Source organism: Gemmatimonadales bacterium (genome assembly GCA_036279355.1).
GTDB lineage: Bacteria > Gemmatimonadota > Gemmatimonadetes > Gemmatimonadales > GWC2-71-9 > DASQPE01.
Genome location: DASUJH010000047.1, coordinates 1 through 56641, shown reverse-complemented (window position 1 = coordinate 56641; position 56641 = coordinate 1). Strand labels below are relative to the sequence as shown.

52 protein-coding genes (1 of these 52 cut by a window edge) are annotated in these 56641 nt (G+C 70.9%); 32 read left to right on the top strand and 20 right to left on the bottom strand.

The genetic code is table 11. From position 1 onward, the window contains the following. A protein-coding gene (locus VFW66_11630) for a phospholipase D-like domain-containing protein (protein ID HEX5387346.1) crosses the window boundary here: on the top strand, positions 1 to 761 show its 3' portion. It extends 541 nt beyond the left edge of the window; only the last 761 of its 1302 coding nucleotides appear in the window; its start codon lies off the left edge, out of view; it ends in the stop codon at positions 759 to 761. Between the two features lie 13 nt (positions 762 to 774). Here the strand turns inward: VFW66_11630 and VFW66_11625 are convergent, their stop codons facing one another. Together VFW66_11625 and tatC are read right to left on the bottom strand one after the other, a co-directional pair. Then, on the bottom strand, positions 775 to 1299 hold the full coding sequence (locus VFW66_11625; protein HEX5387345.1) for a DUF1440 domain-containing protein: 525 nt from the start codon (positions 1297 to 1299) through the stop codon (positions 775 to 777). An 85-nt stretch (positions 1300 to 1384) separates the two neighbouring features. Continuing rightward, a complete protein-coding gene (gene tatC / locus VFW66_11620) occupies positions 1385 to 2230 on the bottom strand; it encodes a twin-arginine translocase subunit TatC (GenBank protein HEX5387344.1) in 846 nt (281 codons plus the stop codon). A 127-nt stretch (positions 2231 to 2357) separates the two neighbouring features. Here tatC and VFW66_11615 point away from each other — a divergent pair, with 127 nt between their 5' ends. After that, positions 2358 to 3491: a trypsin-like peptidase domain-containing protein gene (locus tag VFW66_11615; GenBank protein ID HEX5387343.1), complete on the top strand. Its 1134-nt coding sequence runs from the start codon at positions 2358 to 2360 to the stop codon at positions 3489 to 3491. 6 nt (positions 3492 to 3497) lie between these two features. Here VFW66_11615 and VFW66_11610 read toward each other — a convergent pair whose 3' ends face one another. From VFW66_11610 to VFW66_11600, 3 genes are all read right to left on the bottom strand, one after another. After that, a complete protein-coding gene (locus VFW66_11610; GenBank protein ID HEX5387342.1) occupies positions 3498 to 4133 on the bottom strand; it encodes a peroxiredoxin in 636 nt (211 codons plus the stop codon). 170 nt (positions 4134 to 4303) lie between these two features. Then, a complete protein-coding gene (locus tag VFW66_11605; GenBank protein ID HEX5387341.1) occupies positions 4304 to 6013 on the bottom strand; it encodes a glycosyltransferase family 39 protein in 1710 nt (569 codons plus the stop codon). An 89-nt stretch (positions 6014 to 6102) separates the two neighbouring features. Then, on the bottom strand, positions 6103 to 6681 hold the full coding sequence (locus VFW66_11600) for a YceI family protein (GenBank protein ID HEX5387340.1): 579 nt from the start codon (positions 6679 to 6681) through the stop codon (positions 6103 to 6105). A 127-nt stretch (positions 6682 to 6808) separates the two neighbouring features. Here VFW66_11600 and VFW66_11595 point away from each other — a divergent pair, with 127 nt between their 5' ends. After that, positions 6809 to 7132 carry a helix-turn-helix domain-containing protein gene (locus tag VFW66_11595; protein HEX5387339.1) on the top strand — a complete coding sequence of 108 codons (324 nt, stop codon included), beginning with the start codon at positions 6809 to 6811 and terminating at the stop codon, positions 7130 to 7132. After that, positions 7129 to 7686 (top strand): DUF2911 domain-containing protein, encoded by a 558-nt coding sequence (locus tag VFW66_11590; GenBank protein ID HEX5387338.1) that lies wholly within the window; start codon positions 7129 to 7131, stop codon positions 7684 to 7686. The genes VFW66_11595 and VFW66_11590 overlap by 4 nt, the downstream gene beginning before the upstream one ends. Before the next feature lie 28 nt (positions 7687 to 7714). Here the strand turns inward: VFW66_11590 and VFW66_11585 are convergent, their stop codons facing one another. After that, positions 7715 to 8044 carry a hypothetical protein gene (locus tag VFW66_11585; GenBank protein ID HEX5387337.1) on the bottom strand — a complete coding sequence of 110 codons (330 nt, stop codon included), beginning with the start codon at positions 8042 to 8044 and terminating at the stop codon, positions 7715 to 7717. Between the two features lie 12 nt (positions 8045 to 8056). Between VFW66_11585 and VFW66_11580 the strand changes: the two genes are divergently transcribed. The 7 genes from VFW66_11580 to VFW66_11550 all read left to right on the top strand — a co-directional run bounded on the left by VFW66_11580 (position 8057) and on the right by VFW66_11550 (position 16703). Then, positions 8057 to 8767: a phosphatase PAP2 family protein gene (locus VFW66_11580; protein ID HEX5387336.1), complete on the top strand. Its 711-nt coding sequence runs from the start codon at positions 8057 to 8059 to the stop codon at positions 8765 to 8767. Continuing rightward, entirely contained in the window at positions 8746 to 9681 is a 936-nt protein-coding gene (locus VFW66_11575) for a diacylglycerol kinase family protein (protein HEX5387335.1), read from the top strand. Before VFW66_11580 ends, VFW66_11575 begins: the two co-directional genes overlap by 22 nt. Before the next feature lie 15 nt (positions 9682 to 9696). Next, complete coding sequence (locus VFW66_11570; protein ID HEX5387334.1) at positions 9697 to 10047, top strand: hypothetical protein; 351 nt, start codon at positions 9697 to 9699, stop codon at positions 10045 to 10047. A 78-nt stretch (positions 10048 to 10125) separates the two neighbouring features. Next, the gene (locus VFW66_11565; protein ID HEX5387333.1) at positions 10126 to 11433 is read left to right on the top strand and encodes a TolC family protein; all 1308 of its coding nucleotides are present in this window, start codon (positions 10126 to 10128) and stop codon (positions 11431 to 11433) included. Further along, positions 11423 to 12676: an efflux RND transporter periplasmic adaptor subunit gene (locus VFW66_11560; protein HEX5387332.1), complete on the top strand. Its 1254-nt coding sequence runs from the start codon at positions 11423 to 11425 to the stop codon at positions 12674 to 12676. The genes VFW66_11565 and VFW66_11560 overlap by 11 nt, the downstream gene beginning before the upstream one ends. Continuing rightward, positions 12673 to 15774: a CusA/CzcA family heavy metal efflux RND transporter gene (locus tag VFW66_11555; protein ID HEX5387331.1), complete on the top strand. Its 3102-nt coding sequence runs from the start codon at positions 12673 to 12675 to the stop codon at positions 15772 to 15774. The genes VFW66_11560 and VFW66_11555 overlap by 4 nt, the downstream gene beginning before the upstream one ends. 182 nt (positions 15775 to 15956) lie before the next feature. Beyond that, positions 15957 to 16703 (top strand): class I SAM-dependent methyltransferase, encoded by a 747-nt coding sequence (locus VFW66_11550; GenBank protein HEX5387330.1) that lies wholly within the window; start codon positions 15957 to 15959, stop codon positions 16701 to 16703. A gap of 38 nt (positions 16704 to 16741) precedes the next feature. Here VFW66_11550 and VFW66_11545 read toward each other — a convergent pair whose 3' ends face one another. After that, positions 16742 to 17812, bottom strand: coding sequence for an NADH:flavin oxidoreductase/NADH oxidase (locus VFW66_11545; GenBank protein HEX5387329.1), 1071 nt, complete (start codon positions 17810 to 17812; stop codon positions 16742 to 16744). A 29-nt stretch (positions 17813 to 17841) separates the two neighbouring features. Next, entirely contained in the window at positions 17842 to 18702 is an 861-nt protein-coding gene (locus VFW66_11540; protein HEX5387328.1) for an aldo/keto reductase, read from the bottom strand. Between the two features lie 116 nt (positions 18703 to 18818). Between VFW66_11540 and VFW66_11535 the strand changes: the two genes are divergently transcribed. Beyond that, positions 18819 to 20618, top strand: coding sequence for an HAD-IIB family hydrolase (locus VFW66_11535; GenBank protein ID HEX5387327.1), 1800 nt, complete (start codon positions 18819 to 18821; stop codon positions 20616 to 20618). A gap of 1 nt (position 20619) precedes the next feature. After that, entirely contained in the window at positions 20620 to 21918 is a 1299-nt protein-coding gene (locus tag VFW66_11530; protein ID HEX5387326.1) for an MFS transporter, read from the top strand. On the opposite strand, the gene VFW66_11525 is transcribed toward VFW66_11530, so the two are convergent. Further along, positions 21872 to 24499 (bottom strand): hypothetical protein, encoded by a 2628-nt coding sequence (locus tag VFW66_11525; GenBank protein HEX5387325.1) that lies wholly within the window; start codon positions 24497 to 24499, stop codon positions 21872 to 21874. The genes VFW66_11530 and VFW66_11525 overlap by 47 nt on opposite strands. 381 nt (positions 24500 to 24880) lie before the next feature. Between VFW66_11525 and VFW66_11520 the strand changes: the two genes are divergently transcribed. Further along, entirely contained in the window at positions 24881 to 25471 is a 591-nt protein-coding gene (locus tag VFW66_11520) for a Uma2 family endonuclease (GenBank protein HEX5387324.1), read from the top strand. Here the strand turns inward: VFW66_11520 and VFW66_11515 are convergent. Beyond that, positions 25456 to 26466, bottom strand: a complete 1011-nt coding sequence (locus tag VFW66_11515; GenBank protein ID HEX5387323.1) for an isoaspartyl peptidase/L-asparaginase — start codon at positions 26464 to 26466, stop codon at positions 25456 to 25458. The genes VFW66_11520 and VFW66_11515 overlap by 16 nt on opposite strands. Positions 26467 to 26479: 13 nt before the next feature. Further along, a complete protein-coding gene (locus tag VFW66_11510) occupies positions 26480 to 28732 on the bottom strand; it encodes a DUF5916 domain-containing protein (protein ID HEX5387322.1) in 2253 nt (750 codons plus the stop codon). 314 nt (positions 28733 to 29046) lie between these two features. Here VFW66_11510 and VFW66_11505 point away from each other — a divergent pair, with 314 nt between their 5' ends. Genes VFW66_11505 through VFW66_11495 form a run of 3 tightly spaced genes read left to right on the top strand, consistent with a single transcriptional unit; the run spans position 29047 to position 31029 of the window. After that, on the top strand, positions 29047 to 29646 hold the full coding sequence (locus VFW66_11505; GenBank protein ID HEX5387321.1) for a hypothetical protein: 600 nt from the start codon (positions 29047 to 29049) through the stop codon (positions 29644 to 29646). Continuing rightward, positions 29633 to 30067 carry a phage holin family protein gene (locus VFW66_11500; GenBank protein HEX5387320.1) on the top strand — a complete coding sequence of 145 codons (435 nt, stop codon included), beginning with the start codon at positions 29633 to 29635 and terminating at the stop codon, positions 30065 to 30067. The genes VFW66_11505 and VFW66_11500 overlap by 14 nt, the downstream gene beginning before the upstream one ends. Then, the gene (locus VFW66_11495; protein HEX5387319.1) at positions 30064 to 31029 is read left to right on the top strand and encodes a DUF3618 domain-containing protein; all 966 of its coding nucleotides are present in this window, start codon (positions 30064 to 30066) and stop codon (positions 31027 to 31029) included. Before VFW66_11500 ends, VFW66_11495 begins: the two co-directional genes overlap by 4 nt. 42 nt (positions 31030 to 31071) lie before the next feature. On the opposite strand, the gene VFW66_11490 is transcribed toward VFW66_11495, so the two are convergent. Then, positions 31072 to 32004, bottom strand: coding sequence for a YihY/virulence factor BrkB family protein (locus VFW66_11490; protein HEX5387318.1), 933 nt, complete (start codon positions 32002 to 32004; stop codon positions 31072 to 31074). Between the two features lie 151 nt (positions 32005 to 32155). Between VFW66_11490 and VFW66_11485 the strand changes: the two genes are divergently transcribed. Both VFW66_11485 and VFW66_11480 read left to right on the top strand, forming a co-directional pair. Next, the gene (locus VFW66_11485) at positions 32156 to 33256 is read left to right on the top strand and encodes a hypothetical protein (protein ID HEX5387317.1); all 1101 of its coding nucleotides are present in this window, start codon (positions 32156 to 32158) and stop codon (positions 33254 to 33256) included. Positions 33257 to 33270: 14 nt separating this feature from the next. Continuing rightward, positions 33271 to 34422: a serine hydrolase gene (locus VFW66_11480; GenBank protein ID HEX5387316.1), complete on the top strand. Its 1152-nt coding sequence runs from the start codon at positions 33271 to 33273 to the stop codon at positions 34420 to 34422. Positions 34423 to 34425: 3 nt separating this feature from the next. Here the strand turns inward: VFW66_11480 and VFW66_11475 are convergent, their stop codons facing one another. Together VFW66_11475 and VFW66_11470 are read right to left on the bottom strand one after the other, a co-directional pair. Further along, complete coding sequence (locus VFW66_11475) at positions 34426 to 35262, bottom strand: hypothetical protein (GenBank protein HEX5387315.1); 837 nt, start codon at positions 35260 to 35262, stop codon at positions 34426 to 34428. A 48-nt stretch (positions 35263 to 35310) separates the two neighbouring features. Then, a complete protein-coding gene (locus VFW66_11470) occupies positions 35311 to 36684 on the bottom strand; it encodes an amidohydrolase family protein (protein HEX5387314.1) in 1374 nt (457 codons plus the stop codon). 108 nt (positions 36685 to 36792) lie between these two features. On the opposite strand from VFW66_11470, the gene VFW66_11465 reads away from it, so the two are divergent. The 6 genes from VFW66_11465 (at position 36793) to VFW66_11440 (ending at position 43365) form a co-directional block, all read left to right on the top strand. Further along, entirely contained in the window at positions 36793 to 39498 is a 2706-nt protein-coding gene (locus VFW66_11465; protein ID HEX5387313.1) for a protein kinase, read from the top strand. Positions 39499 to 39502: 4 nt separating this feature from the next. After that, complete coding sequence (locus VFW66_11460) at positions 39503 to 40162, top strand: PilZ domain-containing protein (protein ID HEX5387312.1); 660 nt, start codon at positions 39503 to 39505, stop codon at positions 40160 to 40162. Positions 40163 to 40284: 122 nt separating this feature from the next. Then, positions 40285 to 40845 carry a hypothetical protein gene (locus VFW66_11455; protein HEX5387311.1) on the top strand — a complete coding sequence of 187 codons (561 nt, stop codon included), beginning with the start codon at positions 40285 to 40287 and terminating at the stop codon, positions 40843 to 40845. After that, positions 40833 to 41795: an MBL fold metallo-hydrolase gene (locus VFW66_11450; GenBank protein ID HEX5387310.1), complete on the top strand. Its 963-nt coding sequence runs from the start codon at positions 40833 to 40835 to the stop codon at positions 41793 to 41795. Before VFW66_11455 ends, VFW66_11450 begins: the two co-directional genes overlap by 13 nt. Next, entirely contained in the window at positions 41792 to 42457 is a 666-nt protein-coding gene (locus VFW66_11445) for a hypothetical protein (GenBank protein HEX5387309.1), read from the top strand. The genes VFW66_11450 and VFW66_11445 overlap by 4 nt, the downstream gene beginning before the upstream one ends. Positions 42458 to 42654: 197 nt before the next feature. Continuing rightward, positions 42655 to 43365 carry a hypothetical protein gene (locus tag VFW66_11440; protein ID HEX5387308.1) on the top strand — a complete coding sequence of 237 codons (711 nt, stop codon included), beginning with the start codon at positions 42655 to 42657 and terminating at the stop codon, positions 43363 to 43365. Positions 43366 to 43524: 159 nt separating this feature from the next. Here the strand turns inward: VFW66_11440 and VFW66_11435 are convergent, their stop codons facing one another. Together VFW66_11435 and VFW66_11430 are read right to left on the bottom strand one after the other, a co-directional pair. Next, positions 43525 to 44469, bottom strand: coding sequence for a WYL domain-containing protein (locus tag VFW66_11435; protein ID HEX5387307.1), 945 nt, complete (start codon positions 44467 to 44469; stop codon positions 43525 to 43527). After that, positions 44466 to 45608, bottom strand: a complete 1143-nt coding sequence (locus tag VFW66_11430; protein ID HEX5387306.1) for a WYL domain-containing protein — start codon at positions 45606 to 45608, stop codon at positions 44466 to 44468. Before VFW66_11430 ends, VFW66_11435 begins: the two co-directional genes overlap by 4 nt. Positions 45609 to 46140: 532 nt before the next feature. On the opposite strand from VFW66_11430, the gene VFW66_11425 reads away from it, so the two are divergent. Together VFW66_11425 and VFW66_11420 are read left to right on the top strand one after the other, a co-directional pair. After that, positions 46141 to 46743: an HD domain-containing protein gene (locus VFW66_11425; protein HEX5387305.1), complete on the top strand. Its 603-nt coding sequence runs from the start codon at positions 46141 to 46143 to the stop codon at positions 46741 to 46743. Continuing rightward, positions 46727 to 49456 (top strand): M1 family aminopeptidase, encoded by a 2730-nt coding sequence (locus VFW66_11420; protein HEX5387304.1) that lies wholly within the window; start codon positions 46727 to 46729, stop codon positions 49454 to 49456. Before VFW66_11425 ends, VFW66_11420 begins: the two co-directional genes overlap by 17 nt. On the opposite strand, the gene VFW66_11415 is transcribed toward VFW66_11420, so the two are convergent. Both VFW66_11415 and VFW66_11410 read right to left on the bottom strand, forming a co-directional pair. Then, the gene (locus tag VFW66_11415; GenBank protein ID HEX5387303.1) at positions 49380 to 50846 is read right to left on the bottom strand and encodes a lipase maturation factor family protein; all 1467 of its coding nucleotides are present in this window, start codon (positions 50844 to 50846) and stop codon (positions 49380 to 49382) included. The genes VFW66_11420 and VFW66_11415 overlap by 77 nt on opposite strands. Further along, a complete protein-coding gene (locus VFW66_11410; GenBank protein HEX5387302.1) occupies positions 50843 to 52297 on the bottom strand; it encodes an NAD(P)/FAD-dependent oxidoreductase in 1455 nt (484 codons plus the stop codon). The genes VFW66_11415 and VFW66_11410 overlap by 4 nt, the downstream gene beginning before the upstream one ends. Positions 52298 to 52437: 140 nt before the next feature. Between VFW66_11410 and VFW66_11405 the strand changes: the two genes are divergently transcribed. From VFW66_11405 to VFW66_11395, 3 genes are all read left to right on the top strand, one after another. Continuing rightward, positions 52438 to 52938: a Uma2 family endonuclease gene (locus tag VFW66_11405; protein HEX5387301.1), complete on the top strand. Its 501-nt coding sequence runs from the start codon at positions 52438 to 52440 to the stop codon at positions 52936 to 52938. Positions 52939 to 52952: 14 nt separating this feature from the next. Beyond that, positions 52953 to 53339: a TM2 domain-containing protein gene (locus VFW66_11400; GenBank protein ID HEX5387300.1), complete on the top strand. Its 387-nt coding sequence runs from the start codon at positions 52953 to 52955 to the stop codon at positions 53337 to 53339. 162 nt (positions 53340 to 53501) lie between these two features. Beyond that, on the top strand, positions 53502 to 54104 hold the full coding sequence (locus VFW66_11395; protein ID HEX5387299.1) for a hypothetical protein: 603 nt from the start codon (positions 53502 to 53504) through the stop codon (positions 54102 to 54104). A 119-nt stretch (positions 54105 to 54223) separates the two neighbouring features. Here the strand turns inward: VFW66_11395 and VFW66_11390 are convergent, their stop codons facing one another. Next, positions 54224 to 54760, bottom strand: coding sequence for a DoxX family protein (locus tag VFW66_11390; protein HEX5387298.1), 537 nt, complete (start codon positions 54758 to 54760; stop codon positions 54224 to 54226). 26 nt (positions 54761 to 54786) lie between these two features. Further along, positions 54787 to 55635, bottom strand: coding sequence for an SDR family oxidoreductase (locus tag VFW66_11385; GenBank protein HEX5387297.1), 849 nt, complete (start codon positions 55633 to 55635; stop codon positions 54787 to 54789). 88 nt (positions 55636 to 55723) lie between these two features. On the opposite strand from VFW66_11385, the gene VFW66_11380 reads away from it, so the two are divergent. After that, entirely contained in the window at positions 55724 to 56176 is a 453-nt protein-coding gene (locus VFW66_11380) for a metalloregulator ArsR/SmtB family transcription factor (protein HEX5387296.1), read from the top strand. Next, on the top strand, positions 56068 to 56526 hold the full coding sequence (locus tag VFW66_11375; protein ID HEX5387295.1) for an SRPBCC domain-containing protein: 459 nt from the start codon (positions 56068 to 56070) through the stop codon (positions 56524 to 56526). Before VFW66_11380 ends, VFW66_11375 begins: the two co-directional genes overlap by 109 nt. Positions 56527 to 56641: the final 115 nt, after the last annotated feature.

Genomic DNA, 56641 nt, shown 5'->3' with positions numbered 1-56641 from the left:
GTGCCGCCATTGCGTACAAGTGGGCGGGCGACGCGCGCGGTCCCGGCGAGTGGCGCGATTCGCTCACGCGCATCACCGGCCCGCTGGTCGACGGCATCCAGACCGCGTTCGGCGAGAACTGGTTCTATCGCACCGGCGAAATTCTCACGGGCGAGAAGTTCTTCCCCCGCGCCGCCGCCGAGGTGGCGGCGCCCGCGCCGGTCGGGTCGGGGCCGTCCGGCATCGCGCTCGTAAGCTCGCCCTCCGATGCCGCGCAGCCGATGCGCATCCTGCTCTGGCTTTCGTTCGCCTCGGCACGGCGGCGGATCTGGCTGTCGAATTCCTACTTCGTGCCGGGAGATGCGCTGCGCGACGTCCTGATGAAGCAGGCACGCGCGGGCCTCGACGTCCGGCTGCTCCTGCCCGGTGCCCGGACCGACGCGAAGCCGGTGCGGCTCGCCGGCCACACGCACTACGAGGAAATGCTTGCTGCGGGGGTGCGGATCTTCGAGTACCAACCCACCATGATGCATGCCAAGACCGTCGTCGTGGACGAGCGGTGGGCGGTGACGGGCTCCGCCAACATGGATCGGCGCTCCGTCAAGCTCAACGAAGAGAACGTGATCGGCGTGTGCGACGCGGCGTTCGCCGCCGAAGTCGAGCGCGGGCTGGTCGAGGATTTCGGCCGCTCGCACGAAGTGACTCTCGAGGAGATGCGGGCGCGCGGGATCGGCGTGCGGGTGCTCGAGCGGGTTTCGCGGCTTCTGATCGAGCAGTACTGACCGCGCGTCGAGCTCAGGCGCCGCGCGGCATCACCGAGAGCGCCGCCTCCGCCGCCTCGGCGAAAGCGAGATGGCCGGCGAGACCGCGCGCGTGCGTCTGCCAGGGAAACGCCGTGGGACCGGGCGTGAGCCCGAGCGCCGGCACCATGACTTCGTCCATCACCAGCCAGAAGGCGAGCCCGAATTCGAGGGCCGAGAGCAGACCGGGATGGGCCATCCGGCGGCGGAGCGCCGCGTATGCCATGCCCGCGCCGGCCGCGAGCGCCCAGTGGATGCCGGTCCCGACCTTCTTCGCCTCGCTGGTCGAGAAATGCGCGCCGAACGCCTCCGCGCCCTTGCGCGCCGCGGTTTGGTAGGCCGTCGAGCCGCCGCGCGCGTCGTCCTCGGCGTCGCGCACCGACGCCGACTCCCGCTCGTACAGCCATGTCGTGACCCGGCCCATCACCCAGCCCGCGGCGACACCCGCCACGACTCCGCGCACGAGACTCGCGCCCACCGGCTCGTTCATCCGCCGCATCCGCCGCTGCCACCGCTCCATCGCGCACCTCCCCGCCCCGGTCTCCCGTCGTCTCACCATCCGGGTGCAGGCTACGCCCTTCTCCGCCGCGCCACCGTGCCGCGGCTCACGCGATGAGGCTGGGGCCGCCGGTGGGCGCCGCCGCGGGCGGCGGCATGTCGGGCGGCTCAGCGCGGTGCCCGGCCTCCTCCACCGCCTCGCGCGCGGCGCGCCGTTGCCGAGCCCGGTACACACCGTACGAGAGCACGATGCTCAGCTCGTAGAGAAGGTAGAGCGGCACCGTCATCGCGATCGTGGTCCAGATGAGGTCGCCGGGTGTGAGGAAGGCGCCGACGATCACCGCCGCGACGATGGCATGGCGCCGATACCTGACCAGGAACTGCGGCGTCACGATGCCGAGCGCCGCGAGCCCGAGAATGGCGACGGGGAGCTCGAACGCCACGCCGAATGCGAGCACGAGGCTGAAGACGAAGCCGAAGTACTCGCTCGCCGTGATCATCGGCTGGAGCGACGTCATGCCGAAGCTCAGCAGCCAGGGAATCGCGAGCGGCAGCACCACGAAATACGCGAGGCATACGCCCGCCACGAAGAGCAGAATGGCGCCGGCCGCAACGCCCACCGCCACCCGCCGCTCGTGCCGGTAGAGCGCGGGGGAGACGAAGGCCCAGATCTGGTAGAGGAGGACGGGCAGCGCGGCGACGAGACCCAGGATGACGGCGGCCTCGAGGATGATCTGGAACGGATCGCCCGGATGGGTGTAGACCAGCTTGTGCCCGGAGAGATACGGCGCGATCGGCTGCTCCAGCCACCCGATCACGTCGAAGTTGAGCAGCGCGCCGAACGCCGCGCCGACCGCGACCACGACGGCCGCCAGCGACCAGATGATCCTCCAGCGCAGCTCCTCCAGATGGTCGAGGAACGGCATCTCGCCGTCCACACGGGGCTCGGTCATCGTGCACGCATCTCCACGGCTCACGTCCGGCTGGAAAGGTAACGGCGCGAGCGTGAGCCCGGCCACGGTCCGCGCCGAGCGGCGCACACTACCCTTCGCGCTTCATCCCACCGGGGAGGACGCCGAGATGAGGTCACTTCATGCGCTCAGGTCGGCCGTGGCACTCGGCACGGCGCTGGGTTGGGTCGCAGCGTGCGGCCACGACAGCAGGACCGCCGCGCGCGACAGCGGATCCCGGGTGGAGACGGCCGCCACCGTGCCTCCGGCGGCGGGCGGCAGTTCGACCGCGCCGAGCGGCGAATCGCACACCGCGTCCGCCCCCGCTGCGGCAACACCGGTGGCGGCCAGGACCGCGGGCGCGGCCGCCGCCGATCCGGCGGAGCAGATCACGGTGCGGGTGGCGCGGCAGATCTCTCCCTCGGTGGTGAGCGTACGGCGCCAGGACGCGCTGGGCTCCGGGATCATCATCCAGAGCGACGGCGTCATCATCACCAACGCACACGTGGTAGGCAGCGCTCGGCAGGTGCAGGTCGGTCTGGCCGATGGACGCGAGCTCAACGGGGAGGTCCTGGGGCGGGACCCGAGCGTCGACGTGGCGGTGGTGCGGGTGGACGGGCACAACCTTCCGGCGGCACCGCTGGCCGATTCGGACGACCTGGTACCGGGCCAGACCGCCATCGCCATCGGCAATCCGCTCGGCCTCGAGCGCACGGTGACGGTCGGCGTCGTCTCCGCTGTCAACCGGAGTCCGCGCGGGTTCGGGCTCGAGGGCTTGATCCAGACCGACGCCGCGATCAGTCCCGGCAACTCGGGCGGCCCGCTGCTCAACTCGAACGGTCAGGTCATCGGGATCACGACGGCCGTCATCGCGGCACCCGGTGCCAGCAACCTCGGTTTTGCCGTTCCGATCAATCTCGCGAACGACATCGCGCACCAGGTGGTCACCACCGGCCGGATTACGCGTGCGTTTCTCGGGATCGACTATCGCGACATCGACGAGATCCTGGCACAGCAGTTCGGGCTGCCGGTGGATCAGGGCATCATCGTGGCGGCGGTGGGCCGCGGGACGCCGGCCGCGCGCGCCGGCCTGCGCCAGGGTGACATCATCACGGAACTCGACGGCAAGCCGCTCAAGGGCGGCGGCGAGCTCCGGAAGGCGCTTCGCGCTCGCAAGCCCGGCGACACCGTGACGCTCACCGTGCTCCGGCCGGGCGGCACGAGCACGGTGAAGGCCACGCTGTCGGAGATGTCGCTCCAGTAGGGCCGGTCAGCGATTGGGCTGCGGCGTGAGCCGGAAGTACGCCTTCTTCTTCTGGAAGCCGCGCGGAAAGCGCCGCGTGGCCTCCTCGTCCGACACGGTGCCGAGGATGATCACGTCGTCGCCGTCCTTCCAGTCGGCGGGGGTCGCCACGGAGTGGGTGGCGGTGAGCTGCAGCGAGTCGAGCACGCGGAGCAGTTCCTCGAAGCTGCGTCCGGTGCTGGCCGGATAGGTGAGCGTGAGCTTCACCTTGTTGTCGGGACCGATCACGAACACCGAGCGCACGGTGTGGGTCTCGCTCGCGTTCGGATGGATCATGTCGTACAGGTTCGAGATCGCCCGGTCGGGATCGGCCACCACCGGGAAGTTGAGCTTGTGGCCGGTGAGCTCCCGGATGTCGTCGCTCCAGCGGGCGTGCGAATCGAGCGGATCGACGCTCAACCCGATCACGCGGGTGTCGCGCCGGTCGAATTCGGGCTTGAGCGCGGCCACGGCGCCCAGCTCGGTGCTGCAGACCGGCGTGAAGTCCCTGGGGTGAGAAAAGAGCACTGCCCATTTGCCCGCCTTCCAGTCGTGAAAGCGGATCGGTCCCTCGGTCGTGTCGGCGGTGAAATCGGGCGCCTCGTCGCCCAGACGAACGGCCATGCTGTCCTCCCGGATTCGGTGCGCGGTGCGCAATGCGACGCGGCCCGCGATGTCGGGTCGCGGGCCACGTGCCGCGACTTAGATGGATCCGCCGGAATGTCCGGCCGCGCGGCCCATCAAGTCGGGGAAATCGCCGCGCTGCATGAATATTTAGCCGGCCGGCGGGACCGTCAAGGGGCGCGGGCCGTCACCCGGTAGACCGAGTACTGCCCGACTCGCGCCACAGGCGTGAGCGTGAGCGCCGGGTCGTACCAAATCCAGCTGCCGGCCAGATGGCTATGCAGGTCGCGCCGGGAGAAGTCGTCGAGATAGTGGCTGCCCACGCGCCGGAGGAGCGCGCGGGCCCGGAGCACCGGCCGGTTGTAGGTCCACCCCACGTAATACCACGGGCCGGGGAGCCGTGCGAGCTCGGCGCGGGAACCGGCGTAGCGCCCCGGGCCGGCCCACGCCCCGTCGCGCGGGCGCATCGGGCCGGGGCGGCCACGCCAGTGGTAGTCCGAGTCGTTCGTTTCGCTGAGGCAGAGCACCACGTTGAGCCGCGGAAACGCGATGCGAAGGAAGCCGTAGTCGGACGTCCAGGGGACGAGCACCGTGCCGGCGGGCGTGGCGGCGGGCGTGGCGGCGGGTCCGGCGGCCACGAGCGGCTCGACCGCCCCCGTGAGCTCGCGCTGATTGAGCTCGTACGGCATGAGCGGCGCGAACGCCAACCGGTCCGCCACGACGACGGCGCCGAGCACCACCGCCCAACCCCACGACCGCCGCGATCCGAAGACCAGCGAGCCCAGTCGCCGTAGGCCCACCGACGCGAGGAGGGCCAGCGGCAGCAGCGCGGGCGCGTAGTAGCGCGGCTCATGTCCCGCGAGAAACGGCAGCGCGGAGACCGCGAGCCACGCCGACGGAAGCCGGAGGCCCCGGCGCCAGGGCGGCAGCGGCACGAACGCGAGCACGACGATGAACGCCTGGAGAAAAAACACCAGCGCGTACATCCGCTCGAGCGGATGGGGCCGGGTCATCACCCTCCACGCCAGCACCACCGATGAGAGGTCCGAACCGCCGACGACCCAGAGCCCGAGCGTCGTGAGCACGAACGCGCCCGCGCCCACCAGCGCCCCGCGCCGCGCCACGGCGGCCCGGCGGAAGCGCGGGTCGCCCGCCACAAGGAGCGCCGCAAGGAGCCCACCGAAGGCCACCACCGCGGTCAGCCGGCAGAGCGCGCCCAACGCCAGGGCAATGCTTGCAGCCGCGAGATGGGCGGCGCGGCTCGAGGTGCCGACCGCGGCGCCCCCGGCCCCGCCAATGCGATACGACCGCAGGAACGCCCAGCTCGCGAGCGTCACGAGGAGCAGGCTCGGCACCTCGGACAAGGTCTTCCATCCGAGATAGAGCGTCACCGGCAGGAAGAGCAGCACGAGCGCGGCACGGCGGGCGCGGCGTGCGTCCAGCAATTGTCGATAGACCGCGTACCCAGCGGCCACGAAGCCGAGCGACATCAGCGCGTAGCAAAGCTGAACCGCGAAGAGCGCGCGCTGCCCGGTCCCGAACGTGTCGAGCAGGAGCCGGAGCAGCACCACGTGTCCGATCTTGCCGGAGAAGAACCCGATCGGGAAAAGCCCGCTCTCGACCTCGAGCGCGATCAGATCACGCGGGGCGTGGGCGAGCGCGGAGTAAAGATAGAAGTACTCGTCCCAGTAGCGATGGGACGTGAAGCTCAGGGCGAGAAAGAAGGCGGCGCAGGCCGTGACCGCGAGGCCGGCGCGCCACCCGAAGCGCGGTGCCCCGCGCGCAAGTGCGGCGCGGGCCCGTCCGCCCGCGCGCGTGGCGGCACCAGGCCGCTCGGCCGGAACCTGCACGCGGGGGTGCGCGCCGGAGGATGTCGCCATCGGGTGCCGCCTCGGCCTGCCAGAGTTTTGCGCCGCAACAGTTGCACCCTACCAATCTATGGCCACATCGGCCGGCGCCGTGCGCCGCCTCACTCAGTCCTGGCGGACAGCTCCACGTCGAGGGTGATCTTCACCTCGTCGCCCACCAGGAAGCCGCCGGCCTCGAGTGCCACGTTCCACTCCAGACCGAAGTCCTTTCGGCTGATCCGGGTCGTGGCGGTGGCGCCGCGCTTCACGTTTCCGTATGGATCCTTGAGCTCGGAGTCGTCGGTCTCGACCCTCAGCAGGACGGGTCGGGTGACCCCGTGCAGCGTGAGATCGCCGGTGATCTCGAGCTCACCGATGCCCGCCCGCGCCACGCGGGTGGAGCGGAACTCGATGGTGGGATACTTCTGGACATCGAGGAAGTCGGCGCTCTTGAGATGTGCGTCTCGATCGGGCTCGCCGGTGTTGATCGAGGCGGTATCGATGCTGGCCTCGACCGATGAGCGGGTGACGTCGGCGCTGTCGAGCCGGACGGTGCCGGTGATGCGGGCGAATTCGCCGCGCACGTTGGCCACCATCATGTGGCGAACGGCAAAGTGGGCGCTGCTGTGTGCGGGATCAATATCCCAGAGGGTGACGCCGGCGGGCGCGGCGGTGGAGGCGGGTGAAGCAGAGGACGGCATGACGACTCCATCGAAAGAGGTTGCTGTCGCCGCCCCCGTGGCGGCGCACCGATGGCCGCTATACTAGGCGTAGTGCTACATAATGTCAAGCGCTTGATCATTTCGAGTGCCGGCGTTACCATGGGGCATGCCCGACCAAGAGACCTTTTGCCCGGTCTACGCGTCGATCGAGCTGCTCCAGGAAAAGTGGACGCTGCACATCATTCGCGCCCTTCTCACAGGCCCGCAGGGTTTCAACGAGCTGGGCCGAGCGGTGGGCGCCAATCCGACGACGCTGGCCCAGCGGCTCGACCGACTGGAGGCCGTCGGCGTGGTGAAGCGCACCGTGCAATCCACCATGCCGCCCCGGACGAGCTATCAGCTCACCCGCGCCGGGGTGGCGCTCCAGGACGTCATCGACGCGGTGGATCGCTGGGGCCGGCGGCACCTGGCCCAACCGGCAACGCGATGACGCGGCGCCGCCTCGGCCGCCTGCCGTTTCTCCTACTCTTCACAATGCTCGCGCTGCTCGGCGGCGCAGCGCCCCCATCCGCCGCCGCGCAATCGGCTCGTGCGGTGAAGCCGAGCCAGGGCGGCGCGGTCGAGCAGACGATTGGGGATACCCGCATCGAGATCCGCTACAACCGCCCCGTGGCGCGCGGGCGCACGCTGTTCGGCGGGGTCGTGCCGTGGGGTAAGGTGTGGTGTCCCGGCGCCGACTCCGCGACCACGATCGCGTTCAGCACGCCGGTCAAGGTGAACGGTGCGCCGGTGGCGCCCGGCACCTACAGCGTCTGGGCGATACCGGGACCCGAGCAGTGGTCCGTAATTCTGAGCCGCGCAGCGCACGTGTTCCATATCCCATATCCGGCGGGGCACGATGCGCTCCGCGTCGCCGTGGCGCCGCGCCGCGGCGCGCACATGGAAACGCTCGCGTTCTACTTTCCGGTGGTGGAGGGGCGAACGGCGGAGTTGTGGCTGCACTGGGGCACCACGATCGTCCCGCTGTCGATCGTGGTGCCCTGAGCGAAGCTCGCTTGGGGCAGACCGCGCGTCAGCGCGCGCCGACTTCCCGGGCTGCCTCGGCCGAGGTGAGCACCTCGCCCTGCATGACTTCCGGCCGCCCGGCGTCGATCGGGGCCGGGTTCGACACGAGGTACTCCGCCGCGCGGCGGTTCGACTCCTCGGCGCCCGATCGACTCTCGAAGACGCTGATGGTGATCAGCTCCCGGTCGTCGACGTTGAGCGCGTAGTATGCGTGAAAGCCGGGGACCGACTGCAGCATCGGCACGAAGCCGTCGTGCAGTTGGCGGCCCAGTGCGTCCATTTTCTCAGCGGTGGCTGTTCCTGGAGTCGGGGTGTAGTGGCGGATCGTGGCGTACATGGGCACCTCCGGATGATGGCGTCTGAGGAGCATCCACTATACGGCGGCGCGGGAGGGCGTCAAGACAGCGCGCCGGGCGCCGTGCGGCTCGCGCTCGCCGCCGCGGGCGCGGTGGTATTGGCCCTGCTCTTCGCGGCGCTCGCGAGCGCGGTGCTGCCGGTGGGAACGGTGCCCTCCTGGGATAAGCTCGTCTTTCTCCGGATCGGTGCGCACGCGACGCTTGCCGGCGAGCGCTGGTTCACGGTGGTGAGCCTGCTGGGTTCGCCGCTGCCGTGGGTAGTGGCGGGTGCATCGGTTCTGATACTTGCATGGCGCCGTCGAGCGCTGCTCGCGCTCGAGTGGACGGCGGGGTTCGGCGGCGGCAAGCTGCTCGAGACCGCGTTGAAGGTCGAGATCCACCGCCCGCGGCCACCGGGCGCGGGACGCTTTCTGCACGGCGCGTCATTCGGATTTCCGAGCGGGCACGTCATGGGGGCGCTGCTCTGCTACGCGCTGCTGGCGCACACGCTGACCCGGCTCACGCCTTCCGCCCATCGTCACCGCGTGCTCATCTGGCTCGGTGTTGCCGGGATCGTCGCGGCCGTCGCCGTGAGCCGGCTGTATCTCGGCGTGCACTACCTGAGTGACGTGGTCGCTGGGGTGCTCGCGGCCGGCGCCTGGCTCCTGCTCTGCTTCACTGCATTCGACGCCGCCCGGATCCGGTGGCCGTTCCCGCGTTCATAAACCCGCACGGCGGCAGCGCCGGCGCGGCGGCGGACGCGCTCCGCCATGCCGGCGGCTTCGCGGTGCGCGAGGCCGCGCCGGACACGCTCGCTGCGCTCCTCGGTGAAGAAGTTCGCCAAGGCGCGCGACGGGTGCTCGTGGCCGGAGGCGACGGAACGATCGCCGCGGCCGCGTCGGTGCTGGCCGGCACGCCGGTCGAGCTGGCCGTGGTCCCGGGCGGCACGCTCAACCATTTCGCCCGGCACCACGGCATTCCGACCGACGCGATCCGGGCGGTCGAGGCGGCGCAGCACGGCGCGGTGCGCCCCGTCGACGTGGCGTACGTGAACGACCGGCTCTTCATCAACACCAGCTCGGTCGGCGCGTACGTGCGATTCGTGCGCACGCGGGACCGCCTCCAGTCGTACGTCGGCTACCGCGTGGCGAGCGTGCTCGCTGCCTGCCGCACCCTGACCGAGCTGCACTCGCTGCATGTGCGGGTGGACCTCCGCGGCGAGGCGATCGTGTACCAGACGCCGCTCCTCTTCGTGGGCGTTGGCGAGCGGAGCCTCGCACCCACGAGCCTGGGTGCACCGCGACCGGGCGGCGCCCGCGCGCTCCACGTGGCGGCGCTCCGCGGACGCCGGCAGGCATGGCGGTTCGCCCGGACGTACGCGCGCGGCGCGTCCGTCCACCCACGGGCGGACGAGCCCGTGGCCGAATCGGCCGGCTTCCTCATCGACAGTGTCCTGGTCGACCACTGCCGGGTCGAGGTGCACCGCGACCGGCTCAACGTCGCGCAGGATGGCGAGATCACGCGGATGCAACCGCCGCTCGACTTCCGACTGGCGCGGGACGCCCTGCGGATCGTGGTCCCGGCGGGGGGTGCCGGGCCCGGACCTTGCACCGGCCCGGTTGTGCATCCCCTATACTGAGATATCTTCGGCACCATGTCCCGCTCGAGGTCCAGCCGCCTCTCGGCGCTGCTCCTGACCGTCATCTTCTCGGCCGGGAGTTTCGGCCTGTCCGCGTTCGACGCGCTGGCCTTCCATCGCTCGGGCGTGGCGCGCGGCGCCACCGGTCCGCACTACGAGGCGGCCGGCACCGTCTGCGGCCACGGTGACCGCTGCATGCTGGGCAGCACGCTGCCCGGCCCCCGGCTCGCGACGCCGTTCAAGGTCGCCGCGCGGCTCGCGCCGGTGGTCGAGACGCGGCAGCCGCCCGCGCCGATCGCCGCGCTTCCGAGTTTCGACCGCCGCACCCTCCCCCAACCTCGCGCACCACCGCCGCCGCTCGCCTGATGCTTCGTTCCGGGCCGCTCGACTGACCCGGATCGTCGGCACGAATTCCGGCTCGCGCCGGACAATTCGGAGGCTGCGGTGGATCTTGTACGGAGGATGCTCGTCCTGGGCATCGCCGGGGCGTGCGCGGCAATTGCCGCCCGCCCGGCGTGGGCGCAGAGCCGGGCCGACACACTTGCTCTGAGCCGGCGGGCCGCCGTCGATACGGCGCTGGCCCGCAATCCGGGGCTGCATGTGGCCCGCGAGCAGATCGCGGAGGCAGAGGCGCGCGTGGTCGAGGCCAGCGCCTTTCCCGACCCGACGGTCTCCGCCGATCTCCTCGGCCAGCCGAACGTATTTCGTCCCGGGGGCAACACGGGGGGCGATTTTGCGGTCGGTCTCACCGTGCCGTTCCCCCAGAAATTCCACCTGCGCGGCGCCGTGAGCCGCGGGGATCTCGAGGCCGTCCAGTTCGGCTACGCGCAGCTCCAGCAGCAGACGGCGTCGGCCACGGCGCAGGCGTACGACGCGCTGCTGGTGGCTGAGCGGCACCGGAGCGATCTCACCGAGGGGAAGGCACTCGCCGAGGATTTTCTCAAGAAGACCGAAGCGAGGTTCGACGCGGGCACCGCGGCTCGGCTCGACGTCCTCAAGGCCAAGGTGGATGTCGCCGCCGCGGAGAACGCGCTCATCGCGAACGGGCGCGACATCAGCACCGCCCGGTCCAACCTCAACCGTTTGCTCGGCCGCGCGGTGGGCGCGCCGGTGGCGCTCTCCGATTCGCTCTCGGTGCCGCCCGGCCTGCCCGCGCTCGACGCGCTGGTGCGGACGGCGCATGCGTCCCGGCCCGAGCTGCACGGCCTGCTGAGCCAGCAGGCCGGCGCGCATGCCGCCACCTCGCTCGCCAGGCAGTACTGGATGCCCGACCTCTCCTTCGAGGTCGAAAAGAACTTCGTGGACGGCGTACCCAACTCCTACACCACGACGCTCGGCTTCACGGTGCCGCTCTTCTTCTGGAACCACCAGCGCGGCGAGGTGGCCGAGTCGCGCCACCGCGAGAGCGAGCTGGCGGCCGCGTACCGGGACCAGTCGGCGCAGGTGGAGCAGGACGTGCGCGTCGCCTGGGCCAACGCGGACGCCGCCTATCGGCAGGCGCGCTATCTGGGCGACGAGCTGCTGCCGGAGGCGCGCCGTGCGCTCGACATCGCCCTCACGAGCTACGGGCTCGGCGGCTCGTCGGCGCTCGAGGTGCTCGACGCGCGCCGCACGCTGCTCGACGCCGAGGGTCAGTACGCCGATGCCCTGGGGGCCGCCAACGATGCGCGCGCGGAGCTCGAGCGCGCGGCCGGCGCGCCGCTCGAAACGATTTCCGGCGGCACGCCGGACGGAGATGCCAATGATCACTAGGGTGAAGATGCGGCGCGGGTGGAGATGGCGCGCGCCGGTGTGGCGGGCTCTCGGTGCGGCGGCCGCGCTCGCGGTGGCCGGATGCGGCCCGCACGACGGCGCCGGAGCGGACGCCGCGGAGGCGGGCCATGCCGCTGCGGGCGGGGCTACGGCGCGGTCCGATACCGGCGGGGGGGCCGCGCACTCCACGGCGGCCACCGACAGCCTCACCGCGGAGCAGCGGGCGCGGCTTCAGGTGACGGAGGTGAAGTCATCCACCTTCCACCCGACGGTTGAAGTAACCGGCACGGTCGCGTTCAACGGGGACATCAGCACCCAGGTCCTGGCGCCGATTTCCGGTCCGGTGTCGCGCCTGCTGGTAGAGCCGGGCGCGCGGGTGCGGCGCGGAGATGCGCTGGCGCTCGTCGCATCGCCCGACTACGCGGCCGCGGTCGCCGGCTACATGAAGGCGGAGGCCACGGCCGCCAATCTCCAGCGCATCGCCGATCTCGACGCGCAGCTCTTCCAGCACGACGCGCTCGCGCGCCGAGACCTGGAACAGGCCCAGACCGACGCGGCCACGGCCGCCGCCGACCGGGCTGCGGCGCTCGAGCAGCTCCGCTCGCTCGGCGTGGACTCGGCCGGCCTCGACGCGATCCGCCAGCACCGCGCGCCGCGGGGCGCGCAAGGCGTGGTGCGCGCGCCGATCTCGGGCACGGTGGTCGAGCGGCTCATCACGCCGGGCCAGCTCCTCCAGGCCAACACGACGCCCTGCTTTACCGTCGCCGATCTCTCGAGCGTGTGGGCGATGGCCAACGTGTTCGAGGGCGACCTGCCCTACGTCGCCACCGGCGACTCGGCCGAGGTGCGGCTCACCGGCGACACGACGCGGGCGTACCCGGGGGTCGTCACCTACGTCGGCGCGCTGGTCGATCCCAATACCCGCGCGACGGCGGTCCGCGTGCTCACGCCCAATCCGGACCGCACCCTCAAGCGCGACATGTTCGTGCGGGTGTCGATCCGCTCGCACCGGCCCCGGACGGGCCTCGTCGTGCCGGCCTCCGCCGTGCTGCGCGACGCGGACAACCTGCCGTTCGTGTACCTCGCGCTGCCTGGCGGCGGCTACGCGCGGCGGCCGGTGCAGCTCGGCGCGCACGTGGGCGACCGCCTTGGCGCACAGTTCGAGATCACCGGCGGTCTCGCCGCGGGCGACCGGATCGTGACCCAGGGCGGGCTCTTCATGCAGTTCGCGGAAAATCAATGAACGGCGACGCCACACCCTCGATCATCCACCGGCTGGTCGCGGCCTCGCTGCGCCAGCGGTTCGTGGTGGGGCTCTTCACCGTGCTCATCGCGGCGGTCGGCGCGTGGTCGTTTTCCCGCCTTCCGGTGGATGCGTACCCCGATCTCTCGCCGCCGATGGTGGAGGTCATCACCCAGTGGCCCGGCCACGCGGCCGAGGAGGTGGAGCGGCTCATCACCGTGCCGCTCGAGATCGAGCTCAACGGATTGCCCCAGCTCAAGGTCGTCCGCTCGATTTCGCTCTACGGGCTCTCCGACGTGCGGCTCACCTTCGAGGACGGCGCGGACAACTACTTCGTGCGGCAGCAGGCGTTCGAGCGGCTGCCTGACGCCGAGCTGCCGGCGGGCGTGACACCATCGATTTCGCCGCTTTCCTCGCCCTCAGGGCTGGTGTACCGCTACGTGCTGGACAGCCCCGACCGCAGCGCCATGGAGCTCAAGATCATCGACGACTGGGTGATCGTCCGGCAGTACCGCTCGGTGCCCGGCGTGGCGGACGACTCACCGCTCGGCGGCGAGACGATGCAGTACCAGGTGCTGCTCGATCCCGCGCGCCTCGCGGGCGCCGGCCTCTCGGTGTCGAACGTGGTCGACGCGCTGGCTGCCAACAACGCCAACGCGGGCGGTGGCTTCTACTCGGAGGGCGGGCAGTTCTACTATGTGCGCGGCCTCGGCCGCGTCGCCACCACCGACGACATCGGCGACGTCGTCCTCGCCAACCGGAACGGCGTCCCGGTGCTGGTGAAGAACGTGGGCGAGGTCGTGATCGGCCACGCGCCGCGGCTCGGCCAGTTCGGCTTCAACGAGCGGGACGACGCGGTGGAAGGCATCATCCGGCTGCGCCGGGGCGAGCAGGCCCAGACGGTGCTCAAGGGCGTCGAGGCCAAGACCCGCGAGCTCAACGACAGCATCCTGCCCAAGGACGTGAAGATCCGGCCATTCTACGACCGGAGCGACCTGGTGGCGCTCACCACGCGCACGGTCGAGGACAACTTGCTGCGCGGCATCGTGCTGGTCGTCGCGGTGCTGATCCTCTTCCTGTACGACGTGCGCGCGGGGCTCATCGTCGCGGTCACCATACCGCTCTCGCTGCTCTTCGCCTTCATCTGCCTCGACCTCAAGCACATCCCGGCCAACCTGCTCTCGATCGGCGCCATCGACTTCGGCATCCTGGTGGACGGCGCGGTGGTGATGGTGGAGAACATCCACCGCCAGCTCGCGCTCAGGGCCGGCACGGCGTACGACATCACCGAGGTGATCGCGGCGGCGGCGGCCGAGGTGGACCGGCCGATCTTTTACGCGGTGGCGGTGATCGTGGCGGGCTTCCTGCCGATCTACGTGCTGTCGGGCCCGTCCGGCAAGCTCTTCTCGCCGATGGCGGACACCACGATCTTCGCGCTCATCGGCTCGCTCATCCTGACCCTCACGCTGCTCCCGGTGCTTTCGGCGTGGGTGCTGGGCCGCGGAGTGCGGGAGCGGCGGAACCCCATGTTCGAGGCGATTCGGCGCCTCTATGAGCGCGCGCTCGACCGCTGCCTCGCGCGGCCGTGGGCTACCGTCGTCGTTTCGACCGTGATTTTCGCCGCGTCGCTCGTGGTGGCGCTCGGGCTTGGCGCCGAGTTCATGCCGCATCTCGACGAGGGAGCCATCTGGGTGCGGGCCACGATGCCGTACACCATCTCCTTCGACGAATCGTCCCGGATCGTGCCGCAGATCCGCGCCGTGCTGCGCTCGTTCCCCGAAGTGACCGTGGTGGCCAACGAGCACGGGCGCGACGACGACGGCACCGACCCGACCGGCTTCTTCAACGCCGAGTTCTACGTCGGACTCAAGCCGTACGGCCAATGGCACGGCGCCTACCGCTCGAAGCAGGAGCTGATCGATGCGATCAACGCCAAGCTCACGACGTTTCCCGGCATCATCTTCAATTACACGCAGCCGGCGGAAGACGCGGTGGACGAGGCGGAGACCGGGCTCAAGAGCGCGCTCGACGTGAAGCTCTTCGGCCCCGACCTCGTGACGCTCGAGCACAAGGGCAAGGAGGTGAAGCACGCGCTGGAGCAGGTGCGCGGCATCACCCACGTCACGCTGGTGCAGGAGCTGGGGCAGCCCAGCCTCACGGTGACGCCGGACCGGGCGCGGATCGCGCGCTATGGGCTCAACGTGGACGACGTCAACAAGCTGATCGAGGCCGCGGTGGGCGGCGTGGCGGCCACCCAGGTGGTGCAGGGCGAGCGGCTGTTCGATCTCGTCGTGCGGCTCGAGCCGCAGTTCCGCGAATCGCCGGAGGCCATCGGCAACATCCTCGTGGCGACGCCGAACGGCCAGCAGGTGCCGCTCAAGGAGTTGGCCGTCATCCGGGTGGCGAGCGGCGCGTCGTTCATCTACCGGCAGGACAACTCGCGGTTCATCGGAATCCAGTATTCGGTCGAGGGGCGGGACCTCGCCGGCGCGGTGAACGAGGCGCGCGAGCGGGTGGCTGCCGCGGTGCGGATTCCGTCGGGCTACCGCGTGGTGTGGGGCGGCGAGTACCAGGAGTACACGGCGTCGCGCGCGCAGCTCCGGCTGGTGCTGCCGCTCACGCTGTTTCTCATCTTCCTCATCCTGTTCGCGCTCTACAGCAACTTCAAGTTCCCGGTCATCACGGTGCTCGGTGTGCTGCTCACGGCGCCGGTGGGCGGGATTCTGGCGCTCGCGTTCACGGGCACGCCGTTCTCGGTCTCGTCCGGGATCGGGTTCCTCGCGCTCTTCGGCGTGTCGGTCCAGACCGCGGTGGTGTACATCTCCTACGCCAACGAGCTGAGGCGGGGCGGGGCCGCCATTGCCGACGCGACGCGCGAGGCGGCATTGCTCCGGCTCCGACCGATCATGATGACGGCGCTGGTCGCGGCGCTCGGCCTCCTGCCGGCGGCGCTCGCGACGGGCGTCGGCACCGATTCGCAGCGCCCGTTCGCCATGGTGATCGTGGGCGGAATGTTCTCGCGGCTCCTCATCAGCGTGCTGCTGATGCCGGTGCTCTACGCGCTGGTGGCGCGACCGGGGGATCGGCTGGAGGTGTGAGGCGGGCGCCACCTCGCCGGCGGCGGCTCGCCCGGGCGCCCGCGGAGAGCTCTGGCGAAGAGGGACGCCGACGTTAGCTTCAGGTGGTTGCGTGCATGCGCGACCGGAAGCGGTCAGCCCACGAGTTTGCGTCCCGCAGTTCGACGGCCGCGGGTGCACGACCGAACGAGAGGATGGAAGCCATGGAGCTCGCGGATGTCCTGCGCGACCCTCCGAAGCCCCACATCCAATCCGGGCGCCGGGTCTCCATGGGCCTCGTCCCCGCGGCTGTCGCCTTCATCCATGAGATCGTCGATGATTCTTGCGCCACGCTCGAGACCGGGTGCGGCCTCTCGACCGTAGCGTTCGCTCTCACCGGCGCCCGGCATATCGTCATCGCGCCGCTCCCAGATGAATTGGAGTACCTGAAGCGGTATTGCGATGAACGCCATATCGCGACCGACCGGGTACGCTTCATCGCCGGCGGCTCCCAATCGGTGCTACCGAGCCTGCAGCCGCCGCCGCTCGATCTGGTATTGATCGACGGTTGCCACGGCTTCCCCTCTCCTTGCATCGACTGGTTCTTCACGGCCGGATTCCTGAAGAGGGGCGGGCACCTCGTTGTTGATGACACCTGGGTATGGTCCTGCCAGATTCTGCGGGACTTTCTGTGCGCGCAGCCACAGTGGCAACTCATCACGGAGTTTGAGTACCGGACCGCCGTTTTCAGGAAGCTGGAAAATGGCGCCGAGTGGCTCGAGTGGACTGAACAGCCGCTGGTGGCACGGGCTGGCAGACGGAAATGGATCGGCGGGCGTATGCACTATCGGCAACCATTCGGCGCGACGCGCGTCGGACGGGCGGCCAATGACCTCCGCCATGGCGACGTCAAGGGCCTGATGGGGAAGATTGCCCGAGTGGTATCGCGTCTCGCGCGGGCGACCCGCTGAGTGGGTCGTGCATGCAGTCCCCCGCGGGCGTCCCCGGTTCAATCCACCGCGCGCCGGTATTGCGCCGGCCACTCGATCGCCACGCCGAGCGCGCGGGCCGCGCGGAGCGGCCAGTACGGATCGCGCAGGAGCTGCCGCGCAAGCAGCACGAGGTCTGCCGCGCCGCGCGCGATGACACCGTTCGCCTGCGCGGCATCGGTAATGAGCCCCACGGCGCCGGTGCAGATGCCCACCTCGCGCCTGATCCGCTCCGCGAACTCGATCTGATAACCCGGGCCCAGCGGAATCTTCGCCCCGGGCACGGTGCCGCCGGACGAGCAGTCGATGAGGTCGACGCCGAGTGGCCTCATGCGGCGCGCCAGCTCGACCGACTGCGCGATGTCCCACCCGCGCTCGACCCAGTCGGTCGCCGAGATCCGCACGAAGAGCGGCAGCTCGGCCGGCCACGTCTCGCGCAGCGCGCACACGGTGTCGAGCACGATGCGAATCCGGTTGTCGAAGCTGCCGCCGTACTCGTCGGTGCGCCGGTTGCTCAACGGGGAGAGGAACTCGTGCAGCAGATATCCATGCGCCGCGTGCAGCTCGAGCACCTGGAAGCCGGCGGTCCGCGCACGGCGCGCCGCGGCGGCAAACGCCGCGACGATTCCCTCGATCTCGGCGCGACTCAGCTCATGGGGCACGGAATCCGCGGCGCGGAACGGGATCGGGCTCGGCGCGCACGGCTGCCAACCGCCATCGGCGGGCGGGATCTGCGCGCCGCCCTCCCACGGCCGTGCGGTGCTCGCCTTGCGCCCGGCGTGGGCCAGTTGCATGCCCGCGGCTGCGCCGTGCGCACGGACGAACCGCACGACGCGGGCAAGCGGGTCCACATGCGCGTCGCTCCAGATGCCGAGGTCGTGCGGGGAGATGCGGCCTTCGGCGGTCACCGCGGTCGCCTCGGTCATGACGAGGCCCGCCCCGCCCACGGCGCGGCTCCCGAGGTGGACCAGGTGCCAGTCCGTGGCGAAGCCGTCCGGGCTCGAGTACTGGCACATCGGGCTCACCGCGATCCGATTCGGCAGCTCGATGCCGCGGACGCGAAGCGGCGTGAACAGGGGCGCCTGAGTCATGGACCGAAACTTAGGCGCCCCGCCCAGTGCTACGCCCGGTCCAGCTGCCTGAGATCCTCGCCCGACAGTTGAATGGACGCGGCGTCGACGTTCTCCTCGAGATGCGCGGTCGACGAGGTGCCGGGGATCGGCAGCATGGCGGGGGAGCGCGCGAGCAGCCACGCGAGCGCGATCTGGTACGCCGTGGCGCCGTGCCGCCGGGCCACCTGCGCGATCGGGCCGGTGGGCTCGAGCGCGCCGGCCGAGAGGGGAAACCAGGGGATGAACGCGAGCCCTTCCGCCTCACAGTAATCCACCACGGCATCCCACTTCCGGTCGCTGACGTTGTACTCGTTCTGCACCGAGACGATGGGAAGCACGCGCCGTGCGCGCTCGATCGCATCCACCGCCGTCTCCGAAAGCCCGACGTGCCGCACCTTGCCCTCGCGCTGGAACTCGCGTAGCGTGCCGAACTGCTCGTCCTCGGGCACCTTCGGATCGATGCGGTGCAGCTGGTAGAGGTCGATGCGCTCGAGCTTGAGCCGCTTGAGGCTGCCGTCCAGCTCGCGCCGCAGATCGGCGGGGCGCGCGTTCTCGCGCCACTGATCCGGGCCGGGGCGCGTGAGGCCGCCCTTGGTCGCGATGACGAGGCCGTCGGGATAGGGGTGCAGCGCCTCGGCAATGAGCTCCTCCGACACGTGCGGCCCGTAGGAGTTGGCGGTGTCGATGAAGTCGACCCCCAGCTCGACGGCGCGGCGCAGCACGCGGATGGCTTCGGCGCGATCGCGCGGGGGACCCCAGATGCCGGGGCCGGTGAGACGCATGGCACCGAAACCCATGCGGTTGACGGTGAGGTCGCCGCCCAATGTCAGGGTGCCGGCGGCCGCCGCGGGTATGCCTGTCGCTTTCATCGTATGAATCCTCGCTCCTCGAGTGTCCGGATGCGGAGAGTAGGTCCGGTGCACGTGCCCTTCTGTGATTGGAGACACCGCCGCGCGCGGGCGCGCGGGCGAATCTCAGCCGCAACATGCGCTATCATGCCCTGGCGTGCGATTACGACGGCACCCTCGCCCACGGCGGTGCCGTGGACGACGCAACGGTCGCCGCGCTCACTCGGCTGCGCCGTTCGGGACGGCGCATCGTGCTGGTCACCGGACGTGAGCTCGAGGACGTGCTCCGTGCCTTTCCGCACGCCGATCTCTGCGACCGGATCGTCGCGGAGAATGGCGCCGTAATCTATGCGCCCTCGACGCGCGAGGCGCGCGTGCTCGCCGGCGCGCCCAACGCGGCGTTCGTGGAGGCGCTCCGCGCGCGCGGCGTGGCCCCGCTCGGCGTGGGGCGCGCCATCGTCGCCACCCGCGAGCCGCACGAGCGGACGGTGATCGAGGTGATCCGCGAGCTGGGGCTCGAGCTGCAGGTGATCTTCAACAAGGGCGCCGTGATGGTGTTGCCCTCGGGCGTGAACAAGGCGACCGGCCTCGCGACCGCGCTCGACGAGCTGCGCCTCTCGCCCCACAACGTGGCCGGCGTGGGCGATGCGGAGAACGACCACGCGTTCCTGCGAATGAGCGAGTGTGCGGTGGCCGTGGCCAACGCGGTGCCCACCGTGAAGGCGCAGGCGGATCTGGTGACGCGCGGCGAGCGCGGCGCCGGCGTCGTCGAGCTGATCGACGCGCTGGTGACCTCGGACCTGGCCGAGCTGGCGCCCCGCCTCTCACGGCACGAGGTGCTGCTCGGCCGGCGCGAGCGCGGCGGCGAGCACGGCGGGAGCGGCGGCAACGGAGCGGGCGAGACCGAGGTGCGACTCCCCGCCTACGGCATCAACGTGCTGCTCGCCGGCACGTCCGGCAGCGGAAAGTCGACGCTCGCCACCGGCTTTCTGGAGCGGCTCACCGGCGCCGGCTACCAGGTGTGCGTCATCGATCCCGAGGGCGACTACGACAGCTTCGAGCCCGCCATCCAGCTCGGCGGCACCGAGCGGGCACCGCTCGTGCACGAGGTGACCGACGTCATCAGTCGCCCCGGCCGCAACTGCGTCGTCAATCTTCTCGGCGTGGGGCTCGGCGACCGCCCGGAATTTTTCGAGCGGCTCTTCACCGCGCTCGACGATCTGCGCGCGCGCACCGGCCGGCCGCACTGGATCGCGCTCGACGAAGCCCATCACCTCCTGCCCATGGATTGGGCGGCCGCAGGGCTGACGCTCCCGGAGCAACCCTCCGGTCTGCTGCTCATCACGGTGCACCCCGAGGGGCTCGCGCGCGAGGTGCTGGCGACGGTGGACGTGGTGCTCGCCGTGGGCGCGAACCCGGGCGAGACGCTCCGAGCCTTCAGCGAGGCGCTGGGCGAAGCGGCGCCCGCAGAAGCGGCGCCCGCAGAAGCGGCGCCCGCCGATGCGGCGCCCGCCGATGCGGCGGCCGCGCGGGGCGAGCTCGCACCGGGCGAAGCGCTCGTCTGGTGGCGCAGCCGCGGCGCGCCGTTCGTGCTCGCGAGCGAGCCGCCCACCGCCGAGCGCCGCCGTCACATCCGGAAGTACGCGGAGGGGGAGCTGGGCGAAGACAAGAGCTTCTATTTCCGCGGCCCGGACTCCCGGCTCAACCTGCGGGCGCAGAATCTTTCACTTTTCGTGCAGGTGGGCGACGGCGTCGACGACGCCACGTGGCTCTATCATCTCCGCCGCGGCGACTACGCCCGCTGGCTGCGCGAATCGATCAAGGACCCGCCGCTCGCGGCCGAGGCGGAGCGGATCGCCGCGGACGCGGGGCTCTCGGCGGCCCAGAGCCGCGCGCGGCTCCGCGAGGCGATCGAGCGCCGCTACACGGCCGCGTAGCGTGCCCCCGCAGATCGGGCGTGCGCTCCGGCACCGCAACTACCGGCTCTTCTTCGGCGGCCAGAGCGTCTCGCTCGTCGGCACCTGGATCACGCGGATCGCCACGGCGTGGCTGGTGTACCGCCTCACCGGCTCGCCGTTCCTGCTCGGGTTGGTCGGGTTCTGCGGCCAGATCCCCACCCTCTTCCTCTCGCCCATCGCCGGCGTGTACGTGGACCGGTGGAACCGGCACCAAGTGCTGCTGGTGACGCAGGTGCTCTCGCTGGTCCAGTCGCTCGCGCTCGCGGTGCTCACCCTCGCCGGCGTCATCACGGTGGCCGAGGTGCTCGTGCTGCAGCTGTTCCAGGGCTGCATCAACGCCTTCGACGTGCCGGCGCGGCAGGCGTTCGTCATCACCATGGTCGAGGACCACGCCGACCTGCCGAACGCGATCGCGCTCAACTCCTCGATGGTGAACGGAGCCAGGATCATCGGCCCGTCGGTCGCGGGCCTGCTCATCGCCGCGGTGGGCGAGGGGTGGTGTTTCCTGCTGGACGCCGTCTCGTACGTGGCGGTGCTCGCCTCGCTGGTTGCGATGCGGCTGCCGCCCGCGGTGCGGCGCCGGGCCGCGACGCGGGTGCGGGAGGAGCTGGTGGCCGGCTTCCGGTACGTGGCGGGGTTCATGCCGATCCGCTCGGCGCTGCTGCTGGTCGCGCTCGTGGGAATGGCGGGCATGCCGTACTCGGTGCTCATGCCCGCCGTGGCGACGAAGGTGCTGCACGGCGGCGCCAACACCTACGGCTTCCTCATGACCGCGGCAGGACTCGGCGCGCTCGCCGGCGCCCTCTATCTGGCCGCGCGGCAGTCGGTGCTCGGACTTGGCCGGGTGATCGCGGGCGCGGCGCTCGTCTTCGGCCTGGCGCTCGTCGCCTTCTCGTTCTCGCGAAACGTGGTGCTCTCGCTCGCGATCCTGCCGATCGTGGGCGCAGGCTTCATGATTCAGCTCGCCTCCACGAACACGATCCTGCAGACGCTGGTGGACGAGCACCTGCGCGGGCGGGTGATGTCGTTCTACACGATGGCGTTTCTCGGCACGGCGCCGATCGGCAGCCTGCTCGCGGGGATCATCGCGGAGCACATCGGGGCGACGGAGACGATTCTGCTGGGTGGAATCGCGTGCGCGGGCGGCGGAATCTGGTTCGCCGCCCGCTTGCCGCGCCTCCGGGAGGAAGCGCGGCCCATCTATGAGGCACGGGGAATCCTGCCGCTCGGACCTACTCCTCCTCGTCCGGCTCCCGCACCGACGCCACCGATGCCTTGAGGTCGCAGGCGAGCGTCCGCTCGCGCTTCAGGGCATCGACCAGCGCCTCGGCCTGCTTCATCTGGAACGCGAGGGCGCCGGCCCGCTCGATCACATGATCCACCACGGTGCGCTGCGCCTGCAGCGACTCGACCGTGGAGCGCACGTCGAGTGCGAGCGCTTCGGCCTGCGCCAGCCGGTGCTCGGCGCGCTCCAACTGGCGCTGGCGCGCCTCGAAGCCCTGGAGCGCCGCCTCGGCCGCCTGGAACTGCGACTGGGTGTCGTCCAGCAGCGCCCGCGCCTCCTCGATCTCGTGGCGTGCCGCACCGATGGTCTGCACACCGTCCACCGCGCGCTCGGCCAGCTCGAAGACGTGCTTCACCTGGTTCTCCAGCGCGTCCACCGCGCCCTGTCGAGCCAGCGTCTGCTCCAGCGCGCGGCCCGCCTCGGTCTGGGCCGACTGCCAGCGGGCAAGCAGCTCCTCGAAGTGGGTCACCTGCCGCTCGATCGGCTTGAGCGCGGTGGCGCGGGCCTCGAGATCCTCGGCGGTGCGGTCGAGCCCTTGCGCCCGTTCCTCGGCCGTCTCGAGCTGGCCGCCGATGGTGCGCGACAGCTCCTCCAGCTTCTGCGACGCGGCGGCCGCCTCCTTGCGCAGCGCCGAGGCGCGGCTCAGGTGCTCGGTGGCCTTGTCGAGCGCGCCCTGCCGCTGCTCCACCTCGAGCGCGAGCAGCCGGATCCGCTCCTCCAGCTCGTCGAGCTGCTGGGTGCGGGCCTCGAGCGCGCGCACCGAGCCGTCCACGGCGCCGATCCGCTGCTCCGCCTCGCCCACCGAGGCCACGACGCCGCTGATCACGTCCGAGACCAGCTCGGCCTCTTCGGCCTGCCGCGCGAGCTGGACGAACCGGCCCTCGGCCCCGTCCATCCGCGCGCGCAGCCCCTCGGTGCGCTCCTTGAGCTCGGCGCTCGAGGTGCCGAGGTCGGTCAGGCGCCGGTGCATCTCGTCCACCGCCTCGCTCCGCGCGGCGATGTCGGCCATGGCGGCCGTGACGCGCTCCACTTCGCCGCGGATCCGCTCGACCGCCGGCTCCATGCCGGAGAGCTCGCGCACCTGCGTCTGCACCTTGCGGGTCCACGTCTCGGCGTTGGCGAGCCACGCCTCGACCTCGCCGTGGCTCTCGCGCAGGCGGGTCATCTCGGCGTAGGCGAGCTTCACCTGTTCCAGTCCGTCGGTCACCATCTCGTGGCTCCCCTGCAGGGCCGCGAGCTGCTGGGTCACCGTATCCACCTGCGGCGCCACGGCGTCGATGCGCTGCATCCGCTCGGCCACTTCCGTCGCGAGCTGCTCCAGCCGCTCCGCATCCTCGCGCGTGGTGCTGGCGCGGCGCGCCTCTTCGGTGAGCCGAGCCAGCTCGGCGGCGAGCGCCGCCGCCTGCTCGCTCAGGGTGCGGACCTGCGCCTGCACCGCCGCCGTGCCCTGGCTCGCCGCGTCGAGCACGGCAAACCGCGCCTCGCACTCCTTCACCGCGGTGCGCAGGTCGCCCACCCGCTCGCTCACCGCGTGCAGGCCGCGGGTCTCCAGCTCGAAGCTCTCGCTGCTCTTCCGCATCTGCTCGCGCAGATCGGTGAGGGCCTGACGTGCCGAGCGGTGGCCCTCGTCCATGTGCTGCTGGGAGGCCTGAAGCTCGTCGTGGCGCGACACCACCTTGGCGTGGAGCGCCTGCACCTCGGCGATCTTGGCCTCGATCGCGCCGAAGCGGCGGATCTGCTCTTCCTGCCGGCGAAGCCAGGTGTCCAGCTCGCGGTCGAGCCGGGTGAGCTGGGAGATCTGGCTCGCGGCGCGCTCGACCGCCTCGCGCTGCTGCTCGAGGGCGGCGGCCTTCTGGGCCACCTGATCCGCGAGCGCCTTCACCACGGCGAGCTGGTGCTGGACGTTGGGGATGGAATCGATGGCGCGGCTGATCGGCTCGACCGAGCGCTCGACGGATTGGACCTGGCGGACGACCTCTTCCAGCCGGCTCGCGGCCGCCTGGTGCTCCTCGTCGAAGCTCTCGAGCCGGGAGGTGGCGTGGCGATGGGCGCTCAGCGCGTCGTCGGACTGGTCGCGCATGCGGCCGATGTTCTCGGCCAGCTCGGCGAGCTGGGTGCGGAGCGCGTCGGTCTCGCCGCGGAGCGCTGCCATCGGGCTCCGGTCACCCAGGAACTGATCGAGGTCGGCGCGGAGCGCCATTGCGCTGTCCACCTTCTCGCCCACTTCGCCGAGCCGCCCTTCGATTGCCGCCATCTCCTCGGATGCCTTGGTCACCCGCTCCGCCTGCGCCTCGGCTCCCGCCAGCCGCTGAGCCAGCCCCTCGAGCGCCGCGAGCTGCTGCTCGACCGAGGCGAATCGCTCCTGCATCGCCTCGAGCGCGGCAGCCGTCTCGGTCACCGTGTCGAGCGAGCGGAGCTGCTCGGCGGCCGCCTCGGCCCGCGCCACGAGCTTTTCGAGCGCTGCCTGGCCGGGCATCATCGCCCCGTTCCCGTTTCCATTATGGGACGGATGCGCCGCAACGGTGCTCACCGACTCGCCGCCCGGGCGGCGCAGACCCTTCAGGAACGTGGCCATAGCTGTGACTCCGATGGGATGCGGGCGCCACGGGCTCGCTGCCGCGGCGTCGAGCGGCGGGTGATCGGGCCGACAGGCGTTCGGCTCCCGGCGGATCACGCGCGTGGTCGAGTGTTGTGCTACGGGGTGGACGGGGGCTCCGTCTGCAACGTGCATGCCCGGCGGGAGTTGTCAAGTAACGGATGCCGGGGCGAGGGCGGCGGCAGGTCCTGGCGCGCGGGCAGTGGCGCGACCTGCCACAATGCGGGCAGGTCGCGCTAGCGGCGCGGTCCCGCCGCGTGCATCGGCACCGGTGCGCGGAGAAACGGCGCGGCATGCTGTCCGCGAGCCGGTACGTTGGCGCATGTCACCTTGCGCTCGCTTCGCCGAGGATCACACCTTATGGGCATGGCGCCCCAGACGATCAAGTGGACCGCGGACATGCTCCGCAGTCTGCCGGACGACGGCAAGCAGTACGAGATCGTGGACGGGGAGCTGCTCGTGACCCCGGCCCCATCGTGGCGGCATGGAAACGCGGTGTCCGAGCTGTACGTGCCGTTATACAACTACTGCCGGTCGAGCGGCGTCGGCTACGCGAAGATCAGCCCCCAGGACGTCGAGTTCGACAACCACAACGTGGTCGAGCCGGATCTCTTCGTCGTGCCGCTGGTGGGCGGGGCCAAGCCGCTTTCCTGGGAAGAGGTGGGGCGCCTGCTGGTCGCCATCGAAATCCCGTCACCCAGCTCGGCGCGCTCCGATCGGATTACCAAACGCAGACTCTACCAGCGCCGCGGCGTCCCCGAATACTGGGTCGTCGACATCGAGGCGCGGCTGGTCGAGCGCTGGCGTCCCGACGACGAGCGCCCAGAAATCCTCGCCGATCATCTCGTCTGGCAGCCCGACCCGGCCGCGCTTGCCTTCGAGCTGGACCTGCCCGCGTACTTCGCCGAAGTCCTGGGCGCCGAGCCGGGGCCGCCTCACTCGTCGCGGTAAATCTTCACCGTCACGTTGCCGGCCGTGTCCACCCAGGCCCGGTACATCCCCTCGGTGTTGAACGGCGCCGCCATGTGGCCCTGGCGGTCGAGCGCGATCACGCCGCCGCCGCCGCCCAGCGCCACCAGCTTGTGCATGATCACCTCGTCGGCGGCCTGCGCCAGCGGTACGCCCTTGTAGAGCACGCGGGCGCAGATGTCGTGCGCCACCACATTCCGGATGAAGTATTCCCCGGCCCCCGTGGCCGACACGGCGCAGCTCGCGTCGTCCGCGTAGGTGCCGGCACCGATTATCGGCGAATCGCCGATGCGGCCGGGGAGCTTGTCGCTGGTTCCGCCGGTGCTGGTGCCGGCCGCAAGGTGGCCGTGCGAGTCGAGGGCGACGGCACCCACGGTGCCGTGGTGCTGGTGCGCCGTCCTTGCCTGCTTGTCGCGCTCCAATTCGTTTCGCCGGCGGTCGATGATGAAATAGCTCTGCGGCATCATGGCCACCCCCTGCGAGCGGGCGAACGCCTCCGCCCCAGCCCCGGCGAGCATCACGTGCGGCGTCCGCTCCATCACGAGCCGCGCGAGCGTGATGGGATTCTTGATGTGCCCCACCCCCGCCACCGCACCCGCCTTGCCGCTGCCGCCGTCCATGATCGCAGCGTCCATCTCCACCGTGCCCGTGCTCGTAAGCACGGCGCCTCGGCCCGCGTTGAAGAGCGGCGAATCCTCCATGAAGTTGATCGCAGCCTGCACCGCGTCGAGGCTGGTGCCGCCGCGCTTGATCACGGCGTAACCGCGGCCGAGTGCCTCGCGCAGGGCCGCGCGGTAGGCCGAATCTCGCGCGGGCGTCATGTCCTGCCGCCGGATGGTGCCGGCGCCGCCGTGAATCACCATCGCGATCCGTGCGGCGTTCGGCGGCGCCTCGGGCGGCGCCTGCGCATGGAGCGGCGCGCCGCCCGCAGCCAGGGCGCCGAGCATGAGCGGCGCCATGCGTCGCTTCAATTTCATCGAAATCACCCGTTCAGGGTCGGAGGGCGTAGCCCAGCTTGACGAAGAAGGTGCGGCTCTGCTGGAGCAGGCGGCCGGTGTCGGTGCCGAACCGCCCGTCGGAATAGCCGACGAACGCCACGGTCTGCGGGTTGAGCTTATACGAAAAGAGGAGTTGGGTGAAGAGCGACTTGTCGATCGGCGCCACCGTGAAGAGGTAGGCCGCCGTGTTGCGGTCCACGTGCTCCCACTGCGCGATGGCGCGGAAGAAAATGCGGGTGCCCACGTAGTACACCACCCTCCCTTGCAGCAGGTTGGCGGTGAACACCCGCTCGCCGGCCACGCTCAAGCGCTGGTAGTCGTGCTGCACGTTGAGGCTGAGCGAGCGGCCGAGGTAGATCTGCGCGTTGGGGGTGAGCTCGAAGGTGTTGCCGGTGCGGTTGTTGGCCACGTCGACATCGCCGCCGGCGCGCACCGCGAGACCGAGCTTGGCCGAGCCCCATGGCTGGCTCTGCAGCGTGACGCGGCCCCAGGTGAAGTCGTGACCCAGCGTGGCAAGCTGTTGGAAGTCGCGATATCCCTCGAGCTGGACCGACGTCTGCGCCGGCCCCAGGTAGAACGCGTTGAGGCCGGTGGAGTGGTCGGTCACGTCCCAGGTGTGGTCGGTGGTGATGCTGCCGGTGGCGCCGAACTGCAACTGGGTGAACGGCTGGCCGGGCGCGCCGAAGACAGTGCGGGTGAGGCTCGCGACGGCGTCGCGAAAATCCACCCGGGGCACGAAGCCGGCATCGGCGCGGAAGTCGGGGCTCAGCTCGTCGAGGTCCAGCGTGGCCGTCCAGTCGCGGTCGGCGTGGAGGTAGGACGCCCGGAGCCCGACCCCGGTAAACCTCCCGAGCGGCTGCGAGAACGCGCGAGCCACCGCGTCGGGATATTCGGTCTCCGAGCCGAGGGCCTGGAGGCGCACCGAATTCGCCGGTGAGAGCTGGATGAACGCATCGGCGCCGGCAACCCGGTTGCTATAGCCGTCGAAGCTCTCCCGCCCGGTGTAGAGCGCGCCCACGTATGACGCCTGTCCCACATCCTGCCGGAAGCGCAGCGCGCTCGTCACCGTGTTGGTGGTGAGCGACGTGTCGGTCGTGCCCTGATTCGACGGGAAAACGATGTTGGTGAGCCGGTCGTGGGCCGCAAAGGCGCCGACGCCGGCCGAGCCCCACTTGCCGCTGAACTTGAGTCCCCCGGTCGGGTCGGCCACGGTGCGGGTGAACACGGCCTGGATCGGCGTCTGAAAGAAATCGGCGCCCTCCAGAAAGAACGGGCGCCGCTCGGGAAAGAAGAGTGCAAAGCGCGTATTGACCGCGAGCTGCGCCACGTCGGCCTCGACCTGGGAAAAGTCGGGGTTGGCTGTGGCATTGAGCGAGAGGTTGGAGGTGACGCCCCAGCGGAGATCGAGCCCCGGATCCACTTTCACGCTGCCCGACTGGAGCGGCCCGTCGGGAAAGGCGTCGCGCTGGTCGGTGCGGTGGGAAGTGAGCGTAGGATACAGCTCGACGTTGTTGCCCGGCGTGATGCCCGCGAATCCGGTGACCTTGTTCGCCTGGCAGAGGAGGCAGGCGTTGTTCCGGTCGTTGGGTGCCGAGCGCATCCGGTGCCGGGCGCTCCGGGGCCAGGAGCGCTCGAGGATGAGTCCCCAGGTTTCCTCGCCCGACGACTCCGGAAAGCGGAGCGAGCGGAACGGAATCCGGAGCTCCACCGTGTAGCCGTCCGCGTCGATGTGCCCCGCCGATTGCCAGATCGCGTCCCACGAAAAATCCTCGAAGCCTTCGGCCGTGGAGAGCAGCGCGTCCATCTGCACGCCGACCGCGTTCACCCGGAACTGGAACGCCCGGCGCTCGTCGTTGGAGGTATCGAGCAGCAGCACGATGTGGTCGTCGCCGACGGTGCGGTCGAGGTCGTCGCGGTCGGCGTAGTGGGCCCGGATTGCCGAGGGGTTGGGATCGAAGGCGCGGCAGCCGACGTACAGGTTGCTCGGGTCGTAAGTGACTCGGCAGTTGGTTGCGACCGGCGGTGCGACGTTGTCGCCCGGGAACCACTCGTACTGGATCGGGATGAGCGTCGCATCGCGCCAGGCGGCCTCGTCCATCCGGCCATCTACGGCGATCGGTCCCGTGGCGGCCGTGATGTGGTAGCTCGCGGCGGCCGGCAGCCGCGATGGGGTCGGGGGTGGGGCGTCCGGTTGGGCCGAAGGGGCCGCCTGCGCGGCTGCGGGGTGCGGCGCAAGGACCGCCATGGCGGCGCATGCGGCGGCGCCACAGGCCGCGGCCCGGCATGCGGAGGCTGCGCGCATGGCGGCTGTCCGCGCGAGGGGTACCCGCATGGGGCGCCCCGCCGTGCGAAGGCGCGGCGTGATCCACGGCCAAGCTGGTTGAGGCATGCGATGATACGACGGGCGCATGGGAAGAATGGTTGCAGCGTCGCGGGACGGTGATCTGCGGCACGGCAACCGCCCGTCCCGAAGGCGATTACTGCCCGTTCCCGGAGGTGCAATGCGTTCCTAGCGGCCGATCCGTTCAGGACCGATGGCACGAACGAAGGAGACACGATATGGCGGCGTCAGAGTCGGGCCTGGGCCAGCAGGTCCGTGACATGAAAGACGAGGCGCTCGACAAGGGCAAGACCTCGTTGCGGGAGGCAAAGGACCGTGCCAGCTCGCGCTTGGGCGAGCGCAAGCAGCACATGGCGGATCGGATCGGCGGGGTGGCCGACGCATTCCGCCGGACGGGCGACAATCTCCGCGCCGAGAACGATAGCAACGCGGCGGGCATCGCGGACAGGGTGGCCGATCAGGCCCAACGTGCGGCGGATTACGTCCGGCAACTCGACGTCCGAGATGCCAAGGACGACCTAGTCCGGTTCGCGCGCCGCGAGCCGGCCTGGGTCATCGGCGGTGCCTTCGCCGTCGGCCTCCTGGGCGCACGGTTCCTCAAGAGCTCCGAGCCGGAGAGCCGCGATTACGAGGACTACGGCGGGTATCGCTATGCCCGGACCGGCTCGGGCCAGACCGCTTCCCCCCGAACCGATTTCACCCAGCCGAACTACGCCACTGGCTACGACCCGCGGGGCTATACCCCGCCGGGCTATACCGAGCCCGAATGCACCGACCTCGAGGATCGAGGCAGCGGAGGGTACAATGCCGGAGTTTAGGCGGGAACGTCCGCTCGGCCAGGCGCCCACCATCGGGCAGGAGCGGAGCCTGGGCGAGTTGTTCGGCGAGCTGTCGGAGGACATGACGCTGCTCGTGCGGCAGGAGATCCAGCTCGCGCGGACCGAGCTCAGCGACAAGATCTCGCACGCGTCCAGGGACGTGATGTCGCTCGCCACCGGCGGCGTCGGCGCGCTCCTCGGCGCGCTCGCGATCGTGGCGGCGGTGATCCTCTTCCTCACCCAGGTGGTCGGCATCGTGGCGTGGCTCTCGGCGCTCATCGTGGGCGTCGTGCTCGGCATCGTCGGCTACATCATGCTGCGCGGCGCCTTCAAGGACCTGAAGCGGGTCGACCCAAAGCCGCAGCGAACCATCCAGACCCTCAAAGGCGACTTCGAGTGGGCAAAGGAGCAACGGTCATGACGGACTATCAACGCCGGACCGATCGGGGTACCGATTCGGAGGACACGAGGCAGCTCGAGCGCGACATCGAGAGCACCCGGGCCCGGATGAGCCGGGATCTCGATGAGCTCGGTGAGCGGCTCCGGCCGAGCAACATCGCCCACGAAGCGGCGGCGAACGTGAGCGCGCGCGCGCGCGAGACCGGCTACCAGCTCGCCGACTTCGTCCGCGACAACTCGCTCGCGGTGGCAGCGATGGGCCTCGGCGCCACCTGGTTCTTCACCCAGCGCACCCGCGGCGGGCCGGTCTCGGGCGACCGGATGGCGCGCTACTCGTACGAGGGCTCGTACACCGGCCCTGAGCGGCGGCGCTCGAGCGGCAGCATCGCCGCGCCGCTCAAGGAGAAGGCGTGGGAGGCGGGCGAGAGCATCCGCGAGACCGGCAGAAACGTCTCCGAGAGGGTGTCCGACACCGCGAGCGATTTCGCCAACCGCGCCGAGGATGCGGCGGGACGGGCGAAAGAGAAGGCGAGCGAGTGGACCAGCGATGCGAAGGACAAGGCCGCCGAGATCGGCGAGCGCGCCCGCTGGCAGACCCGGCGAGCCCGGAATCGGTTCGCGGAGATCGTCGAGCAGAATCCGCTCGCCGTTGCGGCGGGCGCGCTCGTGCTCGGCCTCACCATCGGGTTCGTCCTGCCGAGCACGTCGAAGGAGGACGAGTGGATGGGGCCGGCGCGCGATCGGCTGGCCGGACGGGCCGAGGCCACGGTCGATCGGGTGAAGGACGCGGCGAGCGAAGCGGCCGGTGACGTGGCCGACACGGTGCGCTCCGAAGTACCCGAGATCAAGGACGCGGTGCGCGACGCCGCGGACCACGTGAAGCAGCAGGTCAAGGAGTCGGCGGGCGACGTCGCGCAGCAGGCCAAGCAGGCGGCCCGGAATCCGTCGGCGGCTCCCTCGGAGACGCAGAGCCCGCAGGTCTGAGCGATCCGGAACGTCCCCGCGCCGGCTTCGGGCCGGCCGGGGTCAGCCCCCGCCGGAGTGCGCGCCGGCGGGCTCCGGCGTGTGCGGGGTGCGCTCCACCAGCACCGCGCCTTTCTCAGGGCGGATCCCGCCGTGCCGGCGGGCCCATACCTGGGTCAGCTCCGCGCCGAAGAGGAGGATGTTCGAGGAGTAGTAGATCCAGAGCAGCAGGAGCGCGAGCGACCCCGCGGCGCCGAAGACCTCACCCGGGTTGGTCCTCCCGAGATACAGTCCCAACAGGTATTTCCCTACCACGAAGAGCGCGGCCGTAATCAGCGCGCCCACCCACACGCTGCCCCAATTGATCTTGGCGTCGGGCACCACCTTGAAGATCGCCGCGAAGAGCAGCGTGATGACCCCGAACGAGATCGCGATGTTGAGCACGTGGAGCACCGCCGTCGACACGGTGCCGCCCAGGAGACCGCCGAGCGCCTGGCCGAAGGCCGAGAGCGCGGCGCTGATGGCGAGCGAGACGAGCAGCAGGAATGCGATGGCGAGGATCATTCCGGCCGAGAGCAGCCGCTTCATGAGGAAGGGCTTGATACCGCCCTGGTTCGGGTCCGGCTTGACCTCCCAGGCCCGGTTGAGCGCCACCTGCAGCTCGCCAAACACGCCCAGCGCCCCGAAGATGAGCGCGGCCACGCCGAGCAGAGTCGAGACCAGCCCGCCGCCGGGGCTCTCCGCGTGCGCCAGGATCCCGCGCACGACCGTCGCGCTCGAGGGGCCGACCATCCGGTTGATCTGCGTCTGCACCGCGCCCTGCACGTCCTGCGGGCTCACGACGCTGCCCAGGATGAGGATGATGAGCAGCAGGAGCGGCGGCAGGGAGAAGATTGCGTAATAGGAGATCGCGGCGGCCATGCTGGTGCAGTCGTCCGCTAGAAAGTCGCTGACGCCCTGCTTGAGCATCGAGAAGATCCCGGGACCGCCCGCCATGGGCTCATGGTACGCCGGCCAGGTTGCGGGCGGTGTAAGGCTGGTCACACCGGGGTCGGCCCATTCCGTTGCGCATCCGCCGTGCGAGACCTTACCCTACCGGAGCACACGCCCCTGCGTCACGCGCCGCACCTCAACCGGGCGGTACCCGATGAAAGCCGACCAGCCGGGCCCCGCCCGACTCTCGCGGAGCAAGCGGCTGCTCTTCAGCCTCGTTCTGCTGGTGGGCGTACCGATCGGGACGTTCATCGTGATCGAGGGCGGCAGCAGCTTGCTGCTCCTCGCGCGGGATCTCACTCTTCACGACGACGTGCTCACCGAGCGGCGCCATACCGACTACGACTCGCTGCTCGGCTGGGTCAATCGGCCCAATTTCTACGACCCCAATCTGTACGGGCCCGGCGTGTACCTGCGCACCAACGCCGAGCGCTTCCGCAACGACCGCGACGTCGCGCCCGAGCCGCCACCCGGCCGGACCCGGGTGATCTGCTCGGGCGATTCGTTCACGCTGGGCTACGGCGTCGATAACGCCCACACATGGTGCTCGCGGCTCGAGGCTCACGATCCGCGGCTCGAGACGGTGAACATGGGCCAGGGCGGCTACGGCATCGATCAGGCGTTCCTCTGGTACCGGCGGGACGGGCGGCGACTCGGGCAGGCGGCGCATGTCCTCGCGATCATCACCGACGACTTCTACCGGACGAAGCGGCGCACCTTTCTCGGATTCGGCAAGCCGCTACTGGTGCTCGACGGCGATTCGCTGCGGGTGACCAACGTGCCGGTGCCGCGCTGGAGCTATCGATTCCCCAGGCTCGCTACGTGGCTCAACGCCAAGCGGCCGGTCATGGCGCAGCTCCGGGCCGCGGAGCTGTACGCCCGGCTGGCACCGCGCTTCAGCCGGCACGATACGCCCGCGGTCGACTCGGACAGTCTCAACTGGCTGGTCGCTCGCCGGATACTGGCCGAGCTCGCGGCGACGGACCGCGACGAGCACTGCACGCTGCTGGTGGTGTATCTGCCGCTCGCCGGCGATCGGAGCGACACAGACTCGGACCGCTGGCGTGCGCGCCTCGATGCGGCAGCCGCAAGCGACGGTTACCAGTTCCTCGACCTCGTGCCGCGCCTCCGGGCCATGGCGTTCGACTCGGTGGCGCCGCTCTACATCCCGCCCGGGAAGCTGGGCCACGGGCACCTGAGTGCGGCGGGACACGATTGGGTGGCGCGTGAAGTGGCGCGGGCCATATTTCGCTGATCCTGCATTCGGCGGTGCCGGTGCGCATTCAGCCACGGGTAATGCTCTGCCTCGCGTTCGCGGCCGGCCTGGAGGTCGGTTGCGGCGGGTCCGACTCCACGGCGCCCCGCCCACCCACGGCACCGCCGCCAAACGCCACGGTCGATCTCTCGGGCGAATGGACGGCCGCCGCGCCAGAGGCCGAAGGCGTCGATCCCGCTCGACTGGCCGCGTCGCTCACCCAGGCCGCGGCCCTCCCCGGCCTCAGAAGCCTGCTCGTGATACGGCACGGCCGCCTGGTGGCGGAGCGGTACTTCGTCTCGGGCGGCACCGATTCGCTGTACTCCGTCCGCTCCGTGACCAAGAGCGTCACCGCGCTGCTGGTGGGCCTGGCGCTCGAGCGCGGCATCATCCGCGACACCGCGGCGACGCTGGCCGACTTCTTCCATCCGCCGCTCCCCGCGCTCGACGCCGCGCACGGTGCCCTCACCGTCGAGAACCTGCTCACCATGACGGGCGGGTTCCAATGGGACGAGTCGAGCGCGGCGGGATACAACGCGTGGGCGCTGGCGCCGGACCAGCTCGACTACCTGCTCGCGCGCCCGATCGTCACCCCGCCCGGCTCCAGGTTCAACTACAACTCGGCCGCGGTGCACCTGCTTGCCGCGGTCATTGGCGTCGCGAGCGGCAAGCCGGACGGCACCGGCGCCGACGCCTTTGCCGACCGCGAATTGCTGCTGCCGCTCGGCGTCACCCGGCGCGATTGGGAGTACGACGACCGCGGCATCCCCAACGGCGGCGCCGGCCTCCTGATCCGGCCACGCGACATGGCGAAGATCGGCCAGCTCGTGCTGCAGAACGGCGTATCCGGCACGCGGACGCTCGTATCGACGCACTGGATCCAGGAATGCATCAGATCCCACGTCGCGACCGGCACGACGTTGGGTCCGCTCGGCCGGCTCGACTACGGCCAGCTCTGGTGGCTGGGCCAACTCGGTGGCAGAAGGGTGATTCTCGCGTGGGGCTACGGCGGCCAGTTCATCTACATCGTGCCCGCGCTCGACCTGGTCGTGGTGACGACCGCGACCTGGCAGGGCCTGGGCGACGGGGCGTACCCGCAGGCGGCGGCAATCATGACGGTCGTCGCGAACGCCGTCACGGCCGCCGCCGGCGGTACGGGCGGGTAAGGTTCAGCTCACCGTGATCTGCATCGCCATGCCGTGCGCGAGGTGCGGCTTGCCGTCCTTCGCGTCGGGCACGAAGCAGATGAGCGCATAGTTGCCGGCCGGCAGATCGACCGACGCGAACTGGTGCGTGCCCGGCATGATGGCGCTCACCCCTCCGTACAGGGCGCCGGGCGCGGGACCCTCCTGATGGAACGCCCAATCCGCGAAGTCCTTCGGCGACTTGCCCTCCGCCAGGCGTACGAGCACCAACTCGTGCGACTGCGTGCCGTGGTTCTCGACCCGAATCACGTGGCGGCCAGCGGTCAACGGCTTCGCGAGCTGAAAGCTGTAGTCCACCAGCGATATCGTCTCGTCCGCCGCCGGCTCGGTCTGGTTGGCCGGGATCGCGCCGGTCACCTTGAGCGGCCTGGCCATCCCCTTCATGATGTGCGGCACGCCATCGGCACCGGGAACGAAACAGGTGATGAGATAGGTCCCGGGCTCGAGCACCGTCGTGGCCTCGGCGGTGCTGCCGGGCTCGGGCGGGTTCGGGCCACCCGCGTCCGTCGCCCAAGCCGGTGGCGGCCCGCCCGCCTTGAGGGCCGCGAAGAAGTCCTCGGGCGTCTTCCCGTCCGCCAGTTTGATAAGCTGGATGTGGTGCAGCGACGGCCCCTTGTTCACCAGCCGGATGGTGGTGAGCCCGGCGGGCGTCTCGGCCGGCGCGTCGAATGCGAAGTCGTGTGCGGTGACGTTGAGCGTGTGGGCGCCGGCACCCGACTCGCGGGCGGCGCACCCGGCGACGGCCAGGGCGGCGGCGATAGCCGCGGCCAGGGCTGCGCCCGATCGGCGGCAGACAGGCATGACTCGACCCCGTGAAGAATGGTGGCCCAACATAACGTCCGGTCCCGCTCAGCGCACCCGTTGCCCGTCCTTCATGACGAACCGCACCCGCCGGAGCGCGGTGATGTCGCGGGTGGGGTCGCCCTCCACCGCGATGAGGTCGGCGAGGAGTCCGGGCGCCACGCGGCCGACTTTCGCGTCGAGGTGAAAGATCCGTGCGTTGCCGCTCGTGGCCGCTCGCGCCGCGGCGAGCGGGGTCATGCCGTACTCGACCATCCCCTCGAGCTCGCGCACGTTCTCGCCGTGGGGAAAGACGCCCACGTCGCCGCCGAAGCAGATGGTGACGCCGGCATCCAGTGCCGCGCGAAAGCTCTTGCGCTTGTTCACGATCCTCGGGGTCGGCGCGTCGCGGCCCTTTACCCAGTGATCGAAATACTCAGCGTACGCCTCGACCGCGGCGATCGTGGGGCAGAGCGCCACGCCGCGCGCGCGCATGAGCCGGAACACCTCGGGTGTGCCGTTGTCGCCGTGCTCCACGGTCGTGACCCCCGCCAGCACCGCGCGGCGCATGCCCTCCGCCGACTGCGAGTGCGCCGCGACCGACATACCTGCATCGTGCGCCGTAGCCACCGCCGCGCGCAGCTCGTCCTCGCTGAACGTGGGTCGCGGACCGTGGTTCGGTCCCCACAAGAAGTCCGCGTACACCTTGATCCAGTCGGCGCCGTGGGCGATCTGGCTTCGAACCACCCGCGTGACCTCCTCGACGCCGCTCGCCTCCTCCGCGCCCTGCGGCGGCTCGAAGGCGTACTCGCGGCGGCGCGGCGCGTAGCTGCCGGTGGCGACGATGGCACGGGTCACGGCGAGGATGCGCGGCCCCGGCACGATGCCCTGCTCGATGGCACGCTTGAGCTGGACGTCGTAATCGAACGCGCCCTCGGTGCCGAGATCGCGCATGGTGGTGATGCCGGCGTTGAGCGTAGCCCGCGCATGGGCCACCGCCTCCGCCATGCGGAAGCCAAGGGGCTCCTTCAGGACCTGATCGTCCCACGGCGCTTCGTTGTAGGGGTGGAGGAAAAGGTGCGAATGGCCCTCGATGAGGCCGGGAAGGAGGGTCAGGCCGGCGAGGGCCACGCGCTCGGCGCCCGGTGGCACGGTGACCCGGTCGGCGGGACCGACTGCATCAATCTTGTTCCCCCGCACCACGACGAGCCAGCCGCGCGCGGGCGCATCGGCCACCCCGTCCCACACGGCGTCGGGCGCGAGCACGATGGGAGGCGTGGAATCCGGGGCAGCGGAGTCGCGGGCGGGCGCCGCCGGGCGGTTCGTGGCTCGACCCGCTACCTGGGCACTCGCGTCGGCCGAGGGCCCGCAGGCGCCGAGTAACGTGAGCGGAGCCAGCGCCAGGGCGAGCACGCGCGCGGCCCGCGGAGCGAGGCGGAACATGGCGGCGACCTTTCATTGGGCAAATGAAGCGGAGGCAGGAGAATCTTACGCCGCTGGCGCCGGCCGTCCACTCCGGGCAGATTTGACGCGTCCTCTTCCGGCGCAACGTTGACCCTGCCGCTTTCCGACCTCTCCGAGGCACTGCGCGACCGCTACCGGCTCGAGCGCGAGCTGGGCCGTGGCGGCATGGCCACCGTCTATCTCGCGCACGATCTCAAGCACGACCGCCCCGTCGCGCTCAAGGTCCTGCACCCCGACCTCGCGGCCTCGCTTGGCGCCGAGCGGTTCCAGCGCGAGATTCGCCTCGCGGCGCGCTTGCAGCACCCGCACGTGCTCACGGTGCTCGATTCGGGCGAAGCGCGGACGGCCGAGGGCGGCGCGAGCCGGCTCTGGTTCACCATGCCATATGTCGAGGGCGAAAGCCTGCGCGACCGGCTCAACCGCGAGCGCCAGCTCCCCGTCGCCGACGCGCTCCGCATCGCGACCGAGGCCGCGCGCGCGCTCGACTACGCGCACCAGCACGGCGTCGTGCACCGGGATGTGAAACCGGAGAACATCCTGCTCACCCGCGACGGCTCGACGCTCGTGGCCGACTTCGGCATCGCCCGGGCGCTCGGGGGTGCCGAGGGCGACGGCGCCGGGGCGGGTGGGCTCACCGGCACCGGCATGAGCATCGGCACACCAGTCTACATGAGCCCCGAGCAAGCGAGCGGCGGCCGCGACGTCGACGCCCGCACCGACGTGTATTCGCTCGCCACCGTGCTCTACGAGATGCTGGCTGGCGAGCCGCCGTTCGCCGGGCCCACGCCGCAGGCAGCCATCGCGCGCCGGTTCACCGAGACGCCGCGACCGCTGCGGAGCGTGCGCGAGACGGTGTCACCCGGGCTCGACGCGGCCGTCGCGATGGGCCTTGCGCGGGTGCCGGCCGATCGATTCGCGACGGCCGGCGAGTTTGCGCACGCGCTCAACCAATCGGCCGAGCTGCCGACCGCGCGGATGGCTACGCCCGGCGCGGGCATCGCCCCACCCGCAGCGCAGGACAAGACGCCTGCACCCTCCGCGCGCCGCCGCGTCCCCATCGCGCTCGTCACGCTCGGCCTCGGGTTCGTGATCGGGCTCGGCGTGCTCTTCGCCTGGCGGCGCAGCCACGCCGGCGGCGATGCCGAGCCGGGCGGTGTCCGGCGGCTCGCGGTGCTCCCCTTCGAGAACCTGGGCGAGTCGAGCGATGCCTACTTCGCCGACGGCGTCACCGACGCGGTGCGCGGCAAGCTCGCCGGCATCAGCGGACTCCGCGTCACCGCGAGCGCCAGCGCGAGCCAGTACCGGCACTCCACCAAGCCGCTCGGGACGATCGCACGCGAGCTGGGCGTCGACTACGTGCTTGTCGGCAAGATCCGCTGGCAGAAGACCGGCGGTACCAGCCGCGTGGAGGTAAGCCCCGAGCTGGTGGACCTCACCAACCCGGCGTCGCCCGCGACGCGCTGGCAGCAGCCGTTCGACGCGGCGCTCACCGACGTCTTCAAGGTGCAGGGCGACATCGCGGGGCGCGTGGCGCAGGCGCTCGACGTGGCGCTCGGCGCGAGCCAGGAGCAGGCACTGGCCGAGCGGCCCACGGCGAACGTCGCGGCCTACGATGCCTTCCTTAAGGGCGAGGAAGCCTCGCTCGGCATGGGCGCCATCGATCCGGCCGCCCTGCGGCGGGCGGCCATCTACTACGGACAGGCGGTGGCGCTCGACTCGACGTTCGGGGTGGCCTGGGCCCAGCTCTCGCGCGCGTATTCCAACATCTTCGCGCTCACCGCGCCCACCCCCGCCGACGCCGAGCAGGCGCGCGCCGCCGCCGAGCGGGCCCGCGCCCTGGCACCCGGGCGCGCCGAGACCCAGAGCGCACTGGGCGATTACGCCGCGGCCGTGCAGCGCGACCTCACCGCCGCGCGCGCGGCGTACCAGGCCGGGCTGGAGCGCGCGCCTTCCAACGCCGATCTCCTCGCCGCCACGGCACTGGCCGAGCAGAGCCTCGGGCGATTCGACGCGGCGCTGGAGCACTTGCAGCGCGCCGCGGCGCTCGACCCGCGCTCGTTCCGCACCGCGCGACGGCTCGCCATCACCTATCTCTGGCTTAAGCGCTACCCGGAGGGACTCGCCGCGGTCGACCGCGCCGTCGCCATTGCTCCGACGAGCGTCGCGATCATCCACGTGAAGGCGATCGCCCACCTGATGCAGGGCGACTTGGCCGGCGCGCGCGCCGTCATCCACGCCGCGCAAGTCGAGCCCACGACGCTCGCCGCCTACTTCGCGACGTTCTGGGATCTCTTCTGGCCGCTCGACGATGCGCAACAGGCGCTGATCACGCGGCTGCCGCCGAGCGTGTTCGACAACGATCGGGGCAACTGGGGGCTCGCGCTCGCCGGCGTGTATCACGTCCGCGGCGACGAGACCCGCACCCGCGCCTACGCCGACTCCGCGCGCGCCGCGATGGAGGAGCACGTTTCGGTGGCTCCCAACGACGCGCAGCAGCACGTGCTCCTGGGCGTGGCGCTCGCGTACATGGGCCGAAAGGCGGACGCGATCCGCGAGGGGGAGCGGGGCGTTGCCATCACGCCACTCTCGAAGGATGCGTGGAGCGGCGCGTACTACGAGCACCAGCTCGTCCGCATCTACATTCTCGTGGGTGAGCGGGAAAAGGCGATCGACCACCTCGCCGGTCTGGTCAAGGCCCCCTACTTCCTGTCGCCCGGCTGGCTCCGCATCGATCCCGCGTTCGACCCGCTCCGGGGCAACCCGAGGTTCGAGGCGCTTGCGGCGGGACGGTAGGCAGATGGCGTATCGACGCGAAGGCGAGCTGGACCGGCGCACGGCGCCCCGAGCCGAGTATCGCCGGACGGCGCCCGGATTTCTTTCCATCGACGGCTTCCCCTGCGCCGTGCGGGATCTGGGGCCCGGCGGCCTCCGCGTCGAGCCGGCTCCGGCCGCGCGCGTCTGGCGGCTCGACGAGATCGTGGAGGGCGAGCTCAAACTTCGGGAAGGCAGCGCGCTCCAGATCCGCGGGCGCATCTCGCGCATCAGCCGGGCGGGCCTCGCGATCGTTCCGGTGGACCAGGCGTGGCCAGGCGAGGCGCTCATCGTGGCCGAGCGGGCGCTGCTCTCGCGCGGCCGCTCGGAGCGGCGGGGCGCGCCGCGGCTCCCGATCCCGACGCCGCCCGGCGGCCGCGGCGCGCGCATCACTCGGCTGCGCGACGTGAGCGCTACGGGGCTCCGCTACGTGATCGGCCCCGGAGAGCGGGTGCCGGCGGTGGGCAGCATGCTGAGCGGCGACCTCCGGCTCGACGCCGACACCGTCATCGCGGTGCGCGGGCGCGTGGTGCGGCACATGGGCCGCGAGGTCGCGGTGGCGCTGGCGCCCCCGGGACTCTCGCCCGAGGTGCTGTCGCTCCTGCACGCGCGCTACTTCGGCGGGGAGTCCGAGCTCGGGCGCTGACTCCGGGCAGCCGCGCCGGCACCGCGTTGCCCTGCTCTACCGCGTTCGCCAGCCGCCGTTCCGCGCGTTATCATATCCCCGCTCCCCTCACCCCCTCGAACCTGTCGTCTCGGGAGGCCGTCATGGTGACCCTCGGCGCGCTGTGGCTTCCGATCGTGCTGTCCGCGGTCCTCGTGTTCGTGGTGAGCTCGGTCGTTCACATGGTCCTCAAGTATCACGCGTCCGACTACACGCAGCTCCCCAACGAGGACGCCGTCCGCGCCGCCATCCAGAGCGGCAAGCCCAGGCCGGCGCAGTACATCATTCCCTACGTGGCCGACTTGAAGCTGCTGGAGAAGCCCGAGGTGAAGCAGAAGTTTGTCGACGGGCCGGTGGCGGTGCTCAACATCCGGCGGACGGGGCCGATGTCGATGGGCCCGAGCCTCGCGCAGTGGTTCGTCTTCTCGCTGGTGATCTCGTACATCGTAGCGTATGTCGCGTCGCGTACGCTGCCGGCCGGCACCGACTACCTGCACGTGTTCCGCGTGGTCGGCACGGTGGCATGGCTGGGCTACGCCGGCGCCACGATCCCGGACTCGATCTGGATGGGCCAGCCATGGTCGGTCACGATCAAGCATGTGATCGACGGCCTGCTCTACGGGCTCGTGACCGCGGGGACGTTCGGGTGGTTGTGGCCGAGGTAAGCAAGCAGGCGGTGGACATCGCGCCGGTCGAGATCGCGCCCGGCGTTTTTCAGCTCGACCTGAATTTCCAGGGCGAGCCGGGCGTCATCGCCGCCTATCTCTTCGCCGACCGGCCGGATGCGACGCTGATCGAGACCGGGCCCACATCGACGGTCGAGACCCTTCTCGCCGGCGTGCGCGCGGCCGGCGTCGAGCCGGAGCGGATCACGCAACTCGTCGTCACCCACATCCACCTCGACCATGCGGGCGCATCGGGCTCGTTGCTCCGGCGCCTGCCGCGTGCACGGCTCTTCGTGCATCCGGCTGGCGCGAAGCACATGATTGACCCATCGAAGCTCATGGCGAGCGCCAGCCGGATCTACGGCGATCGGATGGACGCGCTCTGGGGCGAGATGGTGCCTGTCCCTGCCGATCGGCTCGTCGTGCTTCAGGACGGCGACACGGTGCGCACCGGCCGCCGCACGCTCACCGCGCTCGCGACACCGGGCCACGCGCGGCATCACCACGCGTATCACGAGCCCGAGGGGGCCCTCGTCTTCACCGGCGACATGGCGGGCGTGCGGCTGGGGGGCAGCAGCCTCATCCGCCCGCCGACGCCGCCGCCCGACATCGATCTCGATGCGTGGCTCGCGAGCGTCGCGCGGCTCCGCGCGCTTCGGCCGCGGCGGCTCTACCTTACTCACTTCGGCGGATACGCAGAACCCGAGGCGCACTTCGACCGGCTCATCGCCCAGCTCTTTGACTGGGCCGGGTGGACCGAGGCACAGCTCGAGCGGGAGCCGGACACGACCAAGGTGGCGGCGGCACTCGCCCGGAAGGGCGACGCGGAGATCACGGCGGCGGGCGTCGAGCCGCTCACCCGCGCGTACGAGTTGGCGTCGCCCTATCAGATGGGCGTGGACGGCTACGCGCGCTGGCTGCAGAAACGCAACCAAGGGGGTGCATCATGAACGGTCTCGCATCGCAGGTCAGCGGGTGGTTTTTCGTCGCCGCGGCGGCGCTCACGTGGCTCGGCTGGTTTCTGTTGCCGGCCAAGCCCGGCGCGTTCTTCGCGGCGGACGACTTCACCCGGATCCGCACCCGATATAGCGCGTGGATCTGGCTCTACCGGTTTCACATCTTTGGCTACGTCATCACGCTCATGGCGGCCGCGGCGCTCGCCGTGCGCATCGATGGCGCCGCACGCGCGCTGGCGTGGCCGGGGCTCGCGGTGCTCGCCGCGGGCGCGCTGGTGAGCGCGCTCGGCGCCGCGTTCTACTATCACATGGGCGCCTGGGGCGCGATGGACGTCGGCAAACAGACGGGCAACGCCGCGTCAGCGTTTCTTCCCCCGCTCCAGGTGGCCACGCACTACGCCACCTGCCTCGTGCGATTCGGGCGGGTGTTCTTCGGACTGGGACAGGTGGTGCTCGCGGCCGGACTCATCGTGGACGGCACGCTTCCGCTCTGGATCGCGGTTGCAGCGGCGGTGCTCGGCCTCGCGGCCATGGGTGTGACGATGCTCCTGCCGGACGAGCTCGAGCGCTACCGGCCCATCTTTCATTTGAATGCTGCATGGATGGCGGCGCTCGGCATCGTGCTGCTGCTGGCGGGGAGCGGCGCGGGAACGTAAGGCGAGCGATCGCCCCTGCGATTGCGCGAGGCCCCCGAGCGCGCTGGGGCCGGAAGCGGGTATCATGCACCCTGGCGGCCGCCGGTGCCGCGGTTCCGAGGACTGACCCTGCCGGCGGATTGACGTGGTTCATGTGCCGAGGCCGCCGTGCCGCCGAACCGCGGCGCCGGCTCAACCTGTCGCGAGGTTCAGTACAGATGCATCGTCCGCCCGTTGCGCTCATCACCGCCGTCCTCGTTACCGCCGTGCTCGCCGCCGGCGGCGCGTGCGGCAACTACCGCGCGGTGGCCGCCACCGACACCGGCGACTCTGACGGCGGCGGCGGCGCCCCCACGCCGCAGGCGGCGCCGCTCCCCGCGCCCGCGCCTTCCTACGCCAAGCAACAGTCGCTCGACGTCTGCCGCCGCCAGGTGGCGCGTCGGTGGAGCGTGGCCGATTCCGCAGTGCGGAGCACGAGCCGCGGCTACGACGCGAGCAATGGCACCGATCTCGTCAATTGGGAGGTGCCGAGCCGCGCCAGCGGTTACTGCCGGGTGGACTCCCTCGGCACGGTGCTGCAGCTCGCGACCGAGCGCACCTATGCCGGGCCGGCTCCAGCAGCGCGCGACAGCGCGCCGGCGCTGGCCGGCGATACGGCCGCACCCGCGCCTGCAGCCCCGGGAGCCGCCGCTGGCGCCGGCGGTGCCGACACGAGCACCGCCTCGGCCGATCTGGTTTCGCGGCAGCTCGACGCCTGCCGGGCTGCGGTGGTGAGCAGACTTCGGGTGGGACCCGCCGAGGTAGGCTTGAGCGCGGGCTCGCCGGACACGCGCGGCACGGTCACGATCGAGTGGAGCCTCTCGTCAGGCCAGCAGGGGACGTGCGTGATGAACTCGGCGGGGGCGGTGGCGCGGTTTACTGGGCCGTGAAGACGGGGGCGCGCACGATCCGGCGCCTCGGGCTCACCCGGGTTTTCAGCACCGATCCATCTCGGCGCGCCGGCATCCCGAGCGTACTCCCCAAGGCGTGCCATGCCGCCGCCGACGGAGTGATGATTCTCCGACGCCGCCACTAGCCGCCGCATCCGATCAGATTTCCCTCAGCCGCCTTCGCACCGCCTCCCGCGCATGCTCCGGCGCCAGCACCTCGGCGTCGGCGCCGTACTGCAGCACGTGCCGCACCAGCCAGTGCTCGTCGGCCAGCGGGTGCTCCAGCGTGAGCGACCCATCCGCGTCGAGCGGCTTCCGCTCCCGCTCGGCGACCCAGCGCGCCACCGCCGGCCCGTAGCGCACCCGGGCCGACTCCGCCGGCTCGCCGTGGAACACCCGGCCGTCGCGCAGGACGTCCGCCACTGAAAAATCCTTCGGCACGCGACAGCGCTCGGCCAGTTGCTCGACCTCCTCGATCCGATCCAGCCGGAACACCCGGATGCCTTCGCTTCGCTCGCAGTGCGCGACGAGATACCAGGCGCCGCTGGCGAGCACCGGCGCGTAGGGACGGACGACGCGCCGAGTGCTCTCGCCGGCGCCGCTCGCACGATACCGGACGGCGAGTTTCCGCCCCGCACGAATCGCACGGCGCACCGCGCCGAGCGTCGCGGCGTCGGCTTCGGCGCCGGTCGAGGCAACCCGCTCCGCCACGTGGGATCCGTCGCTCGGGAGCTTCGCGAGAACGGTGCGGAGTCGAGCCCGCGCCCGGTGGATCGCCGCGTGCTCGTCGGGCGGGCGCTCGGCGCGCAACATCGCGAGGCCCAGCTCGAGCGCGGCGAGCTCGGCCATCGTGAGCCGCATGGGGCGCAGGAAATGGTCGGATCGGACCGATACCGCATCCCGCTCCAGGAAGATCTGCACGCCCTCGACGAAACCGCCGGGGTCGTCGTATCGCTCGACCAGCGCGTCGAGATCGCGCAGCAGCGTCTCCCGATCCACGCCGAGCCGTTTGGCGACGACGTCCACCTTGTGCTCGCGCCCGTCGGCCAGCTCGGGCACGAGCTGGAGCACGCGCCGGAGCTGCGCGGCGGCGTTGCCGCTCATCGTGCGCCTCCGTGCGCCGCGAGCGCGGCATCGGCGAGCGCATGATACGCCTCGACGAGCTCCGGCGGAGAAACGGGCGCGACCTCGCCGGCGAACGAGAGCAGCCAGCGGGCGAAGCTGTCGAGCCGCCGCACGGAAAACCTGCGCCGGCTGGGCGAGTCGGCCACCGGCTCGCCCAGCCGCCGCGCCGCGTACGCCGGGCCGCTCGCGCCGCGAAACTCCACCACGGCATCGAGCGCGGCGGCGTCGCCCAGCTCCCAGGCCTGCCGCGAACGCGCGTGCTCCCGGAGGCTGAAGCCGGCGGGGACGTCGTAGTCGGGCGTGCCGGGCTGCGCCGAGTTCACCGTCACCCGGTGGATCCGGCTCACGCGGAAATTCTTCACCAGATCCGAACTCGAGTCGCGCGCGGCGAGATACCAGTGGTGGCCCAGGAAGAAGAGGCCGAATGGCTCGACCTCGCGCTCGCGCACGGCGTCGGGGCCGATCGCGTAGTACTCGATGGTCGTGCGCTTCCGCCGGCGGAGCGCGTCGTCGAGCGCTTCGAGCGTCGCGCCGGCCGCGGCGAGCCCCACGCGCACCGCCGCGCTTTCGCGGACGCTCGTGGACGACTCGGCCGCCGGCGCCGCAGCATCCACCGGCAGATCGAACGCGAGCTTCCGCATCGCGGAGGCCGCGAGCTCGACGAGCATGGGGTCGCCCAGCGCCGCGACTCCACGCGCCGCCTCGGCCACCGCCTCCAACTCGTCGGCGTCGAACGTCAGCTCGGCGAGCGCGCGGTAGCCGTAGCGGTCCACTCGGCGCGGAGGCGTCGCGCGCCTTTCACCCATGAGCGTGAGGTAGGGGAGGTAGAACTGATCGGCCTTGAGTCGATATCCCACGACCTCGCCGCCGGCGTCGGAGATGGTGGCGATCGGAATGCCGAAGGCGCGCAGCTCGTCCTTGTCGCGCTCGAACGTGCGGCGGAGCGCCCCGCGCGACGGCGCGTGCTGATACGCCGGCACGTCGCGCACCAGCTCCTCGAGCGGCGCCGCGCCGTGCCGGCGAAGGAGCGCCGCAAGGAGGTCGATCCAGCGCTGGAGTTTGGAGCCGGTGGCCGCGCGGGCGCGGCGCGGCCCCGGCGTGCGAGACCCTCGACCCATGCTGTGCTCGCGATGCGGAGGCCGCAAGTTATCCAGTGCGCCGCGCGTGTGCACCCCCTTGCCGCGGCCGCCGCCCGTCATTTCCCGGTCCCATCGGCTCGGCTACCGGTTCGCGGCGCGCGAGTTACCGGTGCGGGTCGAGTTACCGGTGCCGGTGAGGATGGAGACCGGCGCGCCGAGACCAAAGCGGCAGCGGGCCGGGGCGCTCATAGGATCTGCGGGGAGCGTGCCGGTCCAGTGCGAGCCGCGCGGCCCGAGATAGAACGCGCGCCACGTCCCGGCGCCCGCACTGCATGTGCGATTGAACGCCGCGACGGGCCCGCTCAACACTGCGACGATGCCCGGTGCGCAGCAGCCGATCCGTGGGCCGCTCCCGCCGGGCCCTCCGGGACCGCGCTCACTCGGTTCGGCGGATCGGCGCAACGCCCGAACGACAAAGACCAGCACCGGCAGCAGCAGACGAGGCCAAGCGGGATCGGTCATGCAGTCTCCTGGCGTCGGGGGCGCGCCCGCCAGCCCATGGTGAGCCGGCATCCAGACAATACTCCGGCGCTATGACAGTTTATCTTGCGCCCATCCCCAAGGAGGCCCCATTCCGGATCTCGCCCGGCTGCTCGACGCCCTCGAGTTCGCGGCCAGCAAGCACCGCGCCCAGCGCCGGAAGGACAGCGCCGCATCGCCCTACATCAACCACCCGGTCGCGGTGGCGAACGTGATCGCCACCCGCGGTGACGTCACCGATCTCGCGACGCTCATCGCGGCGGTCCTGCACGACACGGTGGAGGACACCGCCACCACGTTTGCCGAGCTGGAGCGCCGCTTCGGCCCGGAGGTACGCGGACTCGTGGCCGAGGTGACCGACGATAAGCAGTTGCTCAAGGCGGAGCGCAAGCGGCTCCAGGTGGCGCACGCGGCCGGCGCGTCGGCCAAAGCGAAGGTGATCAAGCTGGGCGACAAGATCTGCAACGTGCTCGACGTGACGTTGTCGCCGCCGCCCGACTGGAGCACCGAGCGGCGGCTCGAGTATCTCGACTGGACCGAGCAGGTGATCGCGGGCTGCCGCGGGGTGAACCCGGGCCTCGAGGCGTATTACGACCAGGTGCTCGCCGAGGGGCGGCGTGCGCTGGCGGGGTAACGGGGCGGGCGCAGCGCTCGCGCTGCTGCTCGCCGCTTCAGCGCCGCTCTCCGCGCAGACTCCGCGCGCATTACCGGCGGCGCATTCCGGCGCGGACGAGCTGATGGGCCCCGGCATCTCCCACGCGCTCGCCGAGCGCCGTGCCCGCGCCATTGCTGACGTGCGCTACGATCTTGCGCTCGACGTGACCGCGCTCGACAGCGCGGTGGGACGGGTGACGGTGCGCTTTCGGCGCGTGGACGCAAACGCGAATGCCGGCCCCGCCGCCGACCGCGCTGTCATCCTCGATTTCCGCGGTCGCCGGCTCACGAGCGCCACCGCCAACGGCCAGCCGCTCCCGCCCGGCGCCGCGAACGGCGCCCACATCCGCGTGCCCGCGCGGCTCCTTGTGCCGGATGCCAACGTGCTCGAGTTCGGATTCGTCGCCGACATCGCGCCGAGCGGTGCGCCGATCATCCGGAACCACGACGCCACCGACGGGAGCGACTATCTCTACACGCTCCTCGTCCCCGCCGATGCCAACCAGCTCTTCCCCTGCTTCGACCAGCCCGACCTCAAGGGCCGCGTGCGGCTCACGCTCACCGCGCCGGCCGCGTGGAGCGTCGTCGCCAACGGATCGGCCGCTGCGGCGGACTCGGCGGCGGGCCGCGCGGTCGTCACCACCCGCTTCGACGAGACGCTGCCGATCAGCACCTACCTGATCGCGTTCGCCGCCGGCCCCTGGCACCGCGCCACTTCGGTGCACCGCGGCCGCACCATCCACGCCTACGTCCGCCGCTCGCGCGCCAGGGAGGCCGACCTCGACACCTTGCTCGCCCAGAACCAGCGCGCGCTCGACTGGCTCGAGCGCTACTTCGGGCGGCGCTTTCCGTTCGAGAAGTTCGATTTCGTGCTCGCACCCGCGTTTCCATTCGGCGGGATGGAGCACCCCGGCGCCGTCTTCTACAACGAGGACCGCTTCATCTTCCGCGAGCGCCCCACGCTGCCGCGGCGGCTCGCGCGGTTCGCCACCGTGCTGCACGAGTGCGCCCACCAGTGGTTCGGTGATCTCGTGACGATGCGCTGGTTCGACGATCTCTGGCTCAAGGAGGGCTTCGCCACCTTCATGGCGACCAAAGCTCTCGCCGACCTCGACCCCGCCGCCGACGCGTGGAAGACATTCTACCTCGGCAACAAGCCGCCCGCGTACGCGGTGGACGAAACCCGCGGCACCCGCCCGCTCTGGCAGTCGCTCGACAACCTCGACCAGGCCAAGAGCAACTACGGCGCGATCGTGTACAACAAGGCGCCGTCGGTGCTCGCCCAGCTCGAGTACCTCGTAGGCGGCGAAGCGTTCCGCACCGGCGTGCGCCGGTTCCTGGCGCAACACGCGTACGCCAACGCCACCTGGCAGGAGCTGCTCGGCGCCATCGGCCGCGCCGCGCGGCGGCCGCTCGACGAATTCGGCAAGAACTTCATGCTCCGGCCCGGCATGCCGGTGGTGGAGCAGCGGCTCGAGATGCGCGGCGGCCGGATCGAGCGACTGACACTCGTGCAGCACCCCGCGCAGGCGCTCTCGGGCCCGGCACCCTGGACCGAGCGCACCGATGTGATTCTGGTGTACCGGGGCCGGCCGACGCTCCGCATGCCGGTCGAGCTCAAGGGACACCTCACCGAGGTCACGGCCGCGCGCGGGCACGCCGCGCCGCTCTTCGTCTTCGCCAACGCGCGGGACCACGGCTACTTCCTGCTTCTTCTCGACAGCGCCAGCGTGCGCGCGCTCGAGGGCGGCGCGCTGGGCGACGTGCACGACGCGTTTCTGCGCGCGATGCTCTGGGGCGCACTCTGGAACCAGGTGCGCGCCGGACGGATGGCACCGGAGCGCTTCGTGCGCATGGCACTCCGCGAATTCCCGCGCGAGCGCGACGAGCAGATCGCGCCGTTCGTGCTGGCGCGGCTCGGGCGTGCCGTCAGCGCGTACCTCACCGGCGACGAGCGGGCGCGGGTACAGCCCGAGGTGGAGCGCGTGCTCTGGCGCGGCGCCGGCAACCGGGCGAGCGCGTACGGCGTGCGCAAGGCTGATCTCGACGCTTTCATCGACCTCGCCACGACGCCCGAGGCCGTGGCGCGCCTCGACACCATCTTTGCCGCCGACTCCGCCGCCGGCGCGCCGGTCAAGGACCCGACCCGTTGGGATGTCGTCACCCGCCTGCTCGAGCTCGGCGCACCGGAGGCCGATTCGCGCCTCACGGCCGAGCAGGCGCGCGACACCACGCCCGACGGCCGCCGCCGCGCGTTCATCGCCGGCGCCGGCCGGCCGAGCGCGGAGGTGAAGCGCGAGTACTTCACCCGCTACTTTGCCGACAGCACGCTCAACGAGGCGTGGGCCTCAGGCAGCCTCGGGCCGTTCAACGCCATCGAGCACCAGGCGCTCACGTTGCCGTACTTGCGGCCCGCGCTCGACTCGCTGCCATTCATCCAGACCCACCGCCGGATCTTCTTCCTCGAGAGCTGGATCGCCGCTTTCCTGGGCGGCCAGACCGGCGAGCCCGCGCTCGATGCGGTGCACGGCTACCTGGCCGATACTCCCGATCTCGCGGACGATTTGCGCCGGAAGGTCTTGCAGTACGAGGACGAGCTGGCGCGGACGGTGCGGCTCAGGGGGCAAACAGGGGCCCCAACGCCTCCCGCGCCCACCACGCCCCGGTCCGCCGCCTCTCCTCGGCCGTACTGAACCGGTACTCGTAGCCCACCACCCGCACGTAGCGCGGCGGCGCGTCCGGAAATGGATTGCGGCCGAGCAGCGCCAGCACCTCCGGCGTGCCGGCGCGCAGGCGATCCAGCAGCGTGCTGAGCCAGCCCGCGCTCCCCCTCGGATCGAGCGCCGCGAACCACATCTGCCAGTCGAGCCTCGGCTGGTGCGGCGCCACGAAACTCGGCCGGCGGTCGAGCGGGCCCGGCTTGTAGCGGAACACATACTCCGACCAATGCTCGTCGTCGTTGCTGCCTTCGATGACGAGCTCGGGGCGCTCCGTCGTCATCACGCGGAAAAGTCCGTAGCCGTTCACGGCGCGGAACGGCGCGACGACGCCGAGCGCCTGACCGGCCCAGCGCGGGAAGTAGCCGACGGCGCGCCCGCGCGGCACCGTGTAAGCGATCTCCCGCGCAAAGCTCAGGAAGCTCAAACCGAGCAGCGCCGGCGCCACGAACGCGATCACGAATCGCCGCGCCTCCGACTCGCGCTCCGGCGCCGCGATCCGCACCGGCAGCCATCGCGAGAGGGTCGCGTCGTCCAGCGCGGGCACGAGGAGGACGACCGCGAGCAGGTTGAAGAACCCGTAGTTGCCGGTGGCGGCGATGCCGAGCTGCAGGAGCACGAGCGCCGAGGCGCCGGCGAGCCGCACCCGCCGGAGCCGCGCTGGCGCCAGGAGCAGCCAGGGCGCAATCACCTCCACCGCGACCGAGCCCGCCGTCATTGCCCGCAGCACGCCGTCCGGCAGCTTGGCCGCGTACCACCCGAGCCAGGTCGGGAGCGGCTGGGTGAAGAAGTGGTACTCGAGCGCGGTCGCGTGCCGCCACGTCGGGTCGCCGCTCAGGAGCTTGGTGATTCCCGACAGAAACAGGAGCTTCACGACGAGCAACACGAGCACCCAGCGCACGAGCGGCGACGGCATGCGCCGCGTCGCGAGCGGCAGCCAATTGCCCGGCGCCCAGAGCACGGCGAGGAGACCGGCCTCCAGCAGCAGCGCGTCCCACTGGAAGCCAAGGAAATCCTGGCCCGCGATGGTGAGTGATAGATAGAGCACCCAGAGCACCGCGAGGGTGACGAGCGGCGCCACGTCGAGGATCACGAGGAGCGAGAGCCCCGCTCCCGCCCAGGCCACCCCGCGGAGCGCGGCATCGCTTGCGCCGAACCAGAAGATGGTGGGCAGCATCTGGTGGACGTCGGGCCCGTAGATCGATCGCGCCCACTGGAGGAATTGCGCCGCGGGCAGCAATCCGTGCGCGCCGACCAGTCCCACGATCTGCACCGCGAGCGAGGCGAACGCTACCAGGTAGACGAGGCCCAGCAGCCGAAGGAAGAGCCAGCGCGAGAGAACGTACGTGGGTGCGGCGGCGCTCACCCGCCGAGCACCCCGCGGAGCGCCGAGCGCGCGGCGTACCAGCCGCAGAGCCCGTGCACGCCGGCGCCGGGCGGCGTCGACGCGGAGCAGAGCAGGATCGCGGGATCCGGCGTGCGATACGGATCGAGCCGCACCACGGGACGGAAGAAGAGCTGGCTCAACTCCGCGCTTCCGCCCCCGATGTCGCCGCCGATGTAGTTGGCGTCGTAGGCATGAAGATCGGCGGGGCCGGTGCGATGGATCTCGAGGATGCGGTCGCGGAAGCCCGGCGCGAAGCGCTCGATCTGCGCGATCATGCGGTCGGTCATGTCCACCGTCGAGCCGTTCGGCACGTGGCAGTAGGCCCACGCCGTGTGCCGCCCCGCCGGCGCGCGCGACGGATCGAAGAGCGACTGCTGCGCCACCAGCACGAACGGCCGTTGCGGCACCCGTCCCGCCGCCACCTCCGCCTCGCCCGCCTCGATCTCCTCGAGCGTCCCGCCCACGTGCACCGTGCCGGCGCGGAGCACCTGCGCATCCCGCCAGGGAATCGGCCCGTCGAGGGCGACGTCGATCTTGAACGCGCCGGGCCCGTAGCGATAGCGGCGGAGCTGGCCCATGTACGCCCGCCCACCCGCCCGCCGCGCGAGCCGCTCACTCGCCATCTCGAGCACCTGGCGCGGCGTCACGTCGAGCAGCGCCGCGCGGTGCGCCGGCAGCGCGTCGAGCGTGGTGACGGGGCAGTTGAACGCGATCTTGCCACCCAGCTCCACGAGGCAGGAGGCGAGCGCGCCGGTGAGCCGCCCCGCGCCGCCGGCCACGATGGGCCAGCCCACCGTATGCGCGCTCGCAAGGAAGATGAGCCCGAAGGTGCCGGTGCCGGCGGCCGAAAGATCGAGCATCGAGTGCGCGCCGCAGCCGGCCAGGAGCGCGCGCGCCGCAGGCGTCCCGAACCGGCGCGCGATCGTCGTCACCGGCAGCATGGCGCGAAGCCCGAACTGCGCCGCGGCCAGCAGCTTGCGCGGGCCCACACAAGGAATGCGAAGCGGGCCGGTCAGCTCGTTGATGATGAGGTGCCAGTTCCGCACCGTCGGGCCCACCAGGTCGAGATAGGCATTGGCGTCGGGGCCCAGGCGGCGGGCGGTCTCGTACAGGTCGTGCGTGAGGAGGGCCGCGCCGTCGTCGAGCGGATGGGCGAGCGGGACGTCCGGTTCGATCCACCGGAGCCCGTGGCGCGCGAGCGGCAGCGAGAGGAAGAACGGCGACGCGCGCCCGATGGGATACACCGCGCTGCACACGTCATGGACGAACCCCGGCAGCGTAAGCTCGGCTGAGCGGCAGCCGCCGCCCACGGTAGGTGCCGCCTCGACGAGCTGCACGGAGCGGCCCGCGCGGGCGAGCGCGATGGCGGCGCTCAGGCCGTTGGGCCCGGCGCCCACCACCACCGCGTCAAGTCGCTCGCGTCCGGGCATGGCGGAACGGTAGACCGGTGAGGCAGGCGGCTCAAGCGGCCGGGAATCGGCGCCGCGTCGCATCGGAACGGTCCGGTACCGGTGGCAGGGCCGCGTAGCGTGTCGGATGGGTTACTGCCAACCGCATTGCCAACCGCGACGTGAGGGACTCAGATTATGGGCATGCCCGAGCCCGTCACCGACTGGACAGCCGAGTGGACGCACGACTACGCTGTGTCGGCGCTTTCGCGGCGGATCGGTTCGTATGTCGATGCACAAGGATTCGGCGTCCTACTCTTCGCCCCCGCCGACATCAGTTCGACCCGCATACCCTGGTGCAGCCAGACGTTTTCGTGACGCCGCTCGTCGAGGGCCGCCGACCACGAGATTGGGCGGACATTCGCACGCTGCTTCTCGCTATCGAGGTGTTGGCGCCCGGCACCGCCCGGGCCGACCGGCGGCTCAAGCGCCGCGCCTACCAGCGGCATGGCATTCTCGAATACTGGATCGTCGACCTCGATGCCCGCCTGATCGAGCGCTGGCGCCCCGACGACGAGCGCCCCGAGGTTCTGGGCGAGCGCCTCGCATGGCATCCCGTCCCCCACCTGCCCCAGCTCGAGCTCGACCTCCCCGAGCTCTTCACCGAGGTGCTCGACCGTTGACCCAGCCCCTGCCCATGGCGAACGAACCCTCGGAGAAATCCCGCGGCGTCGCCCTCGCGCTGGCGGTGCTCCTCGGCCCCTTCGGCGCGCACCGGTTCTACGCCGGCCGCGCCGAGAGCGGCGCGCTCATGGCGTGCACCCTTGGCGGGCTCGGCATCTGGTGGCTCTACGACGTGGTGATCGTGAGCGCCGGCGAGCTGCGCGACGCCGAGGGCCGGCGGATCACCGAGTGGGAGACGCAGGCGCCCGAGCGCCGCGCCGAGCTTTCCGCCGACGCGCTGGCCGAGCTGCACGCGCTCCGCACCGAAGTAGCGGAGCTGGCCGAGCGGATGGACTTCACCGAGCGCCTGCTTTCATCGCGCGCACCGGACGAGACCCGCCGCGTGGCGCCGCCCGGCTGAGCCCCGGCGATTGGCCTCTCCGCGGGTGAGGCCGCTCACCGCCCTTCAAGTCCCCCACCGGTACAGTTACGGCTGCACGACCCCGGGGCGCCCGGTGCGCGAGCCCGCGCACGATGCTCGACGCAGCGGCGTCACCCGACACAGGTGATCTGAGGAGGACGAATGCGAGCGCAATCAACCGCTGTTCTGGCCGCCACCGCACTGTGGATCGGCGGCCTGGCATGCGCGGGCAACAGAGCGGGGGCCGAAACCAGCACGGCGGCCACCGATAGCACCACGACGACCGTAACCGACACCGGCATGGTGTCCGATACGGCCAGAGCGGTGACGAACGACACCGGCATGGCTTCGATGAGCGATACCGGCATGACGCGAAGCCAGGACACTACCTCGGCCAACGCGAGAACCAACGCGGGCGTGTCGGACACCGCGGTGACGAACCAGACCAAGTCCGGCGTGACCAACACCGACAGCGGCACGTCGACCCTGGGCCCGGGCGCCACGAGGACCCGGCCCGACCAGGGGCAGCCGGTCACCTCGAAGGGCGACACCATCGGCCACGTTCCCGCGGCCGAGCACGTGGGGGACAGCTCATCTTACGGCCAGCAGCCGGGGGCCGCGGCGCAGGATACCTCGCGGATGAGTGGGCAGAGCGCGACCGACACATCGTCGATGCAGTCGCCGAGCGATTCAAGCAGCACGAACCAGAGCTCGCCGTCGTATAGCGATTCGACCGGGTCGTCCAGCGACTCCAGCTCGTTCTGAGTCGTTCCGGTAGCGCGCTTCGGTATGCGCGACGCCGGATGTGAGAAGCCCGCGGGCCACGAGCCCGCGGGCTTTTCCTCGTCGCTTGCCGAGCGCGACGTGCGCCGCCGGCGCGCCGTCTATCGCCTCGCCGACGCCGCCGGGCCGCGGCTCCGCCGCCCGAGCACTACCCCGGCTCCGATGAGCGCCACGATCAGTACCACCGCCGTGAGCTCCGCCGTCTCGAAGAAGCTCAAGCCCAGGAGCCCATCGAGCGAATACGCGCCCGGGCCTGTGGTCGCGAGTACGAGACCGCCCGCGCAGTAGAGCAGGGCGACTTCGATGCCGCCATCGGTCGCGAAGAAGCCATGGCCCAGATTCTGGCTCATCGCGACCAGCATGACGGCCAGCATGATTGCCGGCCCGATCGGCCCGAACAGTCCGAGGGCCGTGAGCAAGCCGCCGACGAATTCGCCGAGGCCTGCCATCCTGGCCATCTGGCGGCCCGGATAGAACCCGGCCGACTCGAGAAAGTTGGCGGTGCCGGCGAGCCCGGCGCCCCCGAACCAGCCGAACAGCTTCTGCGCGCCGTGGGCGGCGAGCCCCAAGCCCAGCACGAGCCGGGCGATCAGCAGGCCAAGGTGGAGCATGCCGAAGCTCGGGATGTATGCAGGCATGAGTATTCCTCCGGGCGGAGAGGTGGTTAGTGAGGCACCGCGGCCTCGGTCCGGTCCCACAGCTCGCGGGCCAGTGGCGCGTCCTCGGCCAGCGGATTCGACCGGGCCTCGCCGCGTTTGTCGTAATAGCGCCCGGACGCGCTGGCGAGCTCCGGCGCGGTCGCGCAGTAGAGCTGGGTGCGCGCACCCTTCTCGTTCGAGGTGAGGAAGAGCTTGAGCAGCCACCGCGCCGGCAACGGGAGCGCGCGCCAGATGTTCGACGCGACGGCGCCCGGGTGAAGCGCGTAGGTGGTCACCCGCGTGCCGTGCAGCCGGCGCGCCAGCTCCTTCGCATGTAACACGTTCATGAGCTTGGTGGCGCCGTAGGCCGGGAAGCCGCTCCGCACGGGCTCCTTGCGGCGCTCCAGCATCGTCCAGTCGAGTCCCTTTACGCCCAGATGGGCCGCGCTCGAGACGTTCACGATCCGCCCCTGCGGCGCCTCGCGCAGCCTCGGCAGGAGCAGGTTGGTGAAGAGGAACGGGCCGATGTGATTGGTGGCGTAGGTGAGATCGAAGCCGTCGGCCGAAAGCGCGCGGGTGCCGGCCACGCCGGCGTTGTTCATCAGTACGTCGAGCCGCGCGCCGCTCGCGAGAAACGACTCGGCGGCGCGGCGCACGGAGGAGAGGTCGGAGACGTCGACCTGGAGAAAGCGCGCATCGGCGCCGGGGTTCCGCGCGCGGATCGCGTGGAGCACCGGGCGGGTGCGCTCCTCGGAGCGCCCGGCGAGCACGACGGCTCCGCCGCGCGCGGCGAGCGCCTTGACGGTGGCGCGGCCGAGGCCGGAGTTGGCGCCGGTGACGAGGAAAGTGCGGCCTGCAAGATCGGTGGCGGTCATGGCAGCTCCGCCGATTATGCGCCCTCCGGAACATGAGCGGAAGGGTGCGGCCCTTGACGGTCCGTGCGCCCGCACTATACTAAACCACATGGTTTACCATCAAACGGCGCTCGATCGCACCTTCGCCGCCCTGGCCGACCCGACGCGGCGCGCCATCGTGGCGCGGCTCAGCCGGGGCGAGGCGGCCATCGGCGATCTCGCGCGCCCGTTCGCCATGTCGCTGCCGGCCGTTTCCAAGCACATCCGGGTGCTGGAGCGCGCGGGGCTGGCGAGCGTCCGGCGCGAGGGCCGGCGGCGGCGGTGCCGCCTCGTTGCCGCCCCGCTCCACGGCGCGGCCGACTGGGTGGAGCAGTACCGGCGGTTCTGGGAGGGACAGCTCGATCAACTCGCTCGCTATCTGGACGACGAAACCTCAACGGAAAAGGAAGGCCCATGGCAGCCACGGCCGAGCGGCAATCGTCGCACAAGCTCGAAGTCCGGCACACCTACGCGCAACCGCCGGAGCGGCTCTTCCGCGCGTGGACCACGCCGAACGACCTGAAGCGCTGGCACGCGCCCAGGGATCTCGTCGTGAGCCTGGCGGAGCTCGATGTGCGTGTGGGCGGGCGCTACCGGATTCACATGCGCCAACCCGACGGCACCGAGCACCGCGTGAGCGGCGAGTACACGATCGTGAACCCGCCGCGGAGGCTGGCGTTCACCTGGGAATGGGAGCAGAGCGACCGCGCGAGCCTCGTGACCATCGACTTCCTGCCGTGGGGCACCGGTGGCACCGAGCTGGTGCTCACGCACGAGGACTTCCCGACGGACACGGAGCGGAACAACCACGAGCACGGGTGGAGCTCGATCGCGGAGAAGCTGGCGGGCGCCCTGGCCGACGGGGGGAGGTAAGCCGGCTCTAAGCCGCGCGGAACTGCTCGAACCGCTCGGCCAGGTAGTCGTGGTTGGGGCGGAGCGGTGCGGATCGGGGGACGCTGATCAGCTGGCCGTGCATCGCCTGCAAGCC

Coding starts and splice junctions, on each gene's coding strand:
- VFW66_11570 (HEX5387334.1), top strand. CDS start 9,697: ATGTCCCGCTCGAGGTCCAGCCGCCTCTCGGCGCTGCTCCTGACCGTC.
- VFW66_11555 (HEX5387331.1), top strand. CDS start 12,673: ATGAACGGCGACGCCACACCCTCGATCATCCACCGGCTGGTCGCGGCC.
- VFW66_11515 (HEX5387323.1), bottom strand. CDS start 26,466: ATGAAATTGAAGCGACGCATGGCGCCGCTCATGCTCGGCGCCCTGGCT.
- VFW66_11525 (HEX5387325.1), bottom strand. CDS start 24,499: ATGGCCACGTTCCTGAAGGGTCTGCGCCGCCCGGGCGGCGAGTCGGTG.
- tatC (HEX5387344.1), bottom strand. CDS start 2,230: ATGACCGAGCCCCGTGTGGACGGCGAGATGCCGTTCCTCGACCATCTG.
- VFW66_11505 (HEX5387321.1), top strand. CDS start 29,047: ATGGCGGCGTCAGAGTCGGGCCTGGGCCAGCAGGTCCGTGACATGAAA.
- VFW66_11445 (HEX5387309.1), top strand. CDS start 41,792: ATGAACGGTCTCGCATCGCAGGTCAGCGGGTGGTTTTTCGTCGCCGCG.
- VFW66_11540 (HEX5387328.1), bottom strand. CDS start 18,702: ATGAAAGCGACAGGCATACCCGCGGCGGCCGCCGGCACCCTGACATTG.
- VFW66_11385 (HEX5387297.1), bottom strand. CDS start 55,635: ATGACCGCCACCGATCTTGCAGGCCGCACTTTCCTCGTCACCGGCGCC.
- VFW66_11435 (HEX5387307.1), bottom strand. CDS start 44,469: ATGAGCGGCAACGCCGCCGCGCAGCTCCGGCGCGTGCTCCAGCTCGTG.
- VFW66_11410 (HEX5387302.1), bottom strand. CDS start 52,297: ATGCCCGGACGCGAGCGACTTGACGCGGTGGTGGTGGGCGCCGGGCCC.
- VFW66_11615 (HEX5387343.1), top strand. CDS start 2,358: ATGAGGTCACTTCATGCGCTCAGGTCGGCCGTGGCACTCGGCACGGCG.
- VFW66_11560 (HEX5387332.1), top strand. CDS start 11,423: ATGATCACTAGGGTGAAGATGCGGCGCGGGTGGAGATGGCGCGCGCCG.
- VFW66_11510 (HEX5387322.1), bottom strand. CDS start 28,732: ATGGCGGTCCTTGCGCCGCACCCCGCAGCCGCGCAGGCGGCCCCTTCG.
- VFW66_11475 (HEX5387315.1), bottom strand. CDS start 35,262: ATGCCTGTCTGCCGCCGATCGGGCGCAGCCCTGGCCGCGGCTATCGCC.
- VFW66_11490 (HEX5387318.1), bottom strand. CDS start 32,004: ATGGCGGGCGGTCCCGGGATCTTCTCGATGCTCAAGCAGGGCGTCAGC.
- VFW66_11440 (HEX5387308.1), top strand. CDS start 42,655: ATGCATCGTCCGCCCGTTGCGCTCATCACCGCCGTCCTCGTTACCGCC.
- VFW66_11595 (HEX5387339.1), top strand. CDS start 6,809: ATGCCCGACCAAGAGACCTTTTGCCCGGTCTACGCGTCGATCGAGCTG.
- VFW66_11580 (HEX5387336.1), top strand. CDS start 8,057: ATGATGGCGTCTGAGGAGCATCCACTATACGGCGGCGCGGGAGGGCGT.
- VFW66_11535 (HEX5387327.1), top strand. CDS start 18,819: ATGCGCTATCATGCCCTGGCGTGCGATTACGACGGCACCCTCGCCCAC.
- VFW66_11460 (HEX5387312.1), top strand. CDS start 39,503: ATGGCGTATCGACGCGAAGGCGAGCTGGACCGGCGCACGGCGCCCCGA.
- VFW66_11390 (HEX5387298.1), bottom strand. CDS start 54,760: ATGCCTGCATACATCCCGAGCTTCGGCATGCTCCACCTTGGCCTGCTG.
- VFW66_11610 (HEX5387342.1), bottom strand. CDS start 4,133: ATGGCCGTTCGTCTGGGCGACGAGGCGCCCGATTTCACCGCCGACACG.
- VFW66_11395 (HEX5387299.1), top strand. CDS start 53,502: ATGCGAGCGCAATCAACCGCTGTTCTGGCCGCCACCGCACTGTGGATC.
- VFW66_11500 (HEX5387320.1), top strand. CDS start 29,633: ATGCCGGAGTTTAGGCGGGAACGTCCGCTCGGCCAGGCGCCCACCATC.
- VFW66_11585 (HEX5387337.1), bottom strand. CDS start 8,044: ATGTACGCCACGATCCGCCACTACACCCCGACTCCAGGAACAGCCACC.
- VFW66_11495 (HEX5387319.1), top strand. CDS start 30,064: ATGACGGACTATCAACGCCGGACCGATCGGGGTACCGATTCGGAGGAC.
- VFW66_11375 (HEX5387295.1), top strand. CDS start 56,068: ATGGCAGCCACGGCCGAGCGGCAATCGTCGCACAAGCTCGAAGTCCGG.
- VFW66_11590 (HEX5387338.1), top strand. CDS start 7,129: ATGACGCGGCGCCGCCTCGGCCGCCTGCCGTTTCTCCTACTCTTCACA.
- VFW66_11545 (HEX5387329.1), bottom strand. CDS start 17,812: ATGACTCAGGCGCCCCTGTTCACGCCGCTTCGCGTCCGCGGCATCGAG.
- VFW66_11485 (HEX5387317.1), top strand. CDS start 32,156: ATGAAAGCCGACCAGCCGGGCCCCGCCCGACTCTCGCGGAGCAAGCGG.
- VFW66_11430 (HEX5387306.1), bottom strand. CDS start 45,608: ATGGGTCGAGGGTCTCGCACGCCGGGGCCGCGCCGCGCCCGCGCGGCC.
- VFW66_11600 (HEX5387340.1), bottom strand. CDS start 6,681: ATGCCGTCCTCTGCTTCACCCGCCTCCACCGCCGCGCCCGCCGGCGTC.
- VFW66_11550 (HEX5387330.1), top strand. CDS start 15,957: ATGGAGCTCGCGGATGTCCTGCGCGACCCTCCGAAGCCCCACATCCAA.
- VFW66_11470 (HEX5387314.1), bottom strand. CDS start 36,684: ATGTTCCGCCTCGCTCCGCGGGCCGCGCGCGTGCTCGCCCTGGCGCTG.
- VFW66_11605 (HEX5387341.1), bottom strand. CDS start 6,013: ATGGCGACATCCTCCGGCGCGCACCCCCGCGTGCAGGTTCCGGCCGAG.
- VFW66_11625 (HEX5387345.1), bottom strand. CDS start 1,299: ATGGAGCGGTGGCAGCGGCGGATGCGGCGGATGAACGAGCCGGTGGGC.
- VFW66_11400 (HEX5387300.1), top strand. CDS start 52,953: ATGGCGAACGAACCCTCGGAGAAATCCCGCGGCGTCGCCCTCGCGCTG.
- VFW66_11455 (HEX5387311.1), top strand. CDS start 40,285: ATGGTGACCCTCGGCGCGCTGTGGCTTCCGATCGTGCTGTCCGCGGTC.
- VFW66_11380 (HEX5387296.1), top strand. CDS start 55,724: ATGGTTTACCATCAAACGGCGCTCGATCGCACCTTCGCCGCCCTGGCC.
- VFW66_11520 (HEX5387324.1), top strand. CDS start 24,881: ATGGGCATGGCGCCCCAGACGATCAAGTGGACCGCGGACATGCTCCGC.